Raw genomic sequence first — 57671 nt, 5'->3', positions numbered from 1 at the left:
CCACGACCGTAAAAACAGTAATTTTAAATGAAAATAATGAAATTTTAGAAAAAACTTACCAAAGACATTTAGCCAAACCAAAAGAGCTAGTTTTACAGCGAATTTTAGAAATCCAAAAAAAATATCCAAACGAAAATTTCAGCCTTTCCATAGCAGGTTCAGCCGGTATGGGTATCGCCAAAAACTGCGAAATTCCCTTTGTTCAAGAGGTTTATGCCACTTCGCTAGGAGTTAGGCAGATGTTTCCTAAAACCGATATCGTCATCGAACTAGGTGGCGAGGACGCGAAAATTATTTTTCTCACAGGCGGGGTCGAGGAGCGTATGAACGGCTCGTGCGCGGGCGGAACTGGCGCGTTTATCGATCAGATGACAAATTTGCTAAATTTAGACATCGCTGAACTTGACAAATTAAGCTTCAACGCGAGCAAAATTTACCCTATCGCCTCTCGGTGCGGGGTTTTTGCCAAAAGCGATATCCAGCCTCTTTTAAATCAAGGCGTGCGCAAAGAAGACATAAGTGCGAGCATTTACGCAGCCGTAGTCGAGCAGACAATCGCCGGACTTGCCCAAGGGCGCGAGGTTAAGGGCAATATTTTGTTTCTAGGCGGACCGCTATTTTTCTTAAAAGGTTTGCAAAAACGCTTCAAAGAGGCGCTAAATTTAAACGACGAAAACGCCACCTTCCCTGATATCGGGCCGTTTTTCGTGGCGTATGGTTCAGCGATTTATGCCAAAAAAACAGGCACTGCGCTAAATTTGGACAAAATCATAGAACTTTTGCAAAAAAGCCCAAACAAAGAGCTTTTAGAATCAGAAGAACCTCTGTTTGGCTCGCAGGCCGAATTTGACGAATTTATCGCTCGCCACGAAAAAGCAAGCGTCCCCAAAGCCGACATCGCCTCATACTCTGGGAACGCGTATTTGGGTGTGGATTGCGGCAGCACGACGATTAAGGTCGTTTTAATCGGCGAAAATTACGAGCTTTTATACAAATTTTACTCATCAAACAAGGGCGATCCGATTAATATTTTACAAAAAAAACTAACTGAAATTTACGCTCTTTGCGGATCTCGCATAAAAATCAAAAGCTCAGGCGTTACAGGATATGGCGAGGAGCTAATCAAAACCGCATTTAGCTTTGATTACGGCATAGTTGAGACCATCGCGCATTACAGCGCGGCGCGCCACTTCAACCCCAAGGTCGATTTTATCATAGATATCGGCGGACAAGATATCAAATGCTTTTCGATAAAAGACGGCAATATCGATTCTATCGTGCTAAATGAGGCGTGCAGTTCAGGGTGTGGGTCGTTTTTGCAAACATTTTCGAATTCACTAGGCCATGAAATCAAAAATTTCGCCAAAATGGGGCTTTTCGCCTCGCACCCAGCCAAGCTTGGTAGCCGTTGCACGGTCTTTATGAACTCATCTGTAAAACAGGCCCAAAAAGACGGCGCGAGTGTGGAAGATATCAGCGCAGGACTTGCAATTAGCGTGATTAAAAACGCGATTTACAAGGTAATTCGTGTGCGAAATTCTGACGATTTAGGGCAAAATATCGTGGTTCAGGGCGGAACATTTTTAAACAATGCCGTGCTAAGAGCCTTTGAAAAAGAGCTTGGCAAAAATGTCATCAGGCTCGATATCAGCGAGCTTATGGGCGCGTATGGGGCTGCGCTTTTTGCGCGCGATAATGCGCCGGAGAGCTCAAATTTAATCACGAGCGAAAAACTAGCAAAATTTACGCACAAAAGCGAATTTGATACCTGCAAGCTTTGCACAAACAAATGCCCGCTTACAATCACGCATTTTGAAAATTCGAAATTTATCACCGGAAATAAATGCGAAAGAGGCGCAGGTAAGGCTATCAGAAACGATATTACGAATTTATTCGAGTTTAAAAACGAGCTTTTGAAAAAATACAAAAAACTCCCAAAAGATGGCGCGCCAAAGGTCGGAATTCCGCTTGTTTTGAATATGTATGAGATGATTCCGTTTTGGAGTGCGTTTTTTGAAAATTTAGGTATGAGCGTCGCTCTGTCTCGCAAACCGCGCAAAGAGACGCTGTTTTTGGCCAATCAAAGCATACCAAGCGATACGGTCTGCTACCCAGCCAAAAGCGTGCATGGCCATATCTACGACTTGCTAGCGCAAAATGTCGATTTTATATTTTATCCGTGCATGAGCTACAACCTAGACGAAAATATCAGCGAAAACTGCTACAACTGCCCTGTGGTGGCGTATTATCCAGAACTAATCAAAGCAAATGTCAGCGCGCTGGACGAGCGAGCGTTTTTATACCCGCACCTAGATCTAAATGCGCCTGAATTTTTTGCCAAAACTATGCGAAAAGAGCTAGCAAATTTAGGGTTTAAATTTAAGCTTGATGTCATCAAAAATGCCGTATTTCAGGGCAAAAAAGAGTTAGAAAACTACAAAAACACGGTTTTAATCAAAGGCGAAGAAACGCTAAATTTAATCCGCGAGCAAAATTTGAGCGCAATCGTGCTTGCTGGCAGACCATATCATATCGACAAAAGCGTAAATCACGGGATTGATCGCTACTTAAATTCTCTCGGATTTATCGTGCTAAGCGAGGATAGTCTGCCACTAATGCAGGTTCAAACCAAATCGCTAAATCAATGGACATACCACGCCAGGCTGTATAGCGCGGCTAGATTTATCTGCAAATATCCTAAAATGCAACTCGTGCAACTCGTAAGCTTTGGGTGCGGGATAGACGCGATTACAGGCGATGAAGTGCGCGACCTACTACGCGCAAATGGCAAAATTTACACTCAACTTAAAATCGACGAAGTTACAAATCTAGGGGCTGTTAAAATCCGCCTACGCTCGCTAAAAGCGACAATGTTAGAGCGCGAAAAAGCTCAATTTATACAAAAAGGCTAATGATGTTTGCGAAATTTACAAAAGATATGAAAAGCACTCACACGATTTTAATCCCTACGATGATCGATCCGCATTTTCGCTTTATGAAAAGCGTTTTGGCCGATGAGGGGTATAAAAGCGTGCTTTTACGGGACAACCGTGCAAACATCGTCGAAGAGGGCTTGCGAAATGTCCATAACGATATGTGCTACCCTGCCCTGCTCGTAATCGGGCAGTTTATCGACGCGCTAAAAAGTGGTGAATTTGACACGCACAAGGTCGCACTTCTGATAAGCCAAACAGGTGGCGGGTGCAGGGCGAGCAACTATATAAATTTGCTTCGCAAAGCCCTAAACGAGAGCGGTTTTGGCTATGTGCCGGTGATCTCGCTAAATTTTGGCTCGTTAGATGAAAATGGATTTGCGCTAAGCAAAATGGCGCTAATCAAGCTGTTTGTGGCGATTTTTTACGGCGATTTGATGATGAATTTATACAATCAGTGCAAACCATACGAAAAAATTCCTAATCAGACAAACGAAATTTACGAAAAAATGGTCGAATTTATCGCAAATTTGACAAATCAAAAGTCATTTTTCAAACTAAATAAAAATTTTAGCCACATCTTGCAAAATTTCGCCAAAATAGAGCGTTTGGGCGAGCAAAAAATCAGGGTTGGTATCGTGGGCGAAATCTATCTGAAATACTCCCCTATCGGCAACAACGGCCTAAACGCCTACCTCATCAAAGAAAACGCCGAACCCGTAAATACCGGGCTAATGGATTTCGTGCTGACTTGCATTTATGATGCTGTGTATGACAAAAAGCTCTATGGCAAGGGTGGCGCGGCGTATTGGGGTAGCCTTGGGGTTGCTAAAATTTTAGAATTTTGCCAAAAAAAATTAATCCGCGCTATGAAAAAACACGGATTTCGTCCGCCAACGCCATTTAAAGAGGTGCGCGCAGCCGCTGAGGGATACATCAGCCACGGCGTGAAAATGGGCGAAGGATGGCTACTCACAGCTGAAATGGTCGAGTTTATGAAGCAAGGCGTGCAAAATGTCGTCTGCGCCCAGCCATTTGGCTGTCTGCCAAATCACATCATCGCGCGCGGTATGATACGCAAAATCAAGCAAAACTACCCAGACGCCAACATCGCCGCGATCGACTACGATCCGGGTGCGAGTGCGGTAAATCAGGAAAACCGCATAAAATTAATGCTTTCAAATGCAAATAGGGAATTTTAAAATTTAAAATTTCGTGAGAATTTGGCTAAATTTAACAACCAAATTTGGCTAAATTTCAATGAATTTAGCCAAATTTCATCTATCTTGTTCTGCGTTTTATATCTCTGTGCGCGCTTCTGTGGCGTTCGCCGTTGTCATTATCAAAGCTCCTAGCCTCGCGTTCGCGCCTTTTGATTTCTTTGTAACGAGAGCTTGCTTTGATAACTTCCGCTTCCCTTCTAGCCCGACGCAAGGTCATTTCGCGCTCGCCGTTGTTAGCATGAATTTTGCGAATTTCGCGCTCGTGGCGGATTGATTTATTACTTAGGCGGTGAGCGTGCGGGTGCGAAGAGATGACTGGGCGAGTGTGCGGGCGAGTATTTATATGGCCGTGGCGATTGTCCTTGATCACGACTGGGCGTCTATCTACCACGACAGGACGCCTATCCACGATAACTGGGCGTCTATCATAAATCACAGGGCGACGGCGATATCCTCTGTCATAGTAATAATCGCTCTCGTAATACCCCCTATAATACGGGCTTCCACTATCATACACCACGCTACCTGAGGCTCTCGTATGCGCACAGCCTGTGAAAAACAGACCGACAATCGCGCCAAGAATTGCGAATTTTAAAATTTTCATTTTGTATCTCCTTTATGAAATCGGAGCGAATTTTACATTTGCGTGATTAAATTTTTTGTTTATGAAATTTAAATTTGAAAGCTAGGGCGAAATTTGATAAATTTTAAAATTTCGCCCCAAATTTGGCTAAATTTAGCCATTATAACCCAAGCGCCTCATATTTGCGCAAGCGTTTTTGTATCCGTGGTAGCAAGTTACGCGGTAAAGATCGATTGCATTAAATGTGTTTTGTTGCACGCCTTGTCCGCGCTCGAACATCTCAGCTAATTTCATGCAAGCTGGGAAGTTTTGAGTGCCTACGCACGCCATATTATAGGCATTTGCAGCTGAGCCGAAATCGCCTTTGGCATACATTGATTCAGCGAAACTAAAACACAAAGCGCCATTTCCGCTTCTGCAAGCGTCGCTTTGGACGATATTGCCCTCGATTTTGGCCGGGCGGATTCCGTCTTGGATCTCGTTATAGCTGTATTTTCCAGCCTTTGGCGCGCTTACTGCGCTTTTTGGTGCATTGCTGACACAACCTGCTAAAAATAATCCTGCAATCATCACAGCGATTAAATTTTTCATAAGCTATCCTTATCTGCCTAAGATATAGTAAGTGTCTTTGTTCGGCACTTTTTCTAGGGCTATGTTAAATTTATCAGACCATACCTTTATCATATCTACAACAGCCTCTTTGCGCTCTTTTGTAGCGGCCTCGTTTTTGATTTTAAAATACGGATTTGTATTTGACATAGCGATGTAAGCATCATAAATTTTAAGCTTATCGTTTAGTGTAACGATATGCTCCAACTCTGTGTCTGTGAAATCACATTTTGACAAAATACCGCGAAGTTGCGCTATCACCGCCTCGCTTGAAGTATAACCTAATGCTAGAAGAATTCCCTCTTCACTCATATTAATCCTTTCTAATGAAATTTATTGTTTGTTTGCTTGCGAAATTAAAACGCCCTCGATTAGCTTTTTTATATCGCCATCAAGTATCGCATCAGTCTGGCTAAACGCCTCGCCTGAACGGTTGTCCTTGACCTGCTGATACGGGAAAAGCACATAAGAGCGAATCTGATGTCCCCAGCCAATATCACTTTTTTCGATACTATCGCTTGCTTCTCGTTTTTTCATAAGTTCAAGCTCGTAAAGTCGCGATTTTAGCACCTTCATTGCCGTTTCTTTATTTTTGTGTTGGCTTCTATCGTTTTGACAATTCACCACAATCCCAGTGGCTAAGTGAGTTATGCGAACAGCGCTTTCTGTTTTGTTGATGTGTTGCCCACCTGCCCCACTAGCGCGAAAAACATCGATTTTAATGTCCTTATCCTCGATATTTATCTCAATATCATCGTTTAGCTCAGGGCTTACCATGACGCTTGAAAAGCTCGTGTGCCTACGCCCTGCACTATCAAATGGGCTGGTTCGCACTAGGCGGTGGATTCCGTTTTCGGCCTTTAAATACCCATAGGCGTTTTCACCGCGCACGATAAAGCTTACATCTTTAATCCCCGCTTCATCGCCCTCTTGGAAATCCAAAACCTCTACCTTAAAGCCCTCTCTCTCGCAAAACCTACTATACATACGATACAGCATGCCCGCCCAGTCGCAACTCTCTGTCCCACCAGCTCCTGGGTGGATAGTGATAATCGCGTTTTTGTCATCGTCATCGCCACCGAGCATCATCGCTAACTCTAAATTTGAAATTTCCTCTTCCAGCTTGCCTGCGCCCTCGAAAAGGTCGTTTATCGTATCATCATCATTTTCGCTAAGGGCTAATTCATAAATTTCACGCGCATCATCAAGCGCAGAATTTGCCTTTTTAAATTTTGCCAAAACAGAGCTAATTTTGGTCTTTTCGCGTCCGATTTGAGTTGCTAGCTTCACATCGCTCCAAAATTTCTCGTCCGCTTCGATTTTTGAAATCTCTTCTAAGCGCGCGCTAATTTCATCTGGTTTGATAATCGAGCTAATATTATTGATTTTTATGTCAAGGTTTTTCAAAAGTTCGCTATATTCGTAATTATCCAAGTTTTGCCTTTAAATTTTTTGCGAGATTATAACAGCTTAAAGCTTTTAACCCTTTTAACCCAGAGTTAAATTTTAATTTTTTTGAGTTATAATCGCCCTTTAAATTTCAAAATTTGGAAGTAAATATGCAAATTATTCGAACAGTAGAAGAGTTACGAGCATTTCGTGCCAACGCCTGTGGTAATGTGGGTTTCGTCCCTACAATGGGGGCTTTGCACGCTGGACACATAAGCCTAATCAAACAAGCAAGAAACGAAAACGACATCGTAATCGTATCGACCTTCGTAAATCCTACGCAGTTTTTACCGGGCGAGGATTACGAAAAATATCCAAAAAACGAAGAAGCAGATATTAAAATTTGCGAAAATTTAGACATAAACGCTATGTTTATCCCAGAAGTTAGCGAAATTTACACCGATAATGAACCAACAATCATAGCTGTGCGCCCGACATCTGAAATCTTAGAGGGCAAAACTCGCCCAGGACATTTCGACGGCGTGTGTATGGTGCTGAATAAATTTTTTAATATTATTCGTCCAAACAATGTCTATATGGGCAAAAAGGACGCCCAACAGCTCTTTATCGTGCAAAATATGGTAAAAAGTTTTTTGATGGATATTAATATCGTGCCATGCGAAATCGTCAGAGAGAGCGACGGGCTGGCTTTAAGCTCGCGCAATGCGTATTTGGACGAAGAGGAAAAAATGCTAGCGCTTAAAATTTCGCGCTCCCTCTTAAACGCTAGCAATCTAATCGCCAAAGGCGAGATTAGCACGAGCATTTTAAAGGATAAAATGCTTTCGATTTTAGAGCCATTAGAGGTCGATTATATCGCGTTTGTAAATAGAAATTTTGAAATTTTAGACCAAATCGAGCCTAAAAACACCATTATCCTTGTCGCTGCAAAAGTTGGCAAAACTCGCCTAATCGATAATATTTGGTTGTAAAAATGCCAAAACTTTATTTAGTCTCACTTGGGTGCAATAAAAATCTCGTCGATAGCGAGATTATGCTTGGTAGGTTGCAAAACTACGAAATCGTCTCCGAACCCCAAAGCGCCGATGTTATGATAGTAAATACCTGTGGATTTATCGCTTCGGCGAAGCAAGAGAGTATCCGCACAATCCTAGAACTCGCCGAATTTAAGAAAAAAAACGGCGTTTTAGTGGTAACTGGCTGTTTAATGGAGCGTTACAAAGACGAGCTTATGCGTGAGCTTCCCGAAGTCGATATTTTCAGCGGTGTCGGCGACTACGATAAAATAGACGAGATGATACTCAAAAAACAAAATCTATTTTCGCCTAGCACTTACTTGCAAACCACGCAAAAAAGGGTAATCACTGGCTCAAATTTTCACGCTTACATTAAAATCGCCGAAGGGTGCAACCAAAAATGCAGTTTTTGCGCGATTCCAAGCTTCAAAGGGCGTTTGAAAAGTCGCAGTTTAGACGACATCGAAGCCGAAGTCAGGGATTTGGTCGCACGGGGATTTTATGATTTTAGCTTTATCGCGCAAGATACGAGCAGTTATGGGCGAGATAGGGGCGAAAAAGACGGGCTAATCGCGCTTATAAATCGCATTGAAAAAATTGAGGGCGTGAAATTTGCGCGAATTCTTTATCTTTATCCGACCACGACGAGCGAAAATTTGATTAAAACTATCATAAATTCAAGCGTTTTTGTGAATTATTTCGATATGCCAATCCAGCACATAAATGACAAAATGCTAAAAGTTATGAAGCGTGGAAACGGCAAAAATGAAATTTTAAATTTGCTAAATTTAATGCGAGAAGCCCCAAATTCGTTTTTGCGAACCGGCGTGATAATCGGGCACCCGGGCGAGAGCGAGAGCGAATTTAACGAGCTTTGCGAGTTTTTAAGCGAGTTTAAATTTGATAGAATTTCAGCCTTTGCCTACTCCAAAGAAGAAGACACAGCGAGTTGCGAAATGGAGCAAATTCCTACGCGAGAAATCACAAAACGGCTAAATAAAATCGAAAAAATCGTGGATAAGGCGATTTGTGAGAGTTTCGCTGGGCTTGTAGGCACCACGCAAAGCGTGGAAATCACAGGCATTAGCTCAGAGGGCGAGTTTTTTTACGGCGCAAAACTAGCCTTGTGGGATAAAGACATAGACGGCGAGATTTTAATCAACGAAAGCGAGATACAAAATTTGCAAATCGGACAGCTATATGAGTGCGAGATTAGCGAATTCGTCGGCGGGAAACTCATAGGGAAAATTACAAAACAAGCTAAATAAAAATGCAAATTTTAAATATAGACCATGAGATTTTGGACTTTTTGCGGGGTAGGAAAAATTTACTTGCCTTTTCGCATGGGAGCGACAGCACGGCGCTTTTTTACACGCTTTTAAATTTGGGCGTTAAATTTGACTGCGCTTTTGTGAATTACAAAACCCGCGAAAATAGCGATTTAGAAGAAATTTCCGCAAAAGAGCTTTGCGATAAATTTGGCGTGAATTTGTTTGTCAAAACTGCTCCGCTAAATTTAGAAAATTCAGGCGATTTCGAAAACACTGCGCGCAAAATTCGCTACGATTTTTTTGATGAAATTTGCGCTAAATTCGGACACGACACGCTTATCACAGCGCACCAATTAAACGATAAATTTGAGTGGTTTTTAATGCAACTTGGACGAGGTGCGGGTCTAGCAAATCTGCTTGGCTTTGAAAAAATCGAAAATCGCGCAAATTACGCTATCGTGCGACCTTTTTACAATGTCAGCAAAACGCAAATTTTAGAGTTTTTAAGCGAAAATAAAATCAAATTTTTTAACGACATTTCAAACGAAAATACCAAATTTGCAAGGAACGCCGTAAGGGCTGAATTTAGCGATAAATTCGTAGAAAAATACGCTTTAAATTTAGCCAAAAGTTTTGAGTTTTTATCGCTCGATAAAGCGAATTTGCTAGGCGAATTTATCTATCAAAAAGATAAATTTTTTGTGCTTGAAAATTCGCAAAAAAGCCTAAATTTAATAGATAAAGCGTGTAAAATTTTAGGCGTCGTTCTTAGCCAAAATCAACGAAAAGAAATCCAAAAAACAGACTGCGTGATAAGTGGCAAAATTTGCGTTTGCAAAAACGAAAAATTCTACTTCGTCGCCCCATTTGAGAAAACAAAAATGGATAAAAAATTCAAAGAAAAATGCCGAATTTTAAAAATCCCGCCGCTTGTTCGCCCCTATATTTTCGCTAGAAGCGAAATTTTAGCAGAGTGCGAAGGGCTAATTTCTGGCCTCAACCATAGCGATTTTGTTGATAAAATCGGCGAAATTTAGGTTGATAAGATTTGTTTTGATATGGATTCGTGTAAAAATCACATAGCCGATCTCATTGCTGAGCGTGCCGTCTGAGTAAATGAAAACATTTGTCAAAAACTCGCTGTTTTTTGACTGGTAAAAATTGTCGATTTGGAAATTTAAAATCTCATAAAACAACTCATCGCTATCGCTCATCATGCCCTTCATCTCGTCATCTATGAGAATCATATCGGCATAAAGAGCGCGTTTTTTGTTTGCCACCAAAAACGCCACGCGGTCGTTAAATTTAAGCACAAACATCGCGACACTATCGATTTCATGCTGATTTTTGTATAAAAAATAAAGCACCTTAAAAAGGCTTTCATAAGAGTTGAAGCTCGCGCCGAATTTCTCGTCGCTCCCCGTTGTCGCACTGCGCGGGAATTCCACGGTAAAATCGCTATCGACGCTTTGATAAAAGCACTCGTCAGTCCTTTTAGGCTCGCTAGAAAAAATCACCCTTTGCGCTGGATCGTCGATTAGTATATTTGCGTGCAAACTTTTGGCAATCCCTTGCCTAAATTCCGCCATTTGCGCCGCAAAATCAGTTGCACTATCGACGCTAAATTTGAGCGTCTTTTCATCTACGATTTTTTTACTAAATCCAAGTTTTCTAAAAACAAATTCGCACTCGCTATCATTTTGCGCCACGCTTAGAAAAGATTTAGCCTTGAAAAGTCCCATTTTTTCTCCTAAAAAATGCTAATTATACCAAAAATCGTTTATGCAAAACTAAAAATCGAAATTTTTATCTTTTTCGGCCTGAGCAAAAAGCAAATTTGCTATTTTCTCTTTCGCCTCTTCTAGCCCCAATCCAGCGATATCTAGTGGCTCGCTTAGGCTGTAATTTATGCGCGAAAAGGGCTTTGGCAAGACCATTTTATCCCAGCTTCTAAACTCCCAAAAACGGCTCGCTTCGTAATTTAGCGCGTAAATTTTGAGATTTTTTTTCTGCGCGATCGTGACAGCTCCGTCTGCGACGCTGTGTCTTGGACCTCTGGGACCATCTGGGGTGATGATGACATCTACGCCGTTTTTGATTTCGCTAAATGCGTTCATCAGCGCCCTAACTGCGCCTTTGGAGCTCGATCCTCTAATCGCGCCAATACCAAAATGCGAAATCACTCTCGTGATAATCTCGCCGTCTTTGTGGTCCGAGATGATAACCTTCACCTTTCTTTTTTCGCCATAATACCGTTTCCAGTAGCGAAGATAGGCAAAAGGCATCATTGCAAGTCTGCCGTGCCAAAACACCACCACGCAAGTTTCATCTGATAATTTTGTATCGCTAAATTTAACCCTACAAGTAAGATAAATCAAGCGTATCAAAAAAGCCCCAATATATTCTACACAAAAAAAGATAATGCGTTTTTTAAAGGGTAACTTTTCCATAAAGTGCCATTCTAGCGGCTTTTTCGATTTTTACATTTAGTGTGCGCCCAAGCAGTTCCTCGCTACCATTTACGCAAACCAAAAAATTCGAAAAACTTCTGCCAGCTACTTGATTGTTTTCGCGCAGTTCCTCGAAATACACCTCGTGCCCTCTACCTACCTGCGCGCTCATAATCTCATCTAAAATTTCATTATGCAGACCCTGCAAATAGCTAAGGCGCGCACTTGCGACTTTATCGTCGATTAGCACTAAATTCTGCGCTGGCGTGTGCGGACGCGGACTAAATTTAAAGCTAAAAACCTGCTCGAATTTCACCTGTTTTAGCACATCAATCGTATCGGCGAAATCCGCCTCGCTCTCCGTCGGATAAGCCACGATGATATCGGTGCTAATGCTCACATCTGGGCATAAATCTCGCAGTTTTAGCGCGCGATCAAGGAACCACTCCTTGCTATATCCACGCCTCATATCGCGCAAAACCTTAGTCGAACCGCTTTGTAGTGGCATGTGCATGGATTTGCAAATTTTAGAATTTGAGCTAAAAACTTCTAAAAATTTATCGTCCATGTGAAGCGGGTGCGGGCTAGTAAAGCGAATCCGCTCAATCCCCTCAATCTCGCTTAGCCTTACTAAAAGGTCGCTAAAATCGATTTTTTCGTGCGCATTGGAAAATCTTTTGCCATAGTTATTGACATTTTGACCGAGCAAAAATATCTCTTTTGCCCCACGCTGGGCACTTCTGCGCGCCTCATCAAGTATGATTTTTGCTGGGATTGAGAGCTCGTCGCCTCTGGTTTGTGGCACGATACAATACGAACATTTTTTGTCGCAACCAATCATAATATTTATGTATGATTTGTAAGGACTGCCCCGAAATTCGCCAAAGGCAAACTCGCTCTCATCGTAGTTTATATCGGTGCTAATAAATTTTGGCGTTTGCACAGCTTGCGAGATTTTCGATACATTTCGTGCGCCTAGGACGAAATCCACGAACGGAGCGCGCCTGAAAATTTCAGCGCCCAAGTGGCTAGCAGTGCAGCCACAAACTCCGATTTTTGAGCCAGCCTTGCGAACTTTGTCAAATGCGCCAATCTCGCTAAAAAGCTTATGCACGGGCTTTTCACGCACAGAGCAGGTGTTTATAAGGATTAAATCAGCAATGTTAATATCGTTTGTGAGTTCGTAATTTTGGTTTTTTAGTTCGGCGATGATGTGCTCGCTATCACGCACATTCATCGCACAACCGAGGGTTTGTATGTAGAGAAATTTTTTCAAACTATATGCACCTCATACATATATTCGTTTTCATTTAGACCATAATACACGCTTCTTTGATAGACCGAAAATCCCTTTTTTTCGAAAAATTCTATCAACGCAATGATATCTTTATGCGAATTTTCTCTATCTAAATAGAAAATTTTTTGACCACTTTTTGCGATTTGAGCTTCCAAATCTTCGACTTTTGCACTCTTTGGCTTCGCTTCTAGGCTAGTTCTAGCGAGTTTTACTTGCATTGCTTCATCCTTTCGTATTTCAAATTTTAAACTGATGAGTTTAGCAAAATTAATATAATAATTCGTTTAAATAAAAATAAAGTCTAAATTTAATATAATACCGAACTCGAAAATTTTAAAAATCCCAAAATTTAGCAGTGTAAGAAAAGGAAAATTATGGAAAAAATCACAGACATAATCGAGTCTATCGCAAACGAAAAAGGACTTGATCCCTCAGATGTGGGCGCGCGGGTCAAAACAGCCTTTATCCAAACCGCAAAAAGGCTATTTGGCGAGCAGTTTATCTACGACAGCGAGGTAGATCCCGTTACAAAAAAGGTCAAACTCTACCAAAAAGTCCAAGTCGTAGCCGATAACGACGAGCGCGCAGGACAGGATAATTTCATCGCAATTAGCGAAGCCAAAAAGCACGGTGACGCTGAGATTGGCGACGAGCTAAGCTATGATATAAATATCGAAAATCTCGGCCGCACAGCTTCGCAAGTTTTGGCAAAAGAGCTAAATTACCATATCCAGCGCCTACTCGAAGAGAAAATTTTCGAAAGCTATAAAAACAAAATCGGCACCCTAGCCCACGGCACCGTCACCAAAATCGACGCTAGCGAAACGACATTTGTCGAAATCGACGATATCAAAGCCTACATGCCACAGAAAAACCGCATAAAAGGCGAGAGTTTCAAGGTCGGCGATGTAGTCCAAGCCGTCATCAAAAACGCCTATATCGACAAAAATCAAGGCATAAAATTAGAGCTTTCACGCACAAGCCCTAAATTTTTAGAAGCAATTTTACGCACAGAAGTCCCTGAGATCAAAGACGGAAGCGTCATAATCCAAGCATGCGCTAGGATTCCTGGCAAACGCACGAAAATAGCCCTTAGCTCAGTTTCGCCAAATATCGATCCAGTGGGCGCAACCGTGGGCAAAGGCGGCACTAGAATCGACGCTGTGAGTAAGTTTTTGAGCAAAAATTTAAGCGAAGAGGACAAAAAAGCTGGCGGAGAGAGCATAGATGCGTTTGAATACTCTGCCTCGCCTGAAATTTTAATCTCGCGCGCAATGGCGCCTGCGATTGTAAATTCGGTCAAAATCACAGATGAAAACAAAGCAATTGTTTATATCAACCCTGACCAAAAATCCAAAGCTATCGGCAAAAACGGCCTAAATATCCGTCTAGCCTCAATGTTAAGTGGCTATGAAATCGAGCTAATCGAAACAGGCGCATCAAGCGAAAAAGTATCAAACGAAGAGGGATTAAAAAATCTCGAAGCGCTCTTTGGTGGTCTGTGAGAATTCTTTCAAATTTGCGAATTTTTAAAATTCGCAAATTTTAAAAAAATCAAAATTTAAAATTTATATGAAATTTGGCGCGTCGTTAGAAAACAGCACCAAATCCCCTGCTTTGGTATATTTAGCCAAAATTTCAACCATTTTCGATTTATCTTTTAGCACATAAACTTTGCCGGGATTTATATTGTCTTTGAGCGTTTTTAAATTTAACTCGCCAGTTATTATCACGAGATCAAAAACCTCATCGATTTTTTTGGCTAAAATTTCATTATCTTCTTTGGTGGATTCGACGATTCCGGGCGTTACGATGACTTTATTTCCTTTGTAAGTTTTGCATAGTTCGTAGCTAGCTAGCATACCAGCTAGATTGCCATTAAATGCGTCATCAATGATGATTTTGCCGCCGTTTTCGATCTTTTGAAGGCGGTGTTCGACGCTACGGACTTTTTCGACTGCGTTGTGGATATAGACATCATTTACCCCCAAAAACCTCGCTACCATGACACATGCGCTGAGATTTTGCGCGTTAAACTCGCCCAGCACCGGCGCAGAGAGTCTGAAATTTTCGTCATTGATTTTAAGGCTAAATTTAATCCCGTCTAGTGTCGAGCTAATCACCTTTGTGCCGATATCATAGGTGCTAATCGTGGCGCTGTTGTGGCAAAGCGTGCTAGAATGCACAAATGCGTGTTTTAGACGCGGTGAATTTAGCGCTTCAAGCTTGGTAGCGCGGATATTTTCTACGCTTTTGAAATACTCCAAATGTTGCGCGCCAATCTCGCCTACAACTACGATTTGTGGGCGCAAAAACTCGGTGATTTCGGCGATATCGCCGGGCAGCCTGGCACCAGCTTCTGCGATATAGACCTGAGTGTTTTTTGGCAAATCATCGTTTATGTCCTTTACAATCCCAGCTAGCGTATTTACCGAGCGCGGGGTCTTGTAGCAGACGAAGTGCGGACTAAGGATATCATAAAGGAAGTTTTTGATACTCGTCTTGCCGTAACTTGCCGTGATTTGGACGATGATTAGGTTATTCATCGTATTTAGCTTGGATAATGCGCTAGCTTTGAAGCGGTTAAAAAGCGTTTTTTCGTATCTGAAATGAAAAAACAATCCCACAAATAGCGCGATAACGGCTGGAATTTTAATATCGGTTGAAAATTTAATATCGATTAAAATCTCCACAATCCCCACAATCACAGCAAATGACGCTATGTATGCAAACGCCCTTTTTATGCGATCAGTAAAAACTAGCTTTTTGTCCAGCCCCCTGTGCCAAAGCGCCAAAACAGCGATATAACTAGCCGTTACCACGCCCAAGGCTGCGTAATAAAACGGGCAAAACATGGCCGCGATTTGAGCCAAAACTGGGATTATGAAAAAATACAAATGCCACATAGGCTTGGTGAAATGATGCATTACGCGCCCCGGGCGATACGAAAACCACTGCAAACAAGTAAGCGCATAAAATCCCAAAGCAAGGGTGAAAATAAAATTTGAAATAACTGCCGACATTTTTTCCCTCAAATTTATTTATACTTAGATTACAAAACCTGTAATTTTATTCTAAAAAAACTTGATTGTTGCTTATTTTTGCGATAAATTTTATTATTTAGAGCTTGATTTGCGTCAATGCGAAATTTACTCTAATCTGTCATTGCGAGAAAACGAAGTTTTCGAAGCAATCCAGAGAATTTTAAATTCAAAATTCAATCCAAATTTAGCATTGAACGATTTTTTAAATTTAGCGAAATTCCGAAATTTAGTTAAATCTTATTTTTTAGAATTTGTTTGTAAATTTTGGTGGGCAAAGATACCCACCCTACGAAGCTTTAAATTTATTTTTTGAAGTATTTTTTGTTTCTTTTGAAAATCGGGTTTTGTTGCCATTCGAAATTTTTTTTGATACGCAACTATGTGTTCAACAATACAAAATATTGCAAAACAGATTAATACGCCTTCGCAACAAAGAAGCATAACCAGTTCCTTTTCTGATCCCCCTATACCTAAGCTCCTCATTAGGCGCAAATTAATCCCAACAGCTAAAATAGCAAAAACAATACCTAAAACTATTCTGACTATTGAGCCTAATCCACTAATTGCTTTATATAAGATTTTAGACCCGCATTCGCTACAAGCTTTTGCACCATACTCAATGTCGCCTTTGCCACAATGTGGGCATTCCAATTTTTTCTCCATCATAAAAATCCTTTGAAATAAAATTGTTGAAATCAACGGAACATTATACCCCCCCCCTTTTTTTTAATTTATTATTAAATTAAGCTTAAATAAAATTTGATTTTTTAAAATTTTGGAATTTTGAAATAGTTTGAGAATTTTAGTTGAAGTTTTTAGTAAATTTGAGATATTGATTTAAATTTTTGTAAAAATTCTTTTTCGTTTTTGCATTTCATTGCTTCGCTCATAATGGCGATATTATCGGCTCCGCTTTCAATCGTAAAGTGGAAATTACTAGAATTTATCCCACCAAGAGCATAAATTTCGCCGTCCCAAAACTCACGCACATTGCGAATCAAATCTAGCCCCTTTGGCTCTAAATTTGCTTTGCAATCTGTCGGAAAAATATGGCTTAAACAAAGTGCGTTTGCACCCAAATTTAGGGCAAGTTTGGCTTCATTTATGCTGTGAGCTGAGATTACGATTTTTTCAAATTCGCTTAAATTTCGCGTGGAATTTTGCCTGAAATTTTGCAACACACCCAAAGGAAGCCAGATAAATTTATGCTCCAAATCAAAGGCTAAATCCAAAAAATTATGCAAAAAAAGGCGAACGCCAAAGCGTTCGCAAATTTGCAAAACTTCGCAAAAAAGCGCGCAGTATTCGCTCACGCTCAAATTTTTCTCACGCAAGATTATTTCGCTAATCCCGGCTTCGCAAAGGCGTGAAATTTTCTCTTTCAACGCCTCTTTTCCGCCGCAAAGCTCTAAATTCGAAATCGCCGTGATTTTCACTTTTTCGCTCCAAATTTCGCAAACTTACAGATAAATATACTCGCTCATCAGTGGCGCTAACCCCGCACCCCTAATCGCAGCACAAACCTCAGCCACACTTCGTCCGTCATCTATCTCAAACTGCTCGTCGCCCTTTTTTTGGCTGTGTCCGCCGATACCCACACTTACTCCTGCTGAAATTTTATTTGTGGCGATTTTAATCGCTTCATCTCTAAAACCAGCCCTTTCGCGCGTCGAAATCGTAATATTCGCACTAGGGATTAGTAGGCGATATGCTGTAATCACCTGCAAAAGCTCCTTTTCATGGACATCTCGCGGGTTGATTTTATTATTATTTATTATCGGGCGAAGTCTTGGAACCGAAAAAGCGATTTCGGCGTGTGGGTATTTTTGTTGCAACAAATACGCATGCGCGCCCGTAGCAAAGGCGTCTTTGCGAAAATCATCAAGCCCCAAAAGTGCCGCAAAGCCCACTCCACGCATACCGCCCATTATCGCCCTTTCTTGGGCGTTGAAGCGATACGGGAAAATTCGCTTATTGCCTTCTAAATGCAGTTTTGCGTATTTTTCCGTGTTGTATGTCTCTTGAAAAACGGTTACAAAATCCACGCCAGAATTATGCAAGATAGCGTATTCATCGGAATTTAAAGGATAAATTTCCACGCCTACGACCTTGAAATATTTTTTGGCGATTTCACACGCATGAGCGATATAGCTCACATCGCTATCAACCCTGCTCTCGCCTGTTAGCACCAAAAGCTCTTCAAGTCCGCTCTTTTTTATCGCTTCGTATTCGGCTATTAGCTCATCATCGCTAAGCTTGGCTCTTTTAATCTGATTTTTTTTGCTAAATCCGCAATACACGCAGTTATTATCGCAATAATTTGAAATGTAAATCGGCGTAAAAAGCGAGATATTATTGCCAAATTTCGCCCTAGTTTCACTCATACTCGCCCTTGCTAACTCTTCTAAAAATTTCGCCCCGACTACGCTTAGAAGTGCGCCAAAATCGTCTAAATTTCTATTTTTTTTCTCTATCGCCCTTAAAACATCGGCTTCATTATAAGCGTTTGGGTCGTAATTTTGCCTTAAATTTAGCACTTTTTGCATTAAGCCATCATCGATTTCTTGCATGTGTGCTAGGTATTTCATGTGATCTGGTTTTTCCATTTTAGTCCCTTAAAAAGCCTGTTAGCGGCGAACTTGCCGCGGCAGTATTTCGCACTGCGCCAAATTTGGCATTATAGGCGTCTCGCCCTGCATTTATCGCATTTGCAAAGGCTTTTGCCATTTGGACTAAATCGCTGGAAGTGGCGATTGCGGTATTTACCATGACAGCCGCACAGCCCATTTCCATGGCTTCACACGCTTGGCTTGGACGCCCTATTCCCGCATCGACGATGATCGGCAAATCCACTTCGCCGACTAAAATTTCAATCATATCTCTCATCATAAGCCCACGATTTGAGCCAATGGGCGCACCAAGCGGCATTATGGCAGCTGCTCCTGCGTTTTTGAGACTTCTAGCCACATTTAAATCAGCGTGCATATACGGAAGCACGATAAATCCGTCATTTGCTAGAATTTCGGTCGCTTTAATGGTTTCGTAATTATCGGGGAATAAAAATTTGCTATCTGTGATAATCTCGATTTTGACGAAATCTCCACAGCCTAGCTCACGGGCGAGTTTTGCGATACGCACGGCTTCATCAGCGTTTCTGGCGCCACTTGTATTTGGCAAAAGCGTAACGCTTTTTGGTATGAAATTTAAAATATTTCTGTCTTTGCTCTCGCTTACCCTGCGAAGTGCGAGTGTTACGATCTCACACCCAGCATTATGGACACAGGCTTCTATCATCTCATGGTCGAATTTACCAGAACCCATAATAAAACGAGATGAAAATTCCCTGCCACCCAAAACTAATTTATCCATTTGAAATTTCCTTTAAATTTTGTGATTTGTGAGATTATACAAAGAAAATCTGAATTAATTGTAATATTTGACAAAATTTGCTGTCATTGCGAGTGTGTCTCTCGCGCAAAGCAAAATTCCCTTTGCCTTACATTTGTCATTGCGAGGAGCATTAGCGACGAAGCAATCTACGACTTTAAAATTTACAGACGCCGAATTTGCTGTCATTGCAAGCAAGTGTAACGAGCGAAGCAATCCAGGGAAATTCGTTGCACGCTACCATTGTCATTGCGCTTCACAACCTTGGAATACTGCCTCGATACGCTCTCCATTGTCATTGCGAGGAGCGAAGCAACGAAGCAATCCAGGGATTTCCCCTTGCCATTAATTTTGTCATTGCGAGGCGACGCAGTCGCCGTGGCAATCCACGAGCCTAAACTACCTTGCGCTCTAAACCCTGTCATTGCGAGCTTTCACAGAAAGCGAAGCAATCTACGAGTAACAATCACCAAAATGTGAATTTCGTGTCATTGCGAGCGTAGCGAAGCAATCCAGTAAAATTTAGAGCAAAATTCTATTTAAATTTTAAAATTCCGCAAAAACACTGCGCCGAAATTTTATATTCGTAGATTGCTTCGTCGCTAACGCTCCTCGCAATGACAATAGCGAACAAATTTTGTATAATCTGTCATTGCGAGCACAGCGAAGCAATCCGGAGAATTTCCCTTGCCTTTCATTTGTCATTACGCTCCGCAAGCTCCAAATACTGCCCCGATACGCTAACCATTGTCATTGCGAGCTTTCGCAGAAAGCGAAGCAATCTACGAGTAACAATCGCCAAAATGCGAATCTTATGTCATTGCGAGCATAGCGAAGCAATCCAGTAAAATTTAGAAAGAATTTAAAATTAATCAAAATTTATCTGAATTTCCCTGGATTGCTTCGCTCGTTACACTCGCTCGCAATGACAAATCAAAGCAAATCGTCCGCAATGACAACATTAACTTATCGGCGCAGTATTTCGCAATGATAAATAAAAATATGAGTTAGAAGTGGTGCGCCCGAAGGAATTCGAATCCCTGACCTTTTGAACCGCAATCAAATGCTCTATCCAGCTGAGCTACGAGCGCACAATTAAAAAGAACTTTAATTATACATTTTTATAGCTTAAATTTAGCAAAAATAGCCCAAATTTATCGTGCAAATTAAAATTCCGCCACAAATTTCACTAAATTTCGCGATTTTTCTTGACTTTTGATTTATTTTTCTGTATAATGCTAGTTCTTTTGCATTGGGGTATCGCCAAGCGGTAAGGCAATTGGTTTTGGTCCAATCATGCGGAGGTTCGAATCCTCCTACCCCATCCACACTTCTTTAAATCATTTTTGTATCGCAGGGTAGAGCAGTGGTAGCTCGTCGGGCTCATAACCCGAAGGTCGGGGGTTCAAATCCCTCCTCTGCAACCAATTTTATTTTTCACACGAAGCAAACGAGCCTTTAAAATCACGAGAAATTTCGAAATTTACAACGAGTTTTGTGAAATTTGATTTAAGATTTTGGTGTTTTGAGTGATACTGCGCCGAAGCGTGATTTGGGTAGAGATTTTAAAATTTTGAAGTATTTTACAAACTTTATCTAAAATCTAGAATTATTTTTTAACGGATAATTTTATGCTTTTAAATTTTAAAAAAAGCTTTTGTGTATAATTTGCGTAGAATTTAAAAAGCCCTCGGAAGTCGTATTCCGAGGGCAAATATCTGTATATTTTTAACAGATTAGTTAGTTAGCAGAGAAGTTTACTGAATTGCCACCTACTTCATGTGAGCCAATAGTGCCAGAAGGTAGAGCATTTTTGATGCCATTCTCTAGACCAGCACAACCACTAACATTTACATCAACTTTTTTATTTGTATTATCAACAGTAAATTTAGCGCAATCTTTACCTTTTACTTTAAATTTACCATCCTGGTCAAGCGCATTTGACATTTGATCGTAATTAGTAGCATTAAACTCACCTCTTGCAGTATAGTATGCAGTAACCTCGCTTAGAGCAGTAGAGATATTTGATGCTGCTTTTGCAATCTCAGCGTCATCTCTTGTAGCTGCTAGTCTTGGGATAGCAACAGCTGCTAAGATACCTAAAATAACGATAACGAAGATCAACTCGATCATAGTGAAACCTTTTCTCATGGTTTCCTCCTTGTAAATAGATTTCATTTTACATACATATATGTAAAACTTGCGTGGATTATAGCAAAAAAAATTAAAAAATTCAATTATTTTTGTAAAAAATTTGAAAAAAATTTAAAATTTTATAAAAAAGCCCATTTTTGCGTGGTTTGCGGGTGTGGAATTTGGCGGTTTGGCGCGGATTGGTTTGTTTGCGACACTCGCGCGGGGGGCGATAGGGATTAGAGCGATTGGTAGTTTAGGCTCGTGGATTGCTTCGGCGCTAACGCTTCTCGCAATGACAGATTAGAGGCAAAGGAATTTCTCTGGATTGCTTCACTACGCTCGCAATGACAATAGCGAACAAATTTGTCTAATCTGTCATTGCGAGCTTTCGCAGAAAGCGAAGCAATCTACGAATAGCAATTACCAAAATGCAAATTTTGTGTCATTGCGAGAAATACGAAGTATTTCGAAGCAATCCAGTAAAATTTAGAAAGAAATTCCACTTAAATTTTGAAATTCTGCAAAAACACTGCGCCGAAATTTTATACTCATAGATTGCCACGGCGACTGCGTCGCCTCGCAATGACAAATCAAAGTAAATTTTCGTTTTTCTTGATTGCAATGACAAAGCGAACAAATTTTGCATAATCTGTCATTGCGAGCTTTCGCAGAAAGCGAAGCAAGCTACGAGCGACAATTACCAAAATGTTAATTTCGTGTCATTGCGAGCGTGCGAAGTAATCCAGTAAAATTTAAAGCAAAATTCTATTTAAATTTTGAAATTCTGCAAAAACACTGCGCCGAAATTTTATATTCGTAGATTACTTCGTCGCTTCGCTCCTCGCAATGACAAATAGTGTGCTTATAGCCTCATTGCGCGGTTTAGGTTGCGTAGGTCGGATTTGTTTTCTAAAAAATGGCCGTAAATGCGGTTTATCATATCTAGATTCGCGTGTCCTAGCGTGCTGGCGATGAGCGGGGCTGGGACTTTCGCGCCCAAAAGGTGCGAACAAAAGCTGTGTCTGGTGCTGTGAAGCCCGCAGAGCGGGAGATTTAGTGATTTTAACAATTTTCTAAATTTATAATGTATGGCGAAATAATCCTTGCTAAAAATCCGTCCCACACCCAAATTTAGCCCCAAAATGTGGTCTTTGAGCGGTTTTAGCAGATTTATCGTGCGTGCGCGGCCGCTTTTGGGAGTGGTGAGCTCGAAGCGGGTCAGGTTCTTGCAAATGGTGATTTTATCGGACTTAAAGTCGAAATCCTCTCTACAAAGCGCCAAAATCTCGCCACTTCTAGCACCTGTAAAAAACGCTATGTATAAAAATGTGGCTAACTCGCCTGTGGCGCGCTCTAAAAGGAGTTTGATTTGGGATTTGGAAAAGCAAAATTTGGGCTTTGGAAGCGTGGGTGGCTTGCGAATGAGCGAAAATGGGTTTTGGACGATTTGACCTGAGAATTTCGCCAAATTTAGGGCTTGGCGTGGGTATGAGAGGAGTAGATTTATGGTTTGTGGGGAGAGGTTTGCGCTTCGCATGGCGCAAATCGCGCTATATAGGGTCTGGGCGGTGTAGGAGGCGACTGGCAAGTCCGGCGCGAAGTCGAAAAATCGGCTAATGGCGCACGAGGCGGTTTTGAGCGTGGTGAGCTTGGCGTGGAGGCGTAAATTTTGCAAATAAATGGCGCAAAAATGGCTCAAAAGGCGCGGTTTGAGCGTGATTTGGTGGGGCTCGTATGGGCGTGGGGCGTGTGGTTTTTCGCGGGTTTCGTTGGTTTGTGGGGCGTGGATTATTTCGTGCGGTGCGTGGGCTGTGTGGGCTTGGTAGGCGCGGTCAGAGTGCGGTGCGTGGGTTTCGTGGGTGCTTTTGCGCACGCGTGGCGTGTGCGCCTGGTATGGTTGGGCTGTGCGTGGCGCGGTGCTTCTGTGGGTTTCATAGGCGTGTGCTTCGGGGGCGTGGAATACTGCGCCGGAATTTGCACTGGCGATTTTTTGGAAAATCGGAAATAGCGTTTGCTCGGCATATGCGAGGTTTCGCTCGGTAAAATCGAGTTTTAGTGAGCGTTTGACGATTTTGTGCGCGCTTTGGAAGCGGAGGTAGATTTTGCCATTGTGGTTGATGAGTTGCATTGTTTTCCTTTGTGAAAATTTGTGAGATTTGCGCTGTTTGCGTAGTTCGCGCAAACACCGAGGGCAAATTTTATGCGGTAGTTTAAATATTTGGTAAAATTTTGCGAAATTTGTGCAAAATTTGTCGAAATATTTTTTATTGTGAGATTTTTTAAGCGTTTATTTTGTCATTGCGAGGAGCGAAGCGACGAAGCAATCCAGGGAAATTCAGATAAATTTTGCTAATTTTTAAATTCTCTCTAAATTTTACTAGATTGCTTCGCACGCTCGCAATGACAAAACAGGCGTAAAATTTGCACTTAAAAAGAGCTTAAAATTTAAAATTCAGCCAAATTTCAGTGCAAATTTTAATAACTAAATTTTGCTTTAAAATCCCCAAATTTAGACTATTTCAAACGCAAAAAATCCTCCATAAATCAGAGCATTTTACTTTTATGTATGTAAAATGAAATCTATTTACAAGGAGGAAACCATGAGAAAAGGTTTCACTATGATCGAGTTGATCTTCGTTATCGTTATTTTAGGTATCTTAGCAGCTGTTGCTATCCCAAGACTTGCAGCTACGAGAGATGATGCTCAAATTTCTAAATCATTGAGCGAGCTTTCGACAGTTATGCAAGATATCACAAGCTATTATACATCTCAGGGTAAATTTGCATCAGCAGCAGAAAATATGACAAATGTCAAAGTAACTGGAACGCCAAGCAATACTGCGGCATTTACTCTTGCATATCCTACAAAATTAACACCTGGTGGTTGTGTAACATTTAAAGTTGATACAAATGATACACATAAATGGGTAGAAGTTGAAGGTATCGAAGCTCCAAGTAATGATAAAGTTTGTGCTGGTATAGTAAATAGCGACACATTCAAAAATATGTCTAAACCAGATGGCACTAATGTGAAAAAATATGTCATCTCTGGTTCAAATGTAGCATTCTAAAATCTAGTTCATTGCTATATTTAGGCTCGAAGGCTTCGGCTTCCGAGCCTTTTTAAATTTCAGATTAATTATTTGCAAAAACTTCGCCTAAAATAAATATTCTCGCAATTTTAAAATTTTAACCGATAAATTTGTAAAATTTTCATTTTTTATGAAACTAAAATTTGTGAAATTTTGCTAAAACACTGACCTTAAATTTTTATACTCGTAGATTGCTTCGTCACTTCGCTCCTCGCAATGACAATGGGGAACAAATTTGTCTAATCTGTCATTGCGAGCTTTCGCAGAAAGAGAAGCAATCTACGAGCGACAATTACAAAAATCTGAATTTCGTGTCATTGCGAGCGTAGCGAAGCAATCCAGTAAAATTTAGAGAGAATTTAAAAATTAGCAAAATTTATCTGAATTTCCCCTGGATTGCTTCGCTCGTTACACTCGCTCGCAATGATAGCAAATTTAGCGCAAGGAATTTTAAAGTCGTAGATCGCTTCGTCGCTTCGCTCCTCGCAATGACAATAGCGAACGCTTCAAAAATTCTTGCAATGACAATGGTTCGCGTATCGGGGCAGTATTTGTAATGCGATAAATTTGTAAATTTTAAAATTTCAAGCTACGGGCTAAATTTAAAATTTAACCCATAGCGTAAATTTGGAAATTTAAGAATTTTGCAGAATGTATAAATTCTAATTCTCTACTCGCTCACAGCTTTTTTGATTTTTTTGGCTTCATCTGCTGTATCTTTTGCTTTTTTGGCTTTTTTGGCTGTATCGGTGCTCGCGGCTTTGTCTTTTAGTTTTACAACCTCTTTTTTGACCTTTTTATCAGCCTTTTTCGCAGCTTTTTCTTTTTCTTTTTTCACGGCAGATTTTAGGTCGCTAGTGTCCGTCTTGCCAGTAAGCGTTAGGTCGTCCTTGATAGCCTCGAAGCGCTTCTCGCCGATACCTTTGATGTTTTTAATCTCGTCGATTGAGTTAAATTTGTTGTTTTTTCTGTATTCGATGATAGCCTCAGCCTTGGCTTCGCCGATGCCAGGAAGTGCCATTAACTCGTCTTTTGTGGCGGTGTTTAGGTTAATCCCAGCGAAAGCTAGGCTTGCAAAGATTGCGGTTGTTGATAGGATTTTAAAGATTTTCATTTTTTCTCCTTTAATTGATTTAGGAATAATTCTAAATTTAAGCTACTTAAAGGTTAATGAATTTAAGGGATATTTCATTAAAATTTTCAAAATTTATCAAAATTTTGCACTTTATACACAGAGATTTTTAGTTAGATATTTACATGATTCGAGAAAAAACTTGCAAAAAAAAGATTAAAAATTAAAGAGTATATAATCAAATGCTGATATTTATGGTTTTTATGAAATCAATTGTAATGAAAAAGAAGACTAAAAATATATTAGGTGGTGTCCCTGGCGAGATTCGAACTCACGGCCTCAAAATTAGGAATTTTGCGCTCTATCCAGCTGAGCTACAAGGACAAAATCGGTGAAATTAATCACCGATTATGTTCATAACATCATCTAGCTTGCGTTGTAAATCTGAATAATCGATTGGCTTAGTCATAAAGTCATACGCGCCTTTATTTAAAGCTTCTCTTTTTGCAGTTTCATCTGTGGTCAAAACTATTACAGGAATATGTGCGATATGCTCCCTAGAATGCAAGTTATCTAAAAATTCTAAGCCGTTCATTACAGGCATAACAATGTCAAGTAGGACTAAATCCACTGGCTCTGCCTCTAATACAGCCAATCCGTCCAAGCCGTTTTTGGCTTGGAGGATTGTGGTAAATTTACCATATTTTTTTATCATAACTTCTAATAGTTTCAAATTTATAAGGTCATCATCAATCATCAAAACTTTTAATTCTTTCATCAACTATCCCTTATATATATTTTTGCGCAAGTTTTTCTAGGCCAGATTTAGTGATATTGTAAGTAACAACTTCGCTAAATGCAGGGTTCTCGTCGTTGTCGTTAGAGAACAATACTAGATTTGTATTTGGCGCTTTTTGGTGTAGATTTTCTAGGGCAGCGAAATCGATACCAGCTAGTTTTTTATCTATCAATACCAATTTGTAGCTATCGTTAGTTGCCATAGTAATTAGTTGCTCAAAATTTGCAGCCATATCAACATCTTTGTATTGGTGTTTCAAAATGCTTGCGAAAATTTTGCTTTCCATGACATTTGCTTTACAAATCAAGACATCTTTTGCTTTGACAGCTTGTGCTACTGGCTCATTAACGATAGTTTTCTTAGGAACTTGTTTCATTATCGTTTTAGGCACTTTCACGGTTTTTAAAATAGTTTTTGGAACTTGGCGTTTTACAAGTTTTTTGACTATTTGTTTGACTGTGCCACCAGCAGGAGCCGCGTCAGAGCGTTTGTCGCCGATAAAGTCATTAAGCATATTGGCCAAAATGTCTTTTTTGATCGGTTTTGTACAATACTCATCTAAACCAGCTGCCATAAATTTCTCTCTATCGCCTTTTAGCGCGTTAGCTGTAACAGCTACGATTGGGATATGGCGTAGGTTGTTATCTGCTTCGTATTGTTTGATTTGTTTTGTTGCTTCGATACCGTCCATTACAGGCATTGAAATATCCATAAAAATCAAATCATACTCTTCGCCTGATTTTCTAGCTTCTAGTGCTAACAAGCCGTTTTCTACGATTGTTAAATCCATTTCGAAGCTGTTTAATGTGTGCTTCATAAGTTTTTGGTTAATTTCATTATCCTCTGCGATTAGGATTTTAGCAGCGTATTTGCGATTAACCATAGGAACATTGTCATCGTTTGGATTGTGCTCAGCAGGAACTTCAACTTCCTCTTCGACTTCAACTTCCTCTTCAACCATAATTGTCTCTTCTTGTTGAACTTCCTCGTAGATTGTAACAGGAACTTCGATGATTTCTTCGATTACTCTTTGTTTAGTAGCTGCTGCGGCAGGAGCGACTGTCTCTACCACTGGCTCGACTACTTTTTCTACGACTGGCTCAACTACTGGTTCTACAACCGCAGCAACTGGCTCGACTACTGGCTCAGGCTCTACGACCGGTTCTACCACAGGAGCGCTAACTTCTACGCTTGGAGCTTCTACTTTGATCTCAGGAGTTTGAATTGCTACTTCTGGCTCGCTGATTTGAGCTTCGATATCTGAAATTTCAATCTCTTGGCTTTCTGCTTCTACAACCGGTGCCACAACCGGCTCTTCAATTGTAATCTCAGGGATTTCTACCTCGACATTTGGTGTTTCAGGGATATCAAGAGTGATATCAGAAATATCAGTTCTAATCTCTGGGATTTCAGGCTCGATGCTTACGCTAGGTTCTACAACTGGCTCTGAGATTGCAGGCTCTGGTGTAGATACGAAGCTTGCTTCGCTAGCTGTGCCTCTGTGTCTGTTTTGTAAAATTGCACGCAATTCATCTGCTGATGAGCTAGATGGTTTTGGTTCTTCTACTTTTGGTTCTTCTATTTTTGGCTCTTCTACGGCTAGTGGAGCTTCTTCCATAATCATCTCTTCTGCAACTATCGGAGTTTCTACGATAGGGCTTTCCTCGACGATTGGCGATTCATCAAGAGTGATATCTGGGATAATTGGTGATTCATCAGCGATAGCAGATAGGCTAGGCTCCTCTACTACTGGCGCTGCCGCTGCTGCCGCTGCTGGTCTAGCTTTTAATGAACCAGATTTTTGAATTTTGTCTATTGTTTTGCCTAGTTTTGATAAGTTCACTGGCTCAGATAGAGTGAAAATTCTAGGGTTTGTAATGCTAATACTTTGTAACTCTTTTGGTTTTAGAGTTAGGATTGTAGGTAAAATCGTAGTATTGCTTACATCGCCATAGTTTTTAAATCTAGTAATCAACGCGTCAAAAGAGTTATTGTTTTGTGCAGAGCGAAGTTGCGCGCTTGAATTAAAGACTGAAATTTTTGCACCTAGATTATTTACATATCTCTTAACGACATCGCTATACATTACATCGTTAGGATCTGCTAGAAGTGCGAAATTTAAGCCACTGATGTGAGCAAACATCTCTTCTGCGTCTGATTTTTGAGTCTCTTTAAGTGGTAGAGTAAAGAAGAATTTCGTTCCTTTACCAACTGTTGATTTAACTTGCAACTTACCACCCATCATCGCAACATATTTAGATGAAATGGTTAGACCAAGACCGGTTCCGCCGTATTTTCTAGTGATTGTAGAATCAGCTTGTGAGAAGGCGTTAAATACATTTGCTAGTTTATCCTCAGAGATACCGATACCTGTATCTTCGACGCTAAATGTTACGATAGCTTCGCCAGGGTTTTTCTCTTCTTCTCTGACGATATTAACAGCAATGCTACCTTGCTCTGGTGTAAATTTAACGGCATTTGACATAAGGTTGATAAGAACTTCTTTAATCTTAGTAATATCGCCGTATAGGTGATGAACCAGCGTAGGGTCAATGTAAAGCAAGATATCGATGTTTTTCTCAGCAGCTTTCGCAGCGTAGATCTCAACAGCACTTTCGAAATCTTGAATTGGGTTGAATAAAATATCCTCAATCTCAACTTTATTGCTTTCGATTTTAGAAACATCAAGAATGTTATTAATAATGGTTAGAAGGTTTTCAGATGATTTTTCGATTGTATCGACATAATCGCGTTTTTCTTCGTCCAAATCTGTGTTTTTGAGCAACTCTGTAAATCCAATAATACCATTAAGCGGAGTTCTAATCTCGTGTGACATATTCGCAAGGAAGATAGATTTCGCTTTGTTAGCATCCTCGGCTTCTGCTTTTTGCAAGGCAATGAAGTCGATCGCGTCCTCGATAAGCGAGTAGGCTTTGTCGATACCGTCAGCTGTGTTGATATCGAATTGCTCGTTGTTGTTAGAAAGCTCACCAACTCTACCAAGAACCCTTCCAAGGTCGTTGATGTTTCTGTTAATGCGTCTAACGACGGCGATTGAGAAACCAACTAGGATAAGTGATAGCAAGAACGCAGCAGCAGCGAAAATCAATGTTTGAAGTTGTTGCGCTGAGTGAGTATCAACACGCTCATGTAGTGCGTTAGAAGTCATTTTAACAGCTTCGTCTAGCATTGCATATTTTTTAGATTGGATACTAAACCACTCGTTAAATGGAATATCATACTCGCCAGTTGCTAATTGAGTTTCAATCGTTCTCATTGCATTTTGTGCATTTTCGGCGATTTGCTCATTTTCAGGTTTAGCGAAATACTCTTCTAGCTCGCCTTTGATAGCGATATCTTCACCAGTAGCAGCATAGTGAGTAGCGATGACTAGGTCAGGCATTTCTGATGTCCATGCGTGCTCTTTCCAGTGATCAATCTCTTCCCTAGGAAGTGGGCTACCTGAGATGATGTATTCGATACTAACATCGCGAACCGCAGCTGTTCCAGAGATCGTGTCATACATGTTTGCAAGAGTAAGCGATAGAGTACCAACATCGGCTGAATACAAGTTTTCGTTGATAGTATCACGGAAGGCAGTCATTTGCTCGTCAAATTTATCATAATACTCATCGAATAACTCAACGAATACTTTGTCACGATTGTCAATGCTTTTTCTAACCTCAGGAAGTCTGCCAATCAAATTTGTAATTTGATCAATCGCAGCAGATTGTGCCTCTGAGTGCTCGATGAAAAGTTGGTGAAGAGCATTGTCTTGTTCGTGTGTTTGAGCGTGATAGTCAAGGAAATCTTGCCATGCTTTATCAGTTTTGGCGCGTTGTGTTTTAAGAACAGAGCCAAGACCGACATTGTTACCGCTACCTAGATACGCCGCTGTGATACCACGCTCTTTGGCAAACTCCTCGTAGAAGTCATACAAAGCAGCTGAGATATCGACTTTATGCTTGAGGTTTTCGTTGATTTTATACAACCTCGCAGCATCATACAAATACCAAGACGCAACGACAAAAATGATTAAAAGTGGAACCCACGCAACCATTTTAAGAGCGCTAGAAGTATTTAGTCTCATAAAACATCCTTCGTATTTTGCAAAATGCAAAAAAGTGAAATTTCAACCTCAAAATAAGCTTTACAAAGAAAAATGAAAACTGTATTTCAAAGATTTAATCTCGGATTTTACTCTAAAAATCTTTAAAGGTAGCTTTGTTTGCCTATTTTATGGGCGGAATTTGAACAATTTTTCAGCAAAATTTTGTCCGATTAAGCTTTTTATTTCATCAAAATTTGCCAAATATATATTTTCGAAACTTCCGTAAAAATCTAAAAGTTTTTTGATTTTGCCTTGCGTAAGCCCTAAATTTAGGAGTTTTGAGCTATTTAAGTCATTTTTGCGTTTTGTTTTTTGATGAAATGAGATCGCAAATCTGTGTGCCTCGTCCCTTAATTTTTGGAAAAATTGTAATTTTTTATCGTTTGGTTGGAGTGCAAAAATTCCACTATTTGCGCAAATTTTATCCTTTGCCGATCCCTTGGCGCGGTGAGCTTTGGCGCCCAATTTTTCCTTTGAAATCGCGATTACATCGACATTTGCTCCCACGCTCGAAATAATGTCGCAAGCTAAATTTAACAAAACTTCGCCGCCGTCAATCACCCACAAATCAGGCGCGCCAAGCTCGTCAAATTTAAGCGCACGCGAGGTGAGATATTCCTTCATTTGGTCGTAGTCGTTGTTTGAGCTTAGGTGTTTGTGGCGGTAATTTTCTTTGAAAAACTCGCCCTCTTTATAGCAGACCATTGCCCCTACTGGCGCACTTCCAAACATGTGTGAGTTATCAAAAATTTCGATATTTACAGGCAAATTTTGCAAGCTAAAATAATCTTTCAATTCCGCTAAAAATCCATAATCATGCGTTTTGAGATATTTTTTTATGTTTATTTGGCAGTTTTGGTAGGCGATTTCGCAAATTTTGCGTTTTTCGCCGATTTTTGGGACGATAATGCTAAAATTTCTGCCATGCCTGCTGGCTAAAATTTCGCTCACAAGCGCCTTGTCGTCAAATTCAGCGTAGCAATAAATTTTTGCACACGCCACGGGCGAACCCCCTGGAAATGCGCTTAAAATGAGCTGTTTGTAGCCGTTTTTTGCGTCGTCATCGTTTGCGTTTTTTAGGTGAGAAATGTGATAGTTCGAGGCCGAAATTTTGCCCTCTCTCACGCTAAAATGCACAGCACAAATCAAATTTGCCTCCCCAGCAATCGCAAATACTTCAAAATCATCTAACCTTGCTAAATCCACCTCGACTTTGATATTCATTTGCTTTAAAATTTCGATTTTATCGCGCATGCTAGCGGCTTCTTCGAAATTTTCATTTTCGGCAAATTTAAGCATTAGCGAGCTTAGATACGGCACCATTTTTTGCGGATTTTTGAGCGAATTTAACGCCTCTTCGACTATTTTTTTATATTCGCCACTTGAAATTTTGCCCTCGCACGGGGCTTTACAGCGGCTAATTTGAGCAAATAGGCAGGCTTTTTTGTCTTTGATACAGTTTTTTTTCTGCACGAGCGGAAATTTCATATAAAGCGTCTCTAAAATTTCCTTTGCGCCGTGAAAATACGGACCAAAATAGCGAATATTCGCCCCCTTTATCACCTTGCGCGTGATTTCAAAGCGTGGAAATTTGTCGTTTAAATTTATATAGATATAAGGGTATGTTTTATCGTCGCGCAAAAGGATATTATACTTAGGTTTAAGCTGTTTGATAAAGGAATTTTCCAAAATCAGCGCGTCGCTCTCGCTTGGGGTGATGATGTATTCTAAATGCACAGCTTCGCTTATCATTTTGGCGATTCGAGCGCCAAGGCGCGGGCTTGGAGCGAGAGTGGGAGTGAAGCTAAAATAGCTTTTGACGCGGTTTTTTAGCACCTTTGCCTTGCCCACATAGAGCAATTTCCCATCTGCGCCGAAATACTGATAAATGCCGGGATTAGCGGGTAGGGATTTGATTTCGTCGATTAGCAATGATAATCTCTCTTATTTCTTCAAAAATTTTATGAATTTTTTCATCTTTGATATTGTTTGTGAATTTGCCTTGTGATTTTTCTATCACGCGCACATCGCTACTACTTGCCTTTTTTTGGGCGAGTTCTTGCTTGCGCTTTTTGCTCATTGTTTTGGTAGCGACGAAAATTTTCACATCCATATCAGGGTGAAATTCGCCAAATTTATGCACGCTGGCAAAGATTTTTAATATATCTTTTATCAGTTTTATACTACTATCTCGTTTTAGCTCTTGAAGTCCTGCTGGGTGCTTCACAGCTATCATCAAAATGTCATTTTTGGTGTAGATAAAGGCTATGATTTTTTGCCAGTTTTTGGGCAAAATTTTAATAAAACTCTCTCTGGCACGAAATTTGGCGTATAAAGGACTATTTTTCACATGTGCAATGATTTGTTTAATACTTTTAGTTTCCATAAGTTGATTTTAGCATTTTTTATTTTAGGTTTGCTTAGTGGGTGCGGATACAAAGCCGATCCGTTTTATAGCACAGGCTCAAATTCGAGCAAGGTAACCAAATAATGGCTAAATTTAGTTATAATCAATGAAATTTTAATGAAGGGAAAATATGCAAACAGCTGACATTTTAGTTTTGGATTTTGGTTCGCAATACACGCAACTTATCGCGCGTAGGCTTCGCGAACAAGGTGTTTATACAGAGCTCATACCATTTGACGCCTCAATCGAACAGATTATGGCGAAAAACCCAAAAGGTCTGATTTTAAGCGGTGGGCCAGCGAGCGTGTATGCGAAGGACGCTTATTTTTGTGATGAGAAAATTTTTGATTTGGGCTTGCCGATACTTGGGATTTGCTATGGTATGCAGCTAATCGCGCAACATTTCGGCGCCTCTGTCGTGCCAGCAGCGAAAAAAGAATTTGGCAAAGCAAGTCTAAAACTACTTCGTTCAAATAAGCTTTTTAACGGCGTAAATGATAATTCGACCGTGTGGATGAGCCACTCGGACAAGGTCGCTAGCCTGCCAGAGGATTTCGAGGTTTTGGCGTGTTCTGACGAGAGCGAGTGGTGCGTGTTTGGCAATGACGCGAAGAAAATTTACGCATTGCAATTCCACCCAGAGGTGCAACACAGCGAGTTTGGAGATCAAATTTTAAAGAATTTTGCAAAAGAGATTTGCGGGTTAAGTAGCACTTGGAATATGGGAAGCTTCGCAAAAGAGCAAATCGCAAAAATAAAAGCAAAAGTGGGCAATGACAAAGTCCTTTGTGCCGTAAGTGGCGGCGTAGATAGCTCTGTGGTGGCAGCTCTCCTTGCCCACGCAGTGCCAGAGAATCTAATCGTAGTTTTTGTAGATAACGGACTACTTCGCACAAACGAAGCAAGGCAAGTCGAAGAGATGTTTAAGCTCAAACTTGGCGTAAATTTAATCAGCGTCGATGCGAGCGAGCTTTTCCTAAGCCGTTTAAAAGGCGTAACTGAACCAGAGAAAAAACGCAAAATCATCGGCGAGACTTTTATCGAAGTTTTTGATAAGGAAGCCAAAAAATTTGAAAATGTAAAATATCTAGCACAAGGCACACTTTATACCGATGTGATCGAAAGCTCTCCAAGCGGGGCAAGTAAAACGATAAAAAGCCATCACAATGTAGGGGGACTTCCTGAGTGGATGAAATTTGAACTAATCGAGCCGTTGCGTGAGATTTTCAAAGACGAAGTGCGCCAACTGGGCTTAGAACTAGGTCTTAGTCGTGATGTCGTTTTCCGCCATCCTTTCCCGGGACCTGGTCTAGCTATTCGCATTATGGGCGAAGTAAATCCGGCTAGTTTGGAGCTTTTACGCAAGGCTGATGTGATTTTGCGTGAAGAGCTAAAATCGAGCGGTTGGTATGATAAAACTTGGCAGGCATTTTGTGTGTTACTAAATGTCCGAAGTGTCGGCGTCATGGGCGATAACCGCACTTATGAAAATGCCGTTTGTTTGCGTGTGGTCGATGCGAGCGACGGCATGACGGCTAGTTTTTCGCGTCTTCCTTATGATCTACTTGAAAACTGCTCTCGTCGCATTATAAACGAAGTAGAAGGCATAAATAGAGTAGTTTATGATATTTCGTCCAAACCACCTGCGACTATCGAGTGGGAATAATTTTTAATTTGACGGGCGTTTTGCCCGTCTTTTTTATTTTTTTCGCAAATTTTGGCTTATTGTTTTAGATGATTGTGGGTTTGTAAGTTAGTTTTTACTTCGCAAAAGTGAATTAGAAATTTAAAAAATTCACACATTAATCCCTAAATTTCGCAAAGTTTTTATCACTCTTTCGCAGTTGGCGTTTTTGAAAGTGTTGCAAATGTTGCAAATTTCTCGCCTTTTTTCTTTAAAACTGTCGGTGGTAGCCATATCGATTAAGGCATTTTTAAATTCATCAATTGTCTTTGGCTTAAAGCCCGGCGTAACAAAATCATAATCCACTGCAAAGCCTACATTTCGCTCGTATTCGTCGTAGTCATACGGCAAAAACATCATCGCTCTATCCAAAAGCAAAAAATCATACCCAATACTCGAATAATCCGTAATAAGCCCATCGAAAAAGCTCATATAATCCATAATCTCACTATAAACTGAACCTGAAAAAAGCTTAATATTTGAGCCTAAAATCTTGCTGTCAAGATTTTTTTCAAAAACAGGGTGTAGGCGAATAAAAATCGTAATATTGTTTTGCTTTGAAAATTCATTTAAGTCCTTAAAATCCACATTTTCAAACGGAAAAATTCGCACATCGCTATCTTTTCGCCAAGTCGGAGCGTAAAGAATTTTAAAACTTTTATCTTGCAAAATTTCCAGTCTTGGCGTGTTGGCTTCAAATAAAGCATCGTTTCTAGGAAAGCCTGTGATTAAAATATTTTTTGGTGAAATTCCTATGTAACCAGCCGTGCTAGGCACAAAAAACTCACTAGTTGCGATAGAATAAGAGATATTTGTGCGAATGAAAAATTTATAATAAATCTTTTTTACAAACGAAATATCTTTTTCTAAAAGCCCGACATTTTTCAAAAGTGAGCCGTGAGTTAAGTGGACAACTTTTCTAAAATATTTGAAAAAAGCTCCGCCAACAGGCATTTCAAAAGCACTTACAAACCAAATTTTTGAGCGAAGTGCGAAAATTTTTCCCATAAAAGAATTTGTTTCTATGAAATGATTTCCGTAAATTTTGGTTAGCTCGGCTCTAAATTCATCATCGTTTATGACAAACCAAACATCGTAATTTTCCTTTAACATATATAAAAACAGATATTTTGAGTTGTAGTCAAATTTGGTATTAAAGTGAGAATTTATGATAATTCTACCTTTTTTTGACGGCAAAAAAAACGAAAGCAAAACCGCTGGAATTCCAAGAAGTATATTTAAAAATCTAAGCTTATTGTGCTTGTTTTGGTTAGTTGCCATTAATTTTCCCTTAAATTTCAAAACTTGATTTTTCAGGCAAAATACTATCAAAAGCACTGATTATCTGCGACATTGCTTCATCAAAATTTTCAATTTCGCCGTCATTTATACAAATTTCTTTGTATTTTTGATTTTTGATTGCATTGCAAATATTGTTTATGCTATGCCCATTTTTACCTAACACAAAAAGTCTTTTTTCTTTGTTTCCTTGCGGATAAAATTTTCCACTATAAATTTGCCAATAACGCATAAGCCATTGATTAACATTATCATAAGTTCTAAATTTAGATTGCATTGTAGTTTCTAAAATGCAATCGCATTTTTGCCAAACTTTTTCAAAAGTTGATTTTAAAAATGGTTGAGACAAATGATAATTTGAAATCATATAAAATCTATTCAATTTATAATATGGCAAAGTAAGAATATTTTTTAAATTTTCTATACCATAGCGATAATTAAACCATTTAAAAAAATCTTTTTTAATTGATTTATAAAGATTAAAATTTTTGTTTATTTCTAACATATTATTCAATATAAAATGTGAAAAAAAACCATTTCCTGGGATACTTAAAGTGGCACAATCGCATGGCAAACCATCTTTAAAGAAAAATTCTTTTTTTACAAAATCAGTTAAAAATAAATCATCGTTAAAATATACAAAATGTTCGGATAAATCTTTTATATTGTGCATATAAAGTTCGATAGGATGAGAGCTAAAAACAGGCAAATACTCACCTGGAATATAATCACAATGCCGAACAAAATTTAGTTTTGGTGCGTCTAAATTTAACCACTGTGGTTTTTGTCCATTTGTGATAAAATGCACCTTTCTAACCCACGGAGCAAATTTTTCAACGCCACGAAACCAATATTTTAATAATCCCATATCTCTGTATCTGATATTTCTTATATCTATTTGTCTGTTTTTTGGGCAATGTTTGTTAAATTCTTTTATCCACTCGGGATCACTTCCATCTACCCATGGAATTACAAAATCTATTTGCATTTATAATCCTTTAACTTTTTATATAAAGTATATACAAATTTGAATATTTTAGGTGACATATGAAAAAAACTCATAGCAAGTCCAAATTTAAAATTGGATTTTATTGCAAACATTATATCTAGCTTCTCTTGTAAAAATTTATGATATTCATTTATCTTTGAATAATATTTTTCATCATCGTATTTTAATATTTTTATAATTGTCTGCATTTTAATATGGCAAAGTAAATAATTTGCTTCTTTTTGTAAATCAGAATATGCTTTAACAATATTATCTGTAAATTTTTGCGTATTTTCAAATATTACAAAAAACTTTTCATCTATTTTTTTTCTAACTGTTGAATTTAAATTTACTCTGTAAAAATATATATATTTATTTGAAATGGCTATATTTTTTTCATTTTTAAAAATATCAAACCAAACAGCTATATCTTCGTGAATTTTGCCACTTGGAAAACGCAAATTTTTGAAAATCGATTTGTGATATAAAATTCGCCAAATAGCAGTCAAATAAAATTTCTCTTTTTTACAACTTCCTTTAAAAATATCTTTTGGGGTAATAATTCTTTCTACACACTCAAAATTTTTTAAATTTGCAATTTCACTTTGAGATTTAAATTTAGTATAACTTGCCATAGAAATTTTTGTATTATATTTTTTTATCAAATTATAAAGCGTTTCTATATAAGTTTCATCTATCATGTCATCACTATCTACAAAAGATAAATACTCACCTTGCATAATGTCAAGCCCAGCATTTCTAGCAACTGCTTGACCTGCGTTTTTTTGATGAAGCACTTTTATACGGGCTTCTTGCTTTGCAAATTCATCGCAAATTTCGCCACTGCCATCTGTGCTTCCGTCATCAACTAGAATTATTTCTAAATTTGTATAAGTTTGGCTTACGATTGAATTTAGACACTCTTTTAGATATTTTTTTACATTATAGACAGGAACTATAATTGAAATTAATTGGTTTTTATCTAATCTATTGTTCATCTCTCCAACTCACCACATCTTCATGATTTCCAAAAATTTGGAAAATCATATTGTTTTTTGAAATTATTGAAAAATTAAAAGAAAATTGTTGCGCTGCACTGTATTCTTGATAATATTTATATGTGTTATTTATAGCAATCAAATTTAGGGCAAAAACCATAAAAAATGCAACAACTTTTTTTTGTAATATTTTTTTATAAAAATGTATATATAACAACACTAAAAAAATATAATTGAATAGTATGAAATAGGTACTAACTCTACCTAACATGTTCATATGGAATTGAACACTTTTAATAAGTAAATATACTAATAATCCATTAAAAAATAAAATTTCTTTTTTATCATTTTTATTATATATTTTGTGAAATAATAAAAATATGAAAAAATATATAACAAAAATAATCTTACTAACAATGCTTGTAAATTCTGCAAAATTATTAGAATTTATGTAATTTAAATATTTGGTAAAATTACCAATTGAGAGAATTTTTTCTATTGCCGATACAACAATATTTGTCGGAATAAAAGGTATAACGCAAATTGCAACTATAATAGCTGAAAATAATATTTTGTTGTATTTTATATTTAAAATAAAATACATTGGCAAAATAATTATTGCACTTTTGTGAATTAAAAAAGTTAAAATACAGCAAATTAAATATTTAAATATATTTTTATTTATAATGAATTTTGTTGAATACAAAAAGATAGATATTGCCAAAAAAGCTCTCATTTGGTCTGCTAATTTAATAAATAATAACAAAAATATAGTCAAAGTTAAATATGTAAATTCTATTTTATTGCTAAAATAATAATTACAAAATTTATATAAAAAAATCATAGTTAGTATTGCGTATATAGCAAATATAAATTGCTGGTTAAAGTCATAATATTCAGTAAAATTTACAAGAAACATATGAAAAAAATCATAATCTGTCCTATAACCACTTGCGATTTCATCATATATTTCTGAGTAATTTAAATAATCCGTTCCAATTTTATACCTAAATGTAAGCATAAAACCAATCATAATCCATGGAATAAATTTATATTTTCTAAAAAATAAAACTATACAAGACATAATAATATAAAATGAAACCCAATAAATCATGATTTAGCCACCGATTGTAATATAACCCAAAACCCGAACAAACACGCTACCAAATATCCTAAGCCATACCCTATAATGGTGCCGTAGGCTAGAAATTTCGGTATAAAAACTATATAGCCTAAACTAGAAAAAAGCAAAACCAAAGCCCATTTATAGATGAGAATTTTGCCAAGTTGCATTTTTATAATATAGATATTAAGTGCATTATCCAAAAATACAAAAGGCAAAACAAATATTAAAAATTTAAACACTGGAATCGTTCCGTTAAATTTCGCTCCAAAGATTAAATTTATAACTAGTGGAGCTAAAAAATATAAAATAACTGCCGTTAAAATCGCCATTGCAAACATACCAAATGCAAGTTTTAAGACATTTGATTTTATGATTTTTATATCATCAAATTTATATACAAAAATCGGTGCAAATGAAATCGCTACAATCGGTGCAATAGCACTTGCAATACCTAAAAGCGACATAGCCGAAGTATAAAGCCCAAGAGAAAATTCATCGCCTAAATGCTTTAAAAACATAAAATCAACTCGCCTACAAACTATCATCAAAATAATTCCAGCAAAAAACGGCAAACCTAACTTTAAAAATTTGTAAATTTGAGCCTTATCGTATGTAAAAAACCACTCTTTTGTTAAAATTCTATAAACTGCTAAAAGACCAAAAGCTATCAAAAATAGCTCAAACGCCGTTACAAAGCCGTAAGCATAGATATTTGTAACACCCAAATAATAAAGAGCTAAAAACATTAAAAGTTTGATTATATGTGTTGCCATAACCAAAACAGAGCGATATTTTATCATAGTTTGCGACTGTAAATATGCCGTGATAATCGCGGAGCTTTCATTTACTAAAATAGACGAAGCCATAACAACGCTTAAATAAAAAATCTTTATGTCATCTGTAAAAAATACAAACAAAAGCAACGCTAAATACGCAATCACCGACGAAACAAACCTTATAACAAAGCCGTTTCCCATTATGATTTTGCGCTCTGTGGCATCAGCATTTGTTAGGCGTGGAACGACGATTTCAGCTGGATTTATATATGAAAGAGCAGAAAAAATAACAACAAGTCCTAAAATATACTGAAAATTCCCATACTCTTCTACGCTTAACACACGAGCTAAAATCATAGTAACGGCTAAGCCCATTACTATCCTAACTCCGTGTTCGCATAAAAGCCAAGCTATATTTTTTACTATTTTAGGGTTTATCGCCATTTTGTTACTTTTTAAAATTTTTTAGGCTTTTAGATTTTTTCTCGCTAAGATTTCGCTTTTTAGCAAAACCCAAAATACACCCAAAATGCCACCTAAAAATGTCGCAATCGCTACGATTAAAAGTTTTTTGGGTTTCGCAGGTGATTCGCTAGTTACGATAATGTCATCTTTGATAACGACATTACTCAAATTTTGTTTTTCTAAACTCGCCTTTAAAATCTCTTTTTGGTTTTCTAGTTTTGTTATTTCATCTTTTTTCTCATCAATTGAGTTTTGAATTTTAACTATATCATCATTTTTTTCACCGATTCTAACTTGTAGTTTAAAAATATCATCTTGTTTTTCGCCGATTGTAGTTTCTATTTTTAAAATATCATCTTGTTTTTCGCCGATTGTAGTTTCTATTTTTAAAATATCATCGTTTTTAAGTTCGATTTGATTTTGTAAATCATTTTGCGACATGATCAAGCTCTCTTTATCTTTTAACAAAGCTGGAATTTTTACAAATTCGCTATCGTGCAGATCGTGCTCGAATTTTTGTTTTGTCGTCGTGGTCGCACTTATATAGCGATTTCGCAAATCATTTAGTCGCTCTTTTAAAACTATTGCGTTATTTTGATTTAAATTTGGATTTTTTAGCTCTTTTTCTAGGCTTTTCATTTCGCTTTCTAAATTCGGAATTATTTTATTTATAAGCTCATCATAGGCTTTTTTGTCGTTTGGTAAGACCGTATTTTGTAAATTTGCAATTTCTTTGTCTTTATTTGGCATAAAAACATTGTTGATTTGCGTAATCCTATCTTCAAGTCTTTTTATTTGTATATTTTTGATTTGATTTATTTTAAGATTTAAATTTGCTATATCATTTTCTACGCGTTTGATTTTAATAGCCGTATTATTTATATCATTTTCTACGCGTTTTATTTGAATAGCTGTATTATTTATATCATTTTCTACGCGTTTTATTTGAATATTGTTGTTTTCAATATTATTTTTCAAAATTTTAACTTTTACATCTGCATTATAAAGAGCGTTTTTAATGCGACTTTCTTGTAAAGATATATTTGATTTATAAATTTCTTGCTCTTCTTTAACGATTTGATTTATCAAAGCGACGGCTTCGTCGTTGCTTTTGCCCATAACTTCGATGTCGAAAAAGTCGTTTAGGTTGTTTTTAGTTCCCGTTACTTTCGCCGGAGCGACTTTTTTAACCACTGCACTTTGTGGTTCGCTTGATTTTGTGTCGATATATTTGCTTTGGATTTTATTTATTATCATATCCGCATTAGCGAAAAGCTCTTTTTTATTTTCGCTTATATTTTTGTAGTAAGGCACCGAAATCCTAGCATTTGCCTGATACCACGGCGTGGCGATTATAGTATATAAAACACCCAAAGCAAAAAACGCTAGTGTAATCATAGCAATGCTAAATTTATCTTTCCAAATTTTACCTAATAACTCGAAAATATCGATTTCATCGTTTTGTGAATTGACTGAATTCATTAAATTTTCGCTCATTTTGCTTCCTTGTTATTGATTTTAGTTAGTGCTTCTCTGAGTTTGGTACTACTTGTGCCCTGCGTGTAAGGAAAATAAACTATTTTTACGCCTTTATCTTCAAAATATTTTTCATAACGCTTAAATCGTTCAGTTCCTTCATAATCACTTCCTACAAACAATCTATGATATTTATGTAAATTCCACACTTCGTTATCTTCTGGTAACGATGGGATTACCTTATCTACATATTTGCAAGCTCCGACTATTTGCATACGCTCTTCAAAAGGGATAAAGGTTTCTTTTCCTTTATGTGCTGCACTTGGATGAATTCCTACAATTAAATAATCGCAATGCTCTTTTGCTCTTTTTAATAAATTTAAATGTCCTATATGAAACAAATCAAAAGTTCCGGATAAATATCCGACAATCGTTTCCTTTTTCTCATCACATAATCTATTAGAATTTATTTTATAATCATAGCTTTCCAAACCAAATTTTTTTGGATTTTCATTGTATCTATTTAAAACGCTTTTATAAATTTCATCGTATTTTGGGATAAAAAGTTCATTTTTAGAAAAAAGATTATCTAAAATTTCGTTTGATAAATCCTTTAACATTTCTAGCGAAGTTTTTTCTCCATTAAAACTAGTTCCTTTGATAGAGCCAGGGCTTACATTTAAAATTTTATTACAACTTCCATTTTTTTCTAATTCTACATTTACGCTTTCTATAAAACGATTAAGGGCAGATTTTGAAGCACCATAAACAGAAAACAACGGAGATGAAATTACTCCTGCGATTGAACCCATAATGCCCGTGTAAAAAACATTTTTACTTGACATTTTATCATAGAAATAACGAATGATTTTTATAACAGAAGTCGCATTTACACTCATAAGTTTATCTATTTCGGTAATTGATAAATTTGAAAAATGTGCAACTCTACCAAACCCACTACAAATCATCAATACATCGATTTCATCATCGTCTTTTAAATTTTCAAATTCGTTAATATCTAAATTTGCTAAATCCAAATTTTTAAAGCTAAAATTTTCACTTCTTAGTAAATTTTTATCAGGCATATTTATACCGAACACATATACAAAATAGCCTCTTTGCATAAGATTATCAAGGAGCGATAAACCGATACCACTGCTACCACCTATAAGAATTGCTTTTTTCATGTTTTTTCTCTCCTGCTGTTTTGTAAAATTTTACCTTATAAACCAAAATTCACGCCCTAAAATGGGTTTTAAATTTCGTTTTTTCTTTTCGAAAATTTAATCATTTCAAAATCTTAAAAATTTTAATTTTATCGAAATTAAACTAAATTTTGAATAATTTCACAAAATTTAGCTTTTATGAAAGCTTATGAGAGTATTCCTTCGCTACGGATTTAGAGGGGTTTAGTCCGCGTTGATTTTTATCTCATCATACGAAATCTCGGTAAAAATCCGCGAGGCTTTTTTGTAAATTTCATCGTCATCTTCGAAAGGCAAACTATCCGCCATTAGTAAATTTCTCCCTAAATTCATCTCGCTTAGTATTCCCATATACCCAAGCAGAGTGGTAAAAGTATCAAACGAAATGCCTTTTTTATCTATCGTTATGGTGCCGTTTATGTCATCGTCTAAAATCACAAAAAGGTTTTTTGAATTCTGTAATTTTTTGCCGTGTTTATCGCGAGAATAAAAAAGCGGGTGATCGTTTTGCAAAACTATAATAGTGTCTTTGCTAAATTCCGAAGCGCGAATTTTATCTATAAATTTGCCGACTAAAAAATCGGTGCAATGCGCTGCTTTTTGCATTTGGCTATCGCTGGCAAAGGGCAAATTTTCGCAACTTTTGGATAAAAATCCATTTGGTGCGTGAGTTCCTATCGTCAAAAGTGTTTGCAAGAAATTCTTTTTTTCTTTCGAAAGGCGCACGAAATCCTCCCACGCGATTTCTAGCATATCATCATCATTTACGCCCCACTCGTTTAGGCTTTTTTCGCCAGATTTTAGAATTTCGCTTTTGCCTTTCACTTCGTCATAATTTCGTTGTTTTAAAAAAATTCTTGTATCTTGATAGTCAAGCTCCGCGCCTTTCATAAAATACAGATAATATCCTTGTTCTTTTAAAATCTCACTAGCACATTTAATATTTTTTGAAAAATTTTCATCTTTGTCTTTTCCAAATACAAACATATAATTTAGCGCGCAATGCGAACTAAAAAGCCCTTTTAGCGTGAATTCAGTATCGACAACCTGCGTAGTGTTTGTAAAATCTATTTTGTTAGTTAGGGTGGATAAATTCGGCGTCAAATTTGGATAAATTTTAGAATTTAAATAATCCCTATCAAAACTCTCCAAATAAATATAGACTATATTTTTATTTTTGGCCACTTGTTTGGGCTTAGGAACAGCGACAAAAGGATAAACTGCTTTTTTAAATTTAGCCACAGGGGGATTGTAAATCTCATAAAGCTCTTTTGCGTTTATATAAAGCGGATTTGTCAAAAAAGCTGTTATGAAAAATATCGCAAAAATCGGTATAAATTTGATATTTTTGCTAAGTTTTGGCGAAATTTTTTGGTAAAAAATCACGCAAAAAAGCAAAATCGCCAAAACCACGCAACCAAGAAGCGCGAGCTCTTTTGCAAAGGTCGAAAACGGCGCGCCTTGTAAAGATGTTTTTATAAATGTAACGACATAAAATCCAAAATGTTTGCCAAGATAAATCAGCAAAATCGTATCAAAAACAAAGGCCAAAATATACACAAAAGCTCCCACACAAGCAACGCCCAAAAGCCATTTTTTGTGTAAAAATTTAGCCAGAAAAAGTGAAATTATAAAGCAAAACACTGAAATGTATGTCATTTTAACCTTTTTATGTAAATTCACGCAAAATATTTAAAACGCCGAATTTTAGCAAATCCTTATTTAAAATTCACAAAATTTTATCTTTTTGCGCTACAATCTGAATTTTACAAAATTTCAAAAGGATACAATCATGATCAAGACTTGCTTATTTCCTGCTGCGGGGTATGGCACGCGCTTTTTGCCAGCCACAAAATCGCTACCTAAAGAAATGCTCCCAATCCTTACAAAACCGCTAATTCACTATGGCGTAGATGAGGCATTAGAGGCAGGCATGGATAATATGGCATTTGTCACAGGGCGTGGAAAGCGCGCTTTGGAGGATTATTTCGATAGAAGCTACGAGCTAGAAGACCAAATCAAGGGCACTAGCAAAGAGTATTTGCTAGATGATATTAGAAATTTAATGTCATCTTGTCAGTTTTCATTTACCCGCCAAGAGGATATGAGAGGGCTAGGACATGCGATTTTTACAGGCAAAACTCTCGTTAGAGATGAGCCATTTGGCGTAGTTTTGGCTGATGATTTGTGTATAAACACAGGTGGCGAGGGCGTGCTAGCACAAATGGTTAAAGTTTATGAGAAATATCGTTGCTCAATCGTAGCCGTAATGGAAGTAGAAAAAGAAGATGTCAGCAAATACGGCGTAATCGCAGGCAAAAGTATCAGCGATGATTTGATTATGGTTAGCGATATGGTCGAAAAACCAGCCCCGAAGGACGCCCCATCAAACCTAGCGATCATTGGCAGATACATACTCACGCCTGATATTTTCGATATCATCGAGCGCACGCCAGCTGGCAAAAACGGCGAAATCCAAATCACCGACGCACTCTTAGAGCAGGCCAAAAACGGCGTCGTAATGGCGTATAAATTCAAGGGCAAACGCTTTGATTGTGGCTCTGTGGAGGGCTATGTCGAGGCGACGAAGTATTTTTACGAAAAAGAATTTGCAAAGAAAAAAAATGATAAAAAATAAACTTTTTTTTACCAAAGCCAAAAATGACGCGCTAAAAAATGTCGCTTTGGCGCTAAAAGATGAATTCGAAAGTGGCGAGATTGGGTATTATCACCTACCAGATAGCGGCGAGAGGGCGATTGCGCAGGCTAGCGAGTTTTTAGCTGGCAAAATTTTTAGCGCTGTCGTAGTCGTGGGAATCGGCGGTTCGAGCGTGGGTGTAAGGGCGTTTTATGAAATGCTACGCGAAAAAATAGAGCCAAATTTAAGATTTGAAATTTTGGATAATTTAGACGATTTTAGCGTCAAAAACGCCTTAAATGGGCTCAAATTTAACGATACGCTCTTTATCATCTCGTCCAAATCCGGCACCACAATCGAAACCATTTCGCTATTTAAGGTCGTTTTAGATGAGTTTGGCGCGCAGGATTTGAGCCGTAATTTCATCTTTATCACAGATCCAAATTCGGCGTTAGAAACCTACGCAAAAAGCCAAAACGCCACCGTGATAAATATGCCAGCCAATGTGGGCGGGCGATTTAGCGTGCTTAGCGCAGTCGGCCTTGTGCCAGCTCTCGCTCTTGGGCTTGATGCGCGCGCCTTGCTAGCTGGCGCAAAAATGGCGCAAGAAAGGTTTCTAGGCGAAATCCTAAATGGAAATTTTGAAAATTTAGAAAATAACGAAGTCGTGCAAAAAGCCCGCCACTACGCCACTCACAAAAACGCCACAATCAATGTGATTTTCAGCTATTGCGACAGGCTCAAAGCCTTCAACGACTGGTATGTCCAGCTCTGGGCGGAGAGTATCGGCAAAAAAATCGGCTACACGCGATATGGGCTTACCCCAGTAGGGCTAGTTGGCTCGCGCGATCAGCACAGCTTCTTGCAGCTTATCATGGACGGCGTGAAGGATAAGACAGTAACATTTATGAAGCTAAAAAACTCTGGCACATCGCGAAAAATCCCAAATTTGAGCTTGGAAAATTTGGCTAGTTGCGACTTTGTAAATGATCTAAGCTTGGAGAGTGTGCTAAATTTCCAGTGCGACGCGACCGCGCAGGCTGTGATAAATGAGGGCGTGAGCGTCGATGTCATCGAAGTTGGCGCGCTAGATGAGGCAAACGCTGGATTTTTGTTTTATTATTTTGAGCTGCTAACTAGCGGGGTTGGGGCGATTTTGGGCGTGAATACTTACGACCAGCCAGGCGTTGAAGCAGGCAAACGCATACTAAAATCAATGATTTTAAATAGATAATTTTGTGAAATTTAGCCCATTAAACAGCTCCTTTCGATGACGATAATCTATCATTGCGCTTCGCAAGCCGGGGATACCGCCTCGATACGCGAACCATTGTCATTGTGAGGAGCGAAGCGACGAAGCAATCTACGACTTTAAAATTCCTTGCGCCAAATTTGCTGTCATTGCGAGGCGACACAGTCGCCATGGCAATCCACAAGCCTAAACTACCATGCGCTCTAATCCCTGTCATTGCGAGCGTAGCGAAGCAATCCAGAGAAATTTCCTTGCCTTTGATTTGTCATTGCGAGAAACGGCGCAAGCTGTTTCGTGGCAATCTGCGAATATAAAATTTCGGCGCAGTGTTTTTGCAGAATTTCAAAATTTAAATAGAATTTTGCTTTAAATTTTACTGGATTGCTTCGCTATGCTCGCAATGACGCGAAATTCGCATTTTGGTGATTGTTGCTCGTAGATTGCTTCGCTACGCTCGCAATGACAATCAAGCGGTGCGCAGTCGCTGTCGTGGCGAAATTTTGCCCTATCCAAACCCCATATTTCAGCGAAATTTTCGAAATTTATGAGTAAAATTTAGCCCAAATTTGGCAAGGAAAATTTATGAGAAATCCATTTCACTCCCTCAAATACCGCAATTTCAGGCTTTATTGGATTGGTATGAATCTCTCATTAATCGGCTCGTGGATGCAAACAATCGCGCTTCCTTGGATTGCGCTCACGCTCACGCACGACCCCTTTAAGGTGGGGCTTGTTAGCCTCGCGCAGTTTTTGCCCTCGCTACTATTCACGCTATTCTCGGGTGTTTTGCTCGATCGCTTTGACAAGCTTCGCATACTTTTGTGCGCGCAAATCGGTATGATGATTATAGCGTGCATTTTCGCCTTTTTAGCGTGGTTTGAGGCGTTTAGCTTCGCAAACATTTTCACGCTCTCTCTCATAAACGGCGTATTTACGGCGTTTGACTCGCCCTCGCGCCAAGCCCTCGTGCGCTCGCTCATCGCTTCTAGCTCCGAGCTTCCAAACGCAGTCGCGCTAAATTCGATCTCTTTCAACCTAGCCCGCATCACAGGACCTGCGCTTGCTGGGCTGATAATGGCGCACTTTGGCGCGAAATGGTGCTTCGTGATAAATGCTATTAGCTTTTTAGCCGTCATTATCTCGCTATTTTTTGTCAAAATTTCCGAGCCCGCAAGCAAAGTGTCGCGCTCAAATTTAAGCCCCCTAGCGCTCATCAAACAGGGCTTTTCGTATATGCTTTCTAAAAAAATTTTAAGCGAAATTTTGTTTATTGTGCTGATTTTATCAACCTTCATACCTAATTACAATATCACAATTTCAGCTTTTGTGAAATTTGATTTGGCTCAGGGCGAGCGGTATTTTGGGTATTTGATGTCGATTTTGGGGCTTGGGGCGCTGTGCGGGGCGCTAGGAGTAGCTAGTTTTGGGAATTTGTCGCTGAAATCTATCCGTATTTGCGCCGTGCTTGTGTGCGTGATCTGCGCGCTGGCTGGGGCTGTGGCGAGCTTTGCTTACAATGCCACGCTAATTGCGCTGCTTGGATTTTTTTTCGTTTTGACAAACTCGTCGATGAACTCGACCGTGCAAATGCACACCAGCAACGAATTTCGCGGCAGGATAATGAGTATCTACACTCTATTTTTCTTAGGAAGCACGCCATTTGGCGCGCTTTTTGCGGGGTTTTTCACGGATAAATTTGGCGCGAAATTCGGCTTTTTTATCAGCGGATTTTGCGCGCTAATTTTGCTTTTGGCTCTGTTTTATCTGCGTAGAAATAAATCAAAACCTACTTAAATGCTATCTTTAAATTTGCGCTTAAAATTTGGGCAAATTCGTCGAAATTTGGCAGGTCGAGCTTGGCTTTTCGCATTTTTTTCCCCCACATACTCTCAGGGAAAAAGCTGTCGTTTTTAAACCTAGCTTGCAGGTGAATATGGACTTTGGGCACATAGTTTGCGAAGCTTGCGATATTGATTTTATCGGGGTTATAGAAGTCTCGCATGCTCCTTTCGCACTCCAAAACAGCCGCCCAAAGGTGTGCAATCTGCTCGCTTGGCAAATCCGTAATCTCCTTCGCCTTAGTTTTGGTGAAAATTTTAATCCACGGGATTTCGCTCTCCTCGCGCTCGATAAAAATTATATCATCTTCGTATATCATATTTTCTCCTTATAAAAATATGGAATTTTAAACAAAATTTAATTAAAATCGCGTAAAAATTTAAAGGAAATCTGTGAAAATCGCCGTTGTAATCTATGATAATTTCTCACTTTTAAACCTAGCCCAAATTTTGAACGCCCTAAGTGCTTGCCAGCACAAAGTGCGAATCTATGCGCTCAAAGAAGTCGTGCAAAGTGCGCAAAAAGCCTGCGTGAGGGCTGATGTCAGCGACGATAGCCTCTATGGAAACGACGCCGTGATCGTCTGCGACGGAGAGTGCGAGGATTTGGTGTATAACTCAATCTTTACCGCGTGGCTTCGCTCCGGCGCAATGGCGAAAAAACTCGCATTTTTTGGGAGTGCGCACTCGCTTGCCAAGATAGCAAAATTTGAAAATTTCAGCCATTTTGAAAACTTCGATGAGGCAAAATTTCTCGAATTTTTAACGGATTAATTTTTCTTTTTTATCCCTACGATACGCGGGCGAATTACGATTTCGCTCAAATTTGATTTGGTTTTATACGCCTCGTAGGCGAAATTTGCAATCTCATCTGGGTCGATATAGGCGCGCTCATCACTGCCAGGCTCGAAGCGCAAGTCCGCAAAAAAAGGCGTTTGCGTCATATCGGGGCTTATGCAAGTTACGCGCAAATCCTTGCGATACTCTTCAAACAAACATAGCAAAAACGCCCGCAGTCCCGCCTTGGATGCCGAATACAGCGCGCTAAATCGCGAGTGTCTGTGCGCCTCGATCGAAGCAATGCCGATGATATGGGCGTGCGAGCGTTTGAGCGAATTGATTAGCGCATTTAGGATTATCAAATTTGCGCTTAAATTCACACTTATCACGCGCGAAATCTCGTCCCCACTCACCGCCTCGAAGGGGTCGAAATTTCCCACACCAGCGCATAAAATCACAGCGTCAAAGCTCTCTTTGCTCAAATTTGCTAGCTCTTTTTTAAGCGAGGCAGTATCCTCAAATCTCGAATTTAAGGTTACAATTTCAAAGCCGTTTTGGCTAAATTTCCGCGCTATCGCACTGCCGATCCCGCCACCTGCGCCCGTAATCAACGCTTTTTTCATCTATTTTCCTTTATTTTGCGCATATACGACTCTTTCATCGCGCGCTCGAATTCGTCGTTGCTGGCAAACTCGCGCCCAAAAACCTCGCCCCAGAGCGTCTCGTCCTCCATGCAAAGATAAAAAAATACTTCCTCATGCCACGCGCGCAGGCTAGAATAGGCGAATTTAAACATTTCAAGCTTGATATTTTTGGGGTATGAAATTTTGCCATTTGCCTGCGAAAATGGCATTTGCAAAATTTTGCTTTTCAGCCCTCTGGCACGCAGTTTTTTGATAACTGGTTTTATAAATGTCAGCGTGCCAAAGGATACAAGTGCTACGCTACTAGGGTCAAATTCGCGCACCAATCGCGCAAAAATCGCGCTGTATTCATCACGCCAACCTTCGAAATAAATCATCGGGTGAAAGTGAAATCCCACCAAAATGCCCTTTTGCGCCAGTTTTTTGGCAGCATTTAAGCGCTCATCTAGGCTAGCGCTGAGATGTTCTTCGTTTTCGATAATGATTTGCGGATTTAGCGAAAATGTCACGATGATGTTACGCGAAATGTCGTTTTGCAAAAAAAAGGAAATATTATTCGACTTGCTTTTAAGCTCCAAAATCACATTTTTATGCGCTCTGGCGAAGGAATTTAGCGCGCTTAAAATACCGAAATTATCGCCCCACATGAGCGAATCCGAGCTCTGACCTGTGCCGATATGATAAATTTTATCGCTATCAAGGTGCAATTTCGCTAGATTTGCACCAAAATTTTCATCAAACCCCACGACGCCGTTTTTGTAAAACGAGCCAATCGCGCAATACGAGCAGTCAAAACCGCACGAATTGACCGCATCGAGCGTGAGTAGATTGCAACAGCGCGTCCCCTCGCTAGCGACAGGACAGCGACCAAGGGCTAGCTTTTCGCCCGCAAAACGCGATATTTCGTAGCGTTTGGGCGTGTAGTGCGGAGTGAAATTTTCATACGCAGGCGGGCGCGATTTGATTAGCTCATACGCGGATTTTATGCGCGCGAAAACCTGCTTGCAAGCGTGGTTTGAGGCGGGTTTGTATTGTAAATTTGGCTCTGAATTTACGCTAGGATTTTCGCTGAAATTTGCGTTAGAATTTTCGGCGAAATTTGCGCTAGAATTCCCACTGAAATTCGAAGCAAAATTTACGCCACGATTTTCGCCAAATTTCGCTATTTTTAAAATTTCCCCCACATTTTCGCCCCAAGCCTGCAAATCAGCGCAAATTTCGGCGATTTGTTTGCGCTCTTGGAAGCTAAAATGCCCTGATAGAAAAAATTCGCGCAAAAGCTCGCTATTTTCGGCGTTTAGTGCGAGTTTGAACTCGCCATTTATTTCACTCATAACTCTCCTATTTTTTCCGCATGCGCCCTAAGTAGCGCACAAGTGCTGGATTTGTCGATTTTAGCGTCGATTAAATGGTCGCTTACGACCTTGTAAATTTTAAATTTCACGCCAAATTTAGTGCAAATTTCTTTGAATTTCGCGCTTTCCATATCGTATAAGTTTATCGTGGGCGCCGAAATTTTCGTAGTTTGCGGGGTGCTAACACAGATTAGGCTCGCCCCTTTTGGCGCAGTGTTTTCGTCCCATAAAAACCCCTCGCCGACACTGATTTCATCGCTATTGCAACCACAAATTCCAAAATTTATGGCTGTTTTGGGGCTAAATTTCGCCAAAATTTCGCCAAAAATTTGCGCGTTTTCGCCGTTTTTACCAAAGCCCACACCGCAGATAAAAAGCAAAATTCCCTCGCCTAGCCACACATTGACGCTTTTTTCGCCAAAACTTGCGCCACTCTCGCCAAATTTAACGCTACTTTTTTTTAGTCTAAATCTCTCCACTAGACCCTGCGCCTCAGACTTCGTGGCGCACACAAACACTCTCATAAATTCTCCTAAACCTCGCATTTTAGCAAGCCAAGGCTAGAAAAAAGCTAAATTTGATGAAATTTTGCGTGCATTTTGTTTATTAAAACTACATAAATTTTAGCTATAATCCACGGATTAGATTTTTTAAAAGGGGCGATGATGAGCGAAACTCAATTTTCCAACTCCGTTACCTTGCGCGACAACCGCAATGGCGCGACATACGACTTCCCAATCCTTGATGGCACAATGGGTCCTAGCGTAATTGACATTTCGAATTTTTACAAAGACACTGGAATGTTTACCCTAGATAGGGGATATACCTCCACAGCCATGTGCAAAAGCTCGATTACATACATTGACGGCGAAAAGGGCGAACTCATGCACCGCGGATACGATATCGCGTGGCTAGCGCAAAACAAACGCTACCTCGATGTCGTGTATCTACTGCTAAATAAAAAACTGCCTAGCAAGGACGAATACAACGCATTTTTATACGAGCTAAAAACCAGATCTTTTATCAACGAAAAAATCCTAAAACTTTTCGACGCATTTCCAGATCGCGCCCACCCTATGGCGGTTTTGCAGGCATGTATTGCGACACTTAGCGCGTATTACTCTAAGGATATGAGTTTTGATGATCCAAATGAATATATGGAAATGGCAAAACGATTAGTAGCCAAAATGCCGACTCTTGCGGCGTTTTATTATCGCCACTCCAAAGGCTATCCTATTATTTACCCTGATTTGGCGCGCGGATTTACGGAAAATTTCTTGTATATGATGCGAAGCTTCCCGCACTCTCATGTGGATCTCAAACCAATCGAAGTCAAGGCCCTAGATAGCGTGCTTATGCTTCACGCTGACCACGAGCAAAACGCCTCAACGACGACGGTGCGCACGGTGGGTTCTACTCACGCTCACCCTTATGCGTGCATAAGCGCAGGTATCGGCGCGCTATGGGGACACGCGCACGGCGGGGCGAACGAAAGCGTAATTCGCCAGCTAGAAATGATAGGCACACCAGAAAATGTCGATAAATACATCGCCAAAGCCAAGGACAAATCCGATCCGTTCCGCCTAATGGGCTTTGGACACCGCGTCTATAAAAACTACGATCCGCGCGCCAAGGTGCTAAAAGGTCTGCGAAATCAGCTAATCGAAGAGATCGGAATCGATACGAATTTAATCCGTGTGGCAAATAGATTAGAAGAAATCGTGCTAAATGACGAATATTTCGTATCTCGAAACCTCTATCCAAATGTCGATTTCAACTCAGGTCTAATCCTAAAAGCGCTCGGAATTCCGACAGAAATGTTTGCCGTAATCTTCGTAATGGGACGAAGTCCTGGCTGGATGGCGCAATGGATAGAGCTCAAAGAGCAAGAGAGTATCAAAATCGTCCGCCCTCGCCAACTCTACATTGGCCCAGAGCGCATAAACGAATAGCCCAAATTTAGGGCAAAATTTGGGTTAAATTTAAATGCAAAATTTAACCCAAAAATTTTACGATAATTTAAAATTTATTAAAATTTTACGCTATAATCTTGTGTTTTTATGAAAGGGGTAAAAATGAAAAGAAAATTGTTTTTAATATCTTGCGCGGTATTTTGTTTGGGCTCTTTGTCTTACGGGGCACCAGAGCTCACGGTAGAAACCATGCCAGACGCGGCGAATTTGGATTTAGGCGCATATATGACTCCTGCTAATGCAAGCGAAACAAACGCTAATAGCGAGGTCGCAGCCGAGGCAAACGCGACTGCTGCCCAACCAAGTGCAGAGGCAAATGCTACTGATGCGGCTGAAACCACAGCTGATACAAACGCAACCGCAGCCGCTCCTGCGCCTAGCGTAAGCCCAGAAGTGGCAGAACAAGGCGCATTGCTGTATAAAACCTGCGTAGCTTGCCACGGCGCAAAAGGCGAGAAAGCCTACACAAAAGTCCCACCTATCGTAAATTTATCTAGCGAAGAGAGATTAGAGAAGCTCCACGCCCTAAAAGACGGCACCGCAAACGACGGCAAGGGATATTATGGTATGGGCGCAGTGATGAGAGGCCAACTTCGCATAAGCGACGATCAAATCGGCGTTTTAAACGCGTATATCGAATCGTTTAAAAACTAATTTAACTCAAAAATTTTGCTAAATTTGGCTTTTGGCTAAATTTAGCAATCCTAAATTCCTTCAAATTTTAAAATTCGGAGTATTTATGCAAATACGAAGTGCGAAAACCGCAGATTTGGACGCTATCAAAGCCATAGAGGACATTTCATTTCCGCCAAATCAAAGGGTCAGCAAAGAGGCATTTGGCGAGTTTTTGGCGAAATTCGCTGATGATATTTTCGTAGCCTGCGAAAATAATCAAATCATAGGCGAGATTGTGTCGCTATGCACAAACGAGCGAGATTTCGATGATGATATGTTTTTTGGCACTAAATTTCACGACAAAGATGGCGCGTGGCTAATGGGGCTAAGCCTTGGCGTGGTGCCAGAATTTAGGGGTCGTGAGATCGGCTCTGCGCTGATAGGCACATTGCAAACACACGCCCTAGCGCGCGCAAAAAGCGGAATCGTGCTAACCTGCGAAGAGTGTTTGGTGAAATTTTACGAAAAATTTGGCTTTGTAAATGAGGGAATTTGCAAGTCAAAATTCGGCGATAAAAGCTGGTATCAAATGCGCTGGGAGATTAAAAAGGGCTAAATTTAAGCGCAAATTTGAAAGAGAACATAAAATTTATCTAAATTTAACCCTAAATTCGCGCTAAATCGCGCGTTTTTTACTTTTTAATAATGCAATAATGCCAAAAAGTCCAAAAATAATGCCAATCACGCTAAGCAGACCTTGATATTTCGCAAAGGCTAGCTCATCGTATTTGCTAACGCCGAAATTCTCATCAATATCCACGCTAAATTCACTTCTGTGCTCGCCGTGGTCGCTCTGCGCGCTTATTTCGACGCGGTATTTCCCGGGAGCTGGTGGCAAAAAGGCTAGTTTGCCGTTTTCGTCCGTCTGTGCGATTTGCATAGCAAGCGCACTTTCACCCTGATAAATGCGAACTTTGGCGTTTTTGGCTGGGATAGAAGTGGCAAAATTTGCATTGATTATCACGGCCTCGCCGCGCGTGATATTGTAGCTAATCCCATGCGCAAACGCCAAAATAGCGCAAAACAAAACGCTAATTAAAACTTTCATTTAAGCTCAAATGTGATTGAGGTTTGGATTAAGAGTTTGTTGGCATTTGGGTCTGAATACTCGCTCCTAGCGCTTTTAGCAGCGATGACATTTAACCCTTTTTCGACTGGGATTAGCGCGATACCAAACTCATTTGTGCTAATTTCCCAATCCTCATGCACGCCGACTTCAAATTTGGTTTTTGGCGATGGTTTGCCGTTTTTGAGCACCAAAACAGGGAGTTTGTCGCCGTCTTTTAGTGAAAATGGATCTGCAAGGGCGATGATTTCGAAATCAAGTCCTATCGGGCTTAGCATTGCTTCGTTCCACGAAAAGTAAGTTTTGCCGATTTTAAGGCTTCTTGAATTTGCAAAAACTGCGCCTTTTACACTTTTTAATCCGCCTTTGACGAAGCTTCCGCCCTCATCTGTTTCTATCCAATACCCAGCGTCGTAAATTCCGCTCATCACAGCTGGTTTGCTTGCTGTTAGCACGACAGGTGTTGCGTTTGCATCGTCAAATTTATAATCAATTCCAGTTTTGATAGGTTTTAGATTTTCATCAAAGCCGTTAGCTGCGATTAACTGCTCGCTGGCATATTTTTCATACTCGCCATGAGCCCAAAATTTGACCTCGTATCTGTTCGTGTCGATGTTTTGGATAACGATTTGGTGGGCATTTGCACACATGCAAAATGCAACGAATAAAAGTGCTTTTTTAAACATAAAATTCTCCTTGAATATTATTAAAAATGGATTGGTATTATAGCGACTAAATTTTAATATTAATTGAATTTTGGTGTTACGAATATAAATTTTTTCTTTTGTTGAAATATATACGAATTTTAAGCCCCTTTGTGCTAAACTAATAGGCTATTTCACACAAAAGGATATATTATGTTTCACGAATACAGAGATTTAATCACTGAACTTAAAGGCAAAAATGCACGCTTTGACGCGTTGTTTGAAAAACACGATGATTTAGATCATCAAATCGCAGCCGCAGTCGAGGGCAGAGTGCATATGAGCGATTTAGAAGTGGATTCTCTAAAAAGAGAGAAACTTCGTGTAAAAGATGAAATCGGTATGTTTTTGGCTAAGATTAAAGCTGAAAAAGAGGGCAAATAAAAAAGGTTGCGCACTCCGCGCAACCACAAATTTAATATCAAATTTATAAAATTACAAAAATAATTTATCTTCCAGGCTGTGTAAGCGTTGCAATCCGATATCGATGTATTCCATTAATTTTTCGTTGTTTTTGACCAAATCGTCGTAGTAAGCTTTGGCTTTTTCCTTCGCTACGAAGTCGGGTTCGACATATTTTATGCCTGATTTAAACAGACCCTTTGTCTCGACAAAATATGTGCCCCAAATCTTATCACAATGCTCAATGCTAGATTCTGTAAAGCTCACGATCGAATCATACGCGACATTTCCAAGTAACTCTTGCAATTTATTAGCAGGATTTTTCAAAAACGAGTAAAAATCCTTAAACGGAGCAAATACCTGCTCTAAATTTTGCGCTGAGTCTTGATAAATCCCCTTTTTGACGCGAAACATCATCATTTCTTGCGAATTTACAAATCTCTCAACGGCTTTTATAGTATCCGCTTTATTCACTGGAAATTTCCTTTGGTTGAATTAATATAAATCGCTATTATAACACAAATTTATAAAATTTATGTTAAAATACTAGAACAAAAAGGAAAATATATACAAAAATAGGAGGTAAGTATGGAAAGACCTGTTCCCATAGATGAACAAATCGAGCTGGATTTCAGCAAAATCATCATCTCAAAGACGGATCCTCGCGGTATCATTACCTATGTCAATGATTATTTTTTGGAGGTTAGCGGATATAGCGAGGGCGAACTCATCGGCAAACCACACTCTATCGTCAGACACCCAGATATGCCAAAAATCGCATTTAAACTAATGTGGGATAGCATTTCTAAGGGCAGACCATTTACTGCTGCGGTGAAAAATCTAGCCAAAGACGGCAGGTATTACTGGGTCATCGCCAAACTCGATCAAGTCATCGACCCGCATACCAAAAAGGTCGTCGGACACACGGCTATATCGGAGCATACGGCATTTCGCACGCCAGCACCAGCCGAGATAATCCAGCAAATCGAGCCGATTTACAAAAAACTAGTCGAGATCGAAAATAGCTCCGGCATAAAGGCTAGCTATGAGTATTTGGAGGGGTTTTTGCACGCCAACAATACGACTTATGACGAATTTATCGAAGGGCTTGTTACAAAAAAGGGATTTTTAGACAAACTCCAAGCCAAATTTGGCAAAATTTTTGGAAGATAAATTTAGGTGAAATTTAGCGTTTGGCGAAATTTTGTAAATTTAAATTGCCAGACGCTAAATTTGTAAAATTCAGCTTGTAGCTCAAATTTTAACTTCAAAAGTGCCACAATACCTCTTATATCTATGTTTATAAAATTTATAAAATTTTTTCAAAACGCCGACTTTTGAATTTTTGCCATTACACCACTGATTTTCATTTTTTATCCTTTATAATCGATTTTTTGTTTTTCTCGCAAAAGCGCAGGTATCGCGCCGTCTCGCCCTATGCCTAAAATTCTGCTTCTTAGCAAATTTATCTCACGCAGGCTCGCCTT

The 57671-nt window shown here is 39.2% G+C and carries 53 protein-coding genes and 4 tRNA genes (1 of these 57 running past the window's edge); 20 read left to right on the top strand and 37 right to left on the bottom strand.

Annotated features, from left to right (window positions below):
• Window positions 1–2912, top strand: partial view of an acyl-CoA dehydratase activase gene (locus tag OFO00_RS04755; protein ID WP_270865092.1) — the 3' portion only. It extends 28 nt beyond the left edge of the window; 2912 of the gene's 2940 nt are visible here — the last part of the coding sequence; its start codon lies off the left edge, out of view; it ends in the stop codon at window positions 2910–2912.
• Between the two features lie 2 nt (window positions 2913–2914).
• Complete coding sequence (locus tag OFO00_RS04750; RefSeq protein ID WP_270865091.1) at window positions 2915–4135, top strand: 2-hydroxyacyl-CoA dehydratase; 1221 nt, start codon at window positions 2915–2917, stop codon at window positions 4133–4135.
• Window positions 4136–4214: 79 nt separating this feature from the next.
• Here OFO00_RS04750 and OFO00_RS04745 read toward each other — a convergent pair whose 3' ends face one another.
• The 4 genes from OFO00_RS04745 to prfB all read right to left on the bottom strand — a co-directional run bounded on the left by OFO00_RS04745 (window position 4215) and on the right by prfB (window position 6782).
• Window positions 4215–4760 (bottom strand): hypothetical protein, encoded by a 546-nt coding sequence (locus OFO00_RS04745; RefSeq protein ID WP_270865090.1) that lies wholly within the window; start codon window positions 4758–4760, stop codon window positions 4215–4217.
• 132 nt (window positions 4761–4892) lie between these two features.
• Window positions 4893–5330 carry a hypothetical protein gene (locus OFO00_RS04740; RefSeq protein WP_270865089.1) on the bottom strand — a complete coding sequence of 146 codons (438 nt, stop codon included), beginning with the start codon at window positions 5328–5330 and terminating at the stop codon, window positions 4893–4895.
• Window positions 5331–5339: 9 nt separating this feature from the next.
• Window positions 5340–5660, bottom strand: a complete 321-nt coding sequence (locus OFO00_RS04735) for a type II secretion system protein (protein ID WP_270865088.1) — start codon at window positions 5658–5660, stop codon at window positions 5340–5342.
• A 21-nt stretch (window positions 5661–5681) separates the two neighbouring features.
• Complete coding sequence (gene prfB / locus OFO00_RS04730; protein ID WP_270865087.1) at window positions 5682–6782, bottom strand: peptide chain release factor 2; 1101 nt, start codon at window positions 6780–6782, stop codon at window positions 5682–5684.
• Window positions 6783–6907: 125 nt separating this feature from the next.
• Between prfB and panC the strand changes: the two genes are divergently transcribed.
• From panC to tilS, 3 genes are read left to right on the top strand one after another with little or no spacing between them, the layout of a single operon-like run.
• On the top strand, window positions 6908–7729 hold the full coding sequence (gene panC, locus OFO00_RS04725; protein ID WP_270865086.1) for a pantoate--beta-alanine ligase: 822 nt from the start codon (window positions 6908–6910) through the stop codon (window positions 7727–7729).
• 2 nt (window positions 7730–7731) lie between these two features.
• Window positions 7732–9042 (top strand): 30S ribosomal protein S12 methylthiotransferase RimO, encoded by a 1311-nt coding sequence (gene rimO, locus OFO00_RS04720; RefSeq protein WP_270865085.1) that lies wholly within the window; start codon window positions 7732–7734, stop codon window positions 9040–9042.
• Between the two features lie 2 nt (window positions 9043–9044).
• Window positions 9045–10082 carry a tRNA lysidine(34) synthetase TilS gene (tilS, locus tag OFO00_RS04715; RefSeq protein WP_270865084.1) on the top strand — a complete coding sequence of 346 codons (1038 nt, stop codon included), beginning with the start codon at window positions 9045–9047 and terminating at the stop codon, window positions 10080–10082.
• On the opposite strand, the gene OFO00_RS04710 is transcribed toward tilS, so the two are convergent.
• The 4 genes from OFO00_RS04710 to OFO00_RS04695 are packed head-to-tail and all read right to left on the bottom strand — an operon-like array spanning window position 10029 to window position 13010.
• Window positions 10029–10787, bottom strand: a complete 759-nt coding sequence (locus OFO00_RS04710; protein ID WP_270865083.1) for a hypothetical protein — start codon at window positions 10785–10787, stop codon at window positions 10029–10031. The genes tilS and OFO00_RS04710 overlap by 54 nt on opposite strands.
• A gap of 48 nt (window positions 10788–10835) precedes the next feature.
• A complete protein-coding gene (locus tag OFO00_RS04705) occupies window positions 10836–11495 on the bottom strand; it encodes a lysophospholipid acyltransferase family protein (protein WP_270865082.1) in 660 nt (219 codons plus the stop codon).
• Window positions 11476–12771: a tRNA (N6-isopentenyl adenosine(37)-C2)-methylthiotransferase MiaB gene (miaB, locus tag OFO00_RS04700; RefSeq protein WP_270865081.1), complete on the bottom strand. Its 1296-nt coding sequence runs from the start codon at window positions 12769–12771 to the stop codon at window positions 11476–11478. Before miaB ends, OFO00_RS04705 begins: the two co-directional genes overlap by 20 nt.
• On the bottom strand, window positions 12768–13010 hold the full coding sequence (locus OFO00_RS04695; RefSeq protein ID WP_270858271.1) for an HP0268 family nuclease: 243 nt from the start codon (window positions 13008–13010) through the stop codon (window positions 12768–12770). Before OFO00_RS04695 ends, miaB begins: the two co-directional genes overlap by 4 nt.
• Window positions 13011–13166: 156 nt before the next feature.
• On the opposite strand from OFO00_RS04695, the gene nusA reads away from it, so the two are divergent.
• Window positions 13167–14297, top strand: coding sequence for a transcription termination factor NusA (gene nusA, locus OFO00_RS04690; protein ID WP_270862047.1), 1131 nt, complete (start codon window positions 13167–13169; stop codon window positions 14295–14297).
• A gap of 63 nt (window positions 14298–14360) precedes the next feature.
• On the opposite strand, the gene OFO00_RS04685 is transcribed toward nusA, so the two are convergent.
• From OFO00_RS04685 to OFO00_RS04665, 5 genes are all read right to left on the bottom strand, one after another.
• Complete coding sequence (locus OFO00_RS04685; RefSeq protein ID WP_270865080.1) at window positions 14361–15815, bottom strand: Mur ligase family protein; 1455 nt, start codon at window positions 15813–15815, stop codon at window positions 14361–14363.
• Window positions 15816–16073: 258 nt separating this feature from the next.
• The gene (locus OFO00_RS04680; protein WP_270865079.1) at window positions 16074–16502 is read right to left on the bottom strand and encodes a hypothetical protein; all 429 of its coding nucleotides are present in this window, start codon (window positions 16500–16502) and stop codon (window positions 16074–16076) included.
• Window positions 16503–16651: 149 nt separating this feature from the next.
• Window positions 16652–17272, bottom strand: a complete 621-nt coding sequence (locus OFO00_RS04675; RefSeq protein WP_270865078.1) for a thiamine phosphate synthase — start codon at window positions 17270–17272, stop codon at window positions 16652–16654.
• Window positions 17273–17296: 24 nt separating this feature from the next.
• A complete protein-coding gene (thiH, locus tag OFO00_RS04670; RefSeq protein ID WP_270865077.1) occupies window positions 17297–18442 on the bottom strand; it encodes a 2-iminoacetate synthase ThiH in 1146 nt (381 codons plus the stop codon).
• 1 nt (window position 18443) lies between these two features.
• Complete coding sequence (locus OFO00_RS04665) at window positions 18444–19205, bottom strand: thiazole synthase (RefSeq protein ID WP_270865076.1); 762 nt, start codon at window positions 19203–19205, stop codon at window positions 18444–18446.
• Between the two features lie 357 nt (window positions 19206–19562).
• Between OFO00_RS04665 and OFO00_RS04660 the strand changes: the two genes are divergently transcribed.
• Window positions 19563–19703: a hypothetical protein gene (locus tag OFO00_RS04660; RefSeq protein ID WP_270865075.1), complete on the top strand. Its 141-nt coding sequence runs from the start codon at window positions 19563–19565 to the stop codon at window positions 19701–19703.
• Between the two features lie 534 nt (window positions 19704–20237).
• On the opposite strand, the gene OFO00_RS04655 is transcribed toward OFO00_RS04660, so the two are convergent.
• Window positions 20238–20314, bottom strand: a tRNA-Arg gene (locus tag OFO00_RS04655).
• A gap of 162 nt (window positions 20315–20476) precedes the next feature.
• Between OFO00_RS04655 and OFO00_RS04650 the strand changes: the two genes are divergently transcribed.
• Both OFO00_RS04650 and OFO00_RS04645 read left to right on the top strand, forming a co-directional pair.
• A tRNA-Gln gene (locus tag OFO00_RS04650) sits at window positions 20477–20551 on the top strand.
• Window positions 20552–20575: 24 nt separating this feature from the next.
• Window positions 20576–20650, top strand: a tRNA-Met gene (locus tag OFO00_RS04645).
• Window positions 20651–20963: 313 nt separating this feature from the next.
• Here the strand turns inward: OFO00_RS04645 and OFO00_RS04640 are convergent.
• Together OFO00_RS04640 and OFO00_RS04635 are read right to left on the bottom strand one after the other, a co-directional pair.
• Complete coding sequence (locus OFO00_RS04640; RefSeq protein ID WP_270865074.1) at window positions 20964–21374, bottom strand: type II secretion system protein; 411 nt, start codon at window positions 21372–21374, stop codon at window positions 20964–20966.
• Between the two features lie 847 nt (window positions 21375–22221).
• The gene (locus tag OFO00_RS04635) at window positions 22222–23487 is read right to left on the bottom strand and encodes a tyrosine-type recombinase/integrase (protein WP_270865073.1); all 1266 of its coding nucleotides are present in this window, start codon (window positions 23485–23487) and stop codon (window positions 22222–22224) included.
• A gap of 472 nt (window positions 23488–23959) precedes the next feature.
• Here OFO00_RS04635 and OFO00_RS04630 point away from each other — a divergent pair, with 472 nt between their 5' ends.
• A complete protein-coding gene (locus OFO00_RS04630; RefSeq protein ID WP_270865072.1) occupies window positions 23960–24430 on the top strand; it encodes a type II secretion system protein in 471 nt (156 codons plus the stop codon).
• Window positions 24431–25121: 691 nt separating this feature from the next.
• Here OFO00_RS04630 and OFO00_RS08040 read toward each other — a convergent pair.
• The 6 genes from OFO00_RS08040 to OFO00_RS04600 all read right to left on the bottom strand — a co-directional run bounded on the left by OFO00_RS08040 (window position 25122) and on the right by OFO00_RS04600 (window position 32819).
• The gene (locus OFO00_RS08040; protein WP_442867907.1) at window positions 25122–25565 is read right to left on the bottom strand and encodes a ComEA family DNA-binding protein; all 444 of its coding nucleotides are present in this window, start codon (window positions 25563–25565) and stop codon (window positions 25122–25124) included.
• 265 nt (window positions 25566–25830) lie between these two features.
• Window positions 25831–25907 (bottom strand) — tRNA-Arg (locus tag OFO00_RS04620).
• 13 nt (window positions 25908–25920) lie between these two features.
• Complete coding sequence (locus tag OFO00_RS04615; RefSeq protein ID WP_270859672.1) at window positions 25921–26301, bottom strand: response regulator; 381 nt, start codon at window positions 26299–26301, stop codon at window positions 25921–25923.
• 10 nt (window positions 26302–26311) lie between these two features.
• The gene (locus OFO00_RS04610) at window positions 26312–30412 is read right to left on the bottom strand and encodes an ATP-binding protein (RefSeq protein ID WP_270865071.1); all 4101 of its coding nucleotides are present in this window, start codon (window positions 30410–30412) and stop codon (window positions 26312–26314) included.
• A gap of 147 nt (window positions 30413–30559) precedes the next feature.
• Window positions 30560–32365 (bottom strand): excinuclease ABC subunit UvrC, encoded by a 1806-nt coding sequence (gene uvrC, locus OFO00_RS04605; RefSeq protein WP_270865070.1) that lies wholly within the window; start codon window positions 32363–32365, stop codon window positions 30560–30562.
• Window positions 32331–32819 (bottom strand): hypothetical protein, encoded by a 489-nt coding sequence (locus OFO00_RS04600; RefSeq protein WP_270865069.1) that lies wholly within the window; start codon window positions 32817–32819, stop codon window positions 32331–32333. Before OFO00_RS04600 ends, uvrC begins: the two co-directional genes overlap by 35 nt.
• Before the next feature lie 151 nt (window positions 32820–32970).
• Here OFO00_RS04600 and guaA point away from each other — a divergent pair, with 151 nt between their 5' ends.
• Window positions 32971–34506: a glutamine-hydrolyzing GMP synthase gene (gene guaA, locus OFO00_RS04595; RefSeq protein WP_270865068.1), complete on the top strand. Its 1536-nt coding sequence runs from the start codon at window positions 32971–32973 to the stop codon at window positions 34504–34506.
• A 129-nt stretch (window positions 34507–34635) separates the two neighbouring features.
• Here the strand turns inward: guaA and OFO00_RS04590 are convergent, their stop codons facing one another.
• The 8 genes from OFO00_RS04590 to OFO00_RS04555 form a co-directional block, all read right to left on the bottom strand.
• The gene (locus tag OFO00_RS04590; protein ID WP_270865067.1) at window positions 34636–35805 is read right to left on the bottom strand and encodes a CDP-glycerol glycerophosphotransferase family protein; all 1170 of its coding nucleotides are present in this window, start codon (window positions 35803–35805) and stop codon (window positions 34636–34638) included.
• A gap of 10 nt (window positions 35806–35815) precedes the next feature.
• Window positions 35816–36811, bottom strand: a complete 996-nt coding sequence (locus OFO00_RS04585) for a stealth family protein (protein ID WP_270865066.1) — start codon at window positions 36809–36811, stop codon at window positions 35816–35818.
• Complete coding sequence (locus OFO00_RS04580) at window positions 36802–37809, bottom strand: glycosyltransferase family 2 protein (RefSeq protein WP_270865065.1); 1008 nt, start codon at window positions 37807–37809, stop codon at window positions 36802–36804. The genes OFO00_RS04585 and OFO00_RS04580 overlap by 10 nt, the downstream gene beginning before the upstream one ends.
• Window positions 37799–38923, bottom strand: a complete 1125-nt coding sequence (locus OFO00_RS04575) for an EpsG family protein (RefSeq protein WP_270865064.1) — start codon at window positions 38921–38923, stop codon at window positions 37799–37801. The genes OFO00_RS04580 and OFO00_RS04575 overlap by 11 nt, the downstream gene beginning before the upstream one ends.
• Entirely contained in the window at window positions 38920–40155 is a 1236-nt protein-coding gene (locus OFO00_RS04570; protein WP_270865063.1) for an oligosaccharide flippase family protein, read from the bottom strand. Before OFO00_RS04570 ends, OFO00_RS04575 begins: the two co-directional genes overlap by 4 nt.
• A gap of 21 nt (window positions 40156–40176) precedes the next feature.
• Entirely contained in the window at window positions 40177–41673 is a 1497-nt protein-coding gene (locus OFO00_RS04565) for a Wzz/FepE/Etk N-terminal domain-containing protein (protein WP_270865062.1), read from the bottom strand.
• Window positions 41670–42839 (bottom strand): SDR family NAD(P)-dependent oxidoreductase, encoded by a 1170-nt coding sequence (locus tag OFO00_RS04560; protein ID WP_270865061.1) that lies wholly within the window; start codon window positions 42837–42839, stop codon window positions 41670–41672. The genes OFO00_RS04565 and OFO00_RS04560 overlap by 4 nt, the downstream gene beginning before the upstream one ends.
• 222 nt (window positions 42840–43061) lie before the next feature.
• On the bottom strand, window positions 43062–44516 hold the full coding sequence (locus tag OFO00_RS04555; RefSeq protein WP_270865060.1) for a sulfatase-like hydrolase/transferase: 1455 nt from the start codon (window positions 44514–44516) through the stop codon (window positions 43062–43064).
• Between the two features lie 133 nt (window positions 44517–44649).
• Here OFO00_RS04555 and galU point away from each other — a divergent pair, with 133 nt between their 5' ends.
• From galU to OFO00_RS04540, 3 genes are all read left to right on the top strand, one after another.
• Window positions 44650–45495 carry a UTP--glucose-1-phosphate uridylyltransferase GalU gene (gene galU / locus OFO00_RS04550; RefSeq protein WP_270858325.1) on the top strand — a complete coding sequence of 282 codons (846 nt, stop codon included), beginning with the start codon at window positions 44650–44652 and terminating at the stop codon, window positions 45493–45495.
• Window positions 45482–46729 (top strand): glucose-6-phosphate isomerase, encoded by a 1248-nt coding sequence (locus tag OFO00_RS04545; RefSeq protein ID WP_270865059.1) that lies wholly within the window; start codon window positions 45482–45484, stop codon window positions 46727–46729. Before galU ends, OFO00_RS04545 begins: the two co-directional genes overlap by 14 nt.
• Before the next feature lie 600 nt (window positions 46730–47329).
• Window positions 47330–48541 (top strand): MFS transporter, encoded by a 1212-nt coding sequence (locus OFO00_RS04540; RefSeq protein WP_270865058.1) that lies wholly within the window; start codon window positions 47330–47332, stop codon window positions 48539–48541.
• Here the strand turns inward: OFO00_RS04540 and OFO00_RS04535 are convergent.
• Window positions 48534–48905 carry an HIT family protein gene (locus OFO00_RS04535; RefSeq protein ID WP_270862986.1) on the bottom strand — a complete coding sequence of 124 codons (372 nt, stop codon included), beginning with the start codon at window positions 48903–48905 and terminating at the stop codon, window positions 48534–48536. The genes OFO00_RS04540 and OFO00_RS04535 overlap by 8 nt on opposite strands.
• 73 nt (window positions 48906–48978) lie before the next feature.
• On the opposite strand from OFO00_RS04535, the gene OFO00_RS04530 reads away from it, so the two are divergent.
• Window positions 48979–49359: a hypothetical protein gene (locus OFO00_RS04530; RefSeq protein WP_270865057.1), complete on the top strand. Its 381-nt coding sequence runs from the start codon at window positions 48979–48981 to the stop codon at window positions 49357–49359.
• Here OFO00_RS04530 and OFO00_RS04525 read toward each other — a convergent pair.
• From OFO00_RS04525 to OFO00_RS04515, 3 genes are read right to left on the bottom strand one after another with little or no spacing between them, the layout of a single operon-like run.
• Complete coding sequence (locus tag OFO00_RS04525) at window positions 49356–49988, bottom strand: SDR family NAD(P)-dependent oxidoreductase (protein ID WP_270865056.1); 633 nt, start codon at window positions 49986–49988, stop codon at window positions 49356–49358. The two genes, OFO00_RS04530 and OFO00_RS04525, sit on opposite strands and share 4 nt — an antisense overlap.
• Complete coding sequence (locus OFO00_RS04520) at window positions 49985–51343, bottom strand: SPL family radical SAM protein (protein ID WP_270865055.1); 1359 nt, start codon at window positions 51341–51343, stop codon at window positions 49985–49987. The genes OFO00_RS04525 and OFO00_RS04520 overlap by 4 nt, the downstream gene beginning before the upstream one ends.
• Entirely contained in the window at window positions 51340–51888 is a 549-nt protein-coding gene (locus OFO00_RS04515) for a hypothetical protein (protein WP_270865054.1), read from the bottom strand. The genes OFO00_RS04520 and OFO00_RS04515 overlap by 4 nt, the downstream gene beginning before the upstream one ends.
• Window positions 51889–52029: 141 nt before the next feature.
• Here OFO00_RS04515 and OFO00_RS04510 point away from each other — a divergent pair, with 141 nt between their 5' ends.
• The 3 genes from OFO00_RS04510 to OFO00_RS04500 all read left to right on the top strand — a co-directional run bounded on the left by OFO00_RS04510 (window position 52030) and on the right by OFO00_RS04500 (window position 54568).
• Window positions 52030–53316: a citrate synthase gene (locus OFO00_RS04510; RefSeq protein ID WP_270865053.1), complete on the top strand. Its 1287-nt coding sequence runs from the start codon at window positions 52030–52032 to the stop codon at window positions 53314–53316.
• Between the two features lie 123 nt (window positions 53317–53439).
• Window positions 53440–53991, top strand: a complete 552-nt coding sequence (locus OFO00_RS04505) for a c-type cytochrome (RefSeq protein WP_270865052.1) — start codon at window positions 53440–53442, stop codon at window positions 53989–53991.
• Between the two features lie 85 nt (window positions 53992–54076).
• Window positions 54077–54568 carry a GNAT family N-acetyltransferase gene (locus OFO00_RS04500; protein WP_270865051.1) on the top strand — a complete coding sequence of 164 codons (492 nt, stop codon included), beginning with the start codon at window positions 54077–54079 and terminating at the stop codon, window positions 54566–54568.
• A gap of 60 nt (window positions 54569–54628) precedes the next feature.
• Here the strand turns inward: OFO00_RS04500 and OFO00_RS04495 are convergent, their stop codons facing one another.
• Both OFO00_RS04495 and OFO00_RS04490 read right to left on the bottom strand, forming a co-directional pair.
• Complete coding sequence (locus OFO00_RS04495) at window positions 54629–55060, bottom strand: carboxypeptidase-like regulatory domain-containing protein (RefSeq protein ID WP_270865050.1); 432 nt, start codon at window positions 55058–55060, stop codon at window positions 54629–54631.
• Window positions 55057–55764, bottom strand: coding sequence for a DUF4198 domain-containing protein (locus tag OFO00_RS04490; protein WP_270865049.1), 708 nt, complete (start codon window positions 55762–55764; stop codon window positions 55057–55059). Before OFO00_RS04490 ends, OFO00_RS04495 begins: the two co-directional genes overlap by 4 nt.
• 171 nt (window positions 55765–55935) lie before the next feature.
• On the opposite strand from OFO00_RS04490, the gene OFO00_RS04485 reads away from it, so the two are divergent.
• Entirely contained in the window at window positions 55936–56166 is a 231-nt protein-coding gene (locus OFO00_RS04485) for a YdcH family protein (protein WP_270858312.1), read from the top strand.
• A 51-nt stretch (window positions 56167–56217) separates the two neighbouring features.
• On the opposite strand, the gene OFO00_RS04480 is transcribed toward OFO00_RS04485, so the two are convergent.
• Window positions 56218–56658 carry a hypothetical protein gene (locus tag OFO00_RS04480; protein WP_270858311.1) on the bottom strand — a complete coding sequence of 147 codons (441 nt, stop codon included), beginning with the start codon at window positions 56656–56658 and terminating at the stop codon, window positions 56218–56220.
• 114 nt (window positions 56659–56772) lie between these two features.
• On the opposite strand from OFO00_RS04480, the gene OFO00_RS04475 reads away from it, so the two are divergent.
• Window positions 56773–57357 carry a PAS domain-containing protein gene (locus OFO00_RS04475; RefSeq protein WP_270858310.1) on the top strand — a complete coding sequence of 195 codons (585 nt, stop codon included), beginning with the start codon at window positions 56773–56775 and terminating at the stop codon, window positions 57355–57357.
• The last annotated feature ends 314 nt before the right edge of the window (window positions 57358–57671 follow it).

The organism is Campylobacter sp. VBCF_04 NA7 (genome assembly GCF_027737405.1).
In the GTDB taxonomy this organism is placed as follows: domain Bacteria; phylum Campylobacterota; class Campylobacteria; order Campylobacterales; family Campylobacteraceae; genus Campylobacter_B.
Note: the sequence above shows the minus strand (reverse complement) of the source record. Positions and strands in the feature narration are given on the sequence as shown.

What these genes read in the sequence shown, in the direction of transcription:
- thiH (WP_270865077.1), bottom strand. Translation starts at nt 18,442, where the DNA reads ATGGAAAAACCAGATCACATGAAATACCTAGCACACATGCAAGAAATC.
- OFO00_RS04615 (WP_270859672.1), bottom strand. Translation starts at nt 26,301, where the DNA reads ATGAAAGAATTAAAAGTTTTGATGATTGATGATGACCTTATAAATTTG.
- OFO00_RS04520 (WP_270865055.1), bottom strand. Translation starts at nt 51,343, where the DNA reads ATGAGTGAAATAAATGGCGAGTTCAAACTCGCACTAAACGCCGAAAAT.
- OFO00_RS04500 (WP_270865051.1), top strand. Translation starts at nt 54,077, where the DNA reads ATGCAAATACGAAGTGCGAAAACCGCAGATTTGGACGCTATCAAAGCC.
- OFO00_RS04665 (WP_270865076.1), bottom strand. Translation starts at nt 19,205, where the DNA reads ATGGATAAATTAGTTTTGGGTGGCAGGGAATTTTCATCTCGTTTTATT.
- OFO00_RS04515 (WP_270865054.1), bottom strand. Translation starts at nt 51,888, where the DNA reads ATGAGAGTGTTTGTGTGCGCCACGAAGTCTGAGGCGCAGGGTCTAGTG.
- OFO00_RS04505 (WP_270865052.1), top strand. Translation starts at nt 53,440, where the DNA reads ATGAAAAGAAAATTGTTTTTAATATCTTGCGCGGTATTTTGTTTGGGC.
- OFO00_RS04565 (WP_270865062.1), bottom strand. Translation starts at nt 41,673, where the DNA reads ATGAGCGAAAATTTAATGAATTCAGTCAATTCACAAAACGATGAAATC.
- OFO00_RS04575 (WP_270865064.1), bottom strand. Translation starts at nt 38,923, where the DNA reads ATGATTTATTGGGTTTCATTTTATATTATTATGTCTTGTATAGTTTTA.
- OFO00_RS04695 (WP_270858271.1), bottom strand. Translation starts at nt 13,010, where the DNA reads ATGCAAGTAAAACTCGCTAGAACTAGCCTAGAAGCGAAGCCAAAGAGT.
- rimO (WP_270865085.1), top strand. Translation starts at nt 7,732, where the DNA reads ATGCCAAAACTTTATTTAGTCTCACTTGGGTGCAATAAAAATCTCGTC.
- OFO00_RS04510 (WP_270865053.1), top strand. Translation starts at nt 52,030, where the DNA reads ATGAGCGAAACTCAATTTTCCAACTCCGTTACCTTGCGCGACAACCGC.
- OFO00_RS04485 (WP_270858312.1), top strand. Translation starts at nt 55,936, where the DNA reads ATGTTTCACGAATACAGAGATTTAATCACTGAACTTAAAGGCAAAAAT.
- OFO00_RS04680 (WP_270865079.1), bottom strand. Translation starts at nt 16,502, where the DNA reads ATGATGGAGAAAAAATTGGAATGCCCACATTGTGGCAAAGGCGACATT.
- tilS (WP_270865084.1), top strand. Translation starts at nt 9,045, where the DNA reads ATGCAAATTTTAAATATAGACCATGAGATTTTGGACTTTTTGCGGGGT.
- OFO00_RS04490 (WP_270865049.1), bottom strand. Translation starts at nt 55,764, where the DNA reads ATGTTTAAAAAAGCACTTTTATTCGTTGCATTTTGCATGTGTGCAAAT.
- OFO00_RS04640 (WP_270865074.1), bottom strand. Translation starts at nt 21,374, where the DNA reads ATGAGAAAAGGTTTCACTATGATCGAGTTGATCTTCGTTATCGTTATT.
- OFO00_RS04745 (WP_270865090.1), bottom strand. Translation starts at nt 4,760, where the DNA reads ATGAAAATTTTAAAATTCGCAATTCTTGGCGCGATTGTCGGTCTGTTT.
- OFO00_RS04685 (WP_270865080.1), bottom strand. Translation starts at nt 15,815, where the DNA reads ATGTCGGCAGTTATTTCAAATTTTATTTTCACCCTTGCTTTGGGATTT.
- OFO00_RS04525 (WP_270865056.1), bottom strand. Translation starts at nt 49,988, where the DNA reads ATGAAAAAAGCGTTGATTACGGGCGCAGGTGGCGGGATCGGCAGTGCG.
- nusA (WP_270862047.1), top strand. Translation starts at nt 13,167, where the DNA reads ATGGAAAAAATCACAGACATAATCGAGTCTATCGCAAACGAAAAAGGA.
- panC (WP_270865086.1), top strand. Translation starts at nt 6,908, where the DNA reads ATGCAAATTATTCGAACAGTAGAAGAGTTACGAGCATTTCGTGCCAAC.
- OFO00_RS04570 (WP_270865063.1), bottom strand. Translation starts at nt 40,155, where the DNA reads ATGGCGATAAACCCTAAAATAGTAAAAAATATAGCTTGGCTTTTATGC.
- OFO00_RS04635 (WP_270865073.1), bottom strand. Translation starts at nt 23,487, where the DNA reads ATGCAACTCATCAACCACAATGGCAAAATCTACCTCCGCTTCCAAAGC.
- galU (WP_270858325.1), top strand. Translation starts at nt 44,650, where the DNA reads ATGATCAAGACTTGCTTATTTCCTGCTGCGGGGTATGGCACGCGCTTT.
- OFO00_RS04600 (WP_270865069.1), bottom strand. Translation starts at nt 32,819, where the DNA reads ATGGAAACTAAAAGTATTAAACAAATCATTGCACATGTGAAAAATAGT.
- OFO00_RS04735 (WP_270865088.1), bottom strand. Translation starts at nt 5,660, where the DNA reads ATGAGTGAAGAGGGAATTCTTCTAGCATTAGGTTATACTTCAAGCGAG.
- OFO00_RS04750 (WP_270865091.1), top strand. Translation starts at nt 2,915, where the DNA reads ATGTTTGCGAAATTTACAAAAGATATGAAAAGCACTCACACGATTTTA.
- OFO00_RS04590 (WP_270865067.1), bottom strand. Translation starts at nt 35,805, where the DNA reads ATGGCAACTAACCAAAACAAGCACAATAAGCTTAGATTTTTAAATATA.
- OFO00_RS04630 (WP_270865072.1), top strand. Translation starts at nt 23,960, where the DNA reads ATGAGAAAAGGTTTCACTATGATCGAGTTGATCTTCGTTATCGTTATT.
- OFO00_RS04475 (WP_270858310.1), top strand. Translation starts at nt 56,773, where the DNA reads ATGGAAAGACCTGTTCCCATAGATGAACAAATCGAGCTGGATTTCAGC.
- OFO00_RS04495 (WP_270865050.1), bottom strand. Translation starts at nt 55,060, where the DNA reads ATGAAAGTTTTAATTAGCGTTTTGTTTTGCGCTATTTTGGCGTTTGCG.
- OFO00_RS04610 (WP_270865071.1), bottom strand. Translation starts at nt 30,412, where the DNA reads ATGAGACTAAATACTTCTAGCGCTCTTAAAATGGTTGCGTGGGTTCCA.
- OFO00_RS04540 (WP_270865058.1), top strand. Translation starts at nt 47,330, where the DNA reads ATGAGAAATCCATTTCACTCCCTCAAATACCGCAATTTCAGGCTTTAT.
- OFO00_RS04545 (WP_270865059.1), top strand. Translation starts at nt 45,482, where the DNA reads ATGATAAAAAATAAACTTTTTTTTACCAAAGCCAAAAATGACGCGCTA.
- guaA (WP_270865068.1), top strand. Translation starts at nt 32,971, where the DNA reads ATGCAAACAGCTGACATTTTAGTTTTGGATTTTGGTTCGCAATACACG.
- OFO00_RS04710 (WP_270865083.1), bottom strand. Translation starts at nt 10,787, where the DNA reads ATGGGACTTTTCAAGGCTAAATCTTTTCTAAGCGTGGCGCAAAATGAT.
- OFO00_RS04555 (WP_270865060.1), bottom strand. Translation starts at nt 44,516, where the DNA reads ATGACATACATTTCAGTGTTTTGCTTTATAATTTCACTTTTTCTGGCT.
- OFO00_RS04705 (WP_270865082.1), bottom strand. Translation starts at nt 11,495, where the DNA reads ATGGAAAAGTTACCCTTTAAAAAACGCATTATCTTTTTTTGTGTAGAA.
- OFO00_RS04580 (WP_270865065.1), bottom strand. Translation starts at nt 37,809, where the DNA reads ATGAACAATAGATTAGATAAAAACCAATTAATTTCAATTATAGTTCCT.
- OFO00_RS04740 (WP_270865089.1), bottom strand. Translation starts at nt 5,330, where the DNA reads ATGAAAAATTTAATCGCTGTGATGATTGCAGGATTATTTTTAGCAGGT.
- OFO00_RS04560 (WP_270865061.1), bottom strand. Translation starts at nt 42,839, where the DNA reads ATGAAAAAAGCAATTCTTATAGGTGGTAGCAGTGGTATCGGTTTATCG.
- OFO00_RS04585 (WP_270865066.1), bottom strand. Translation starts at nt 36,811, where the DNA reads ATGCAAATAGATTTTGTAATTCCATGGGTAGATGGAAGTGATCCCGAG.
- OFO00_RS08040 (WP_442867907.1), bottom strand. Translation starts at nt 25,565, where the DNA reads ATGAAAATCTTTAAAATCCTATCAACAACCGCAATCTTTGCAAGCCTA.
- OFO00_RS04535 (WP_270862986.1), bottom strand. Translation starts at nt 48,905, where the DNA reads ATGATATACGAAGATGATATAATTTTTATCGAGCGCGAGGAGAGCGAA.